The following is a 57,671-nucleotide window of genomic DNA, read 5'->3' as shown; positions in this document are numbered from 1 at the left end:
AACATATTTTTTCCTTTTCTCCGGAAATATATGATGCAATAACCCCCAATCATATGCAAAGTCAAAAGTTTCTTTAATTTCATCCAAATCACCAAGGACATCAGCAATAAGAAAATTAATTTTAACTCTCTTCTTCTCTGCATTTTCTCTGGCAATTTTTATAGCTGTTGGGGAAATATCAACTCCTGTAACATTAAATCCTTTATTAGCAAGATAAATAGCATAATTACCAGTACCACAGCCCAAATCAATAGTTTTGCATGGCTTTACTTTTCCACTTTCAACTAATTCAACTAAAGCTTTTGGAGGTGTTTCAATGTTCCAGGGTATTTCTGCCGGATGCATATTCTGATAGATTTTATCTATTTTCATAGGAGCATCCTCCTTTTTGGTTCTAACACCTGAGATAACCGGTTTGAAAAAGCTAACGTTTTTTTGAATCCAGGTTTATCTCATTATCACTTTATAAATATGTTTGTAATAAACGGTGCCACCTTAACTCCAATAATAACAAATATGGCTATGATAAAAGTTTCTATTCCTGCCCTGATACTGATTTCTTTCATAACAAACGCTGCGCCAAAATCTGTCAGAATACAAAAGGCAAGAGCTCCCCAAAGTCCAAATTTGGCAAATACTAAGACCATAGCTATGACTAACGGTATGGCAGCAATAGTTCCGAATAAAGCAGTATAAACAAGAGAAGCATGGGAATGCCTGGCAATAATATAAACCATACCAGCCATTCTTGGACAAACAATAAACAAAGCTAACCCTATACCTAATATTACCTAAAATTTGCATCATAAGATAATGTTTAGCTTGACAATATAGTGAATTAATGGTATAAAGTGTCTCAAATAGGAAGTATTAGGAGGCACTGATTCTATGCGTAGATTCCATGTTAAGTTCACTGAAAAAAATCTTACGGGCAACGCCGGACTGGTATTGCTGGGCCTGTTTGCTGACAAACTGAAGCTTCCCAAGATGCTTGAGCAACACATTACTATTAAGCGGGGAGCTACCGCACAGTATAAGGTTTCCGACATTATCATGATTTTGATGATGGCAGTGTTAGCCGGGGCTAAGCATATGAGCCATGTATTTATCCTAAGATCTGATTTAGCATTGAGGTCGCTTTTTAAATGGGAAAGGTTTCCTGACTATACTACCATAAATCGGGTTTTTAAGTTGTTTAATCCCCGACATTGCAATGAGCTCTCCGATGTAGAAACAAAAGTGCGCAAAAAGGTTTGGGGTAAAAAATGGTTTAGCCGCATCACTTTAGATTTGGACTCTACAGTGCGTGGGGTGTATGGGAAACAGGAAGGTGCCGAGAAGGGTTACAACCCCAAGAAGCCAGGACAAAGGGGATATCATCCGCTACTTTGCTTTATTGCTGAGACGCGGGAATGTCTTCACAACTGGTTTAGAGCCGGAGATGCTTATTCAGCCAATGGTTGTGTAGAGTTTATGCAAGAGTGCTTTGCCAAGCTTCCAAGGAGAGTCTGGAAAATTATTGTACGTGCAGATTCCGCCTTTTTTAATGGAGAACTTTTAGACTACTTAGAAGAGGCTCATGCTTTGTACTTAATCAAGGTTAAGATGCGAGGACTCACTCAGCTTTTAGAAGCTCAGAAATGGCACAAGGTTAAAAATAGACCTGGCTATGAGAAGACCGAATTCACATACAAATGTGAAAGGTGGAAGCACCCCCGCCGGTTTGTGGCCGTACGTCAAGTAATAGAGAGCAAATTTAGTTGCTTTTTTTTCAGCGTTACAAAGACTGAGTATGATTATTTTTGTTATGTAACAAATATGAACCTGAGTCCCTGGGACGTCCACAGGTATTATTGCCAACGGGGGGCCAGTGAAAACTGGATTGAGTGGTGTAAGGGACAGATGGCCTCTGGAAGCATTTTGACACAGGATTTTTGGGCCAACTCCGCCATATTCCAGACCTGTATTCTGGCTTACAATCTACTGGTTTGGATGATGTGGCTCAACGATGAAGATGGTTTTAGAGAAGAGCCCAACACAATCCGCATGTTTCTAATCCATGTTCCAGCTCGGCTGATGCATGCGGGACGACAATGGTTCCTTCGATTATCGAGGGATTATTTTTTCAAAGAACGTTGGATAAAGATAGAAAATTCCATCCGGTCATTACAATTTGCTTAATCTTTTTTTGAGAGTATCCTCCAAAATAGGATTTTGCGTAAGTCCATGTGCAGTGGTGTGCCTTTACACACCCGTAAAGAGTGCCACTGACCGCAGCTTCTACCTGAAAAAGCCTTCCAAGTCACAATGAGGGAGACATATCCTTTAACATAACAGCTCCATATCTAGGTATCTCTGTCCAGAACAATCAGTTGCTTACGATTGAACTGTAATTGCAGATTTTAGGTATTAATAACTCCTTGGGCATATTATACTCTCCTTCCTATTTCTAACTCCTGGACTCAGTAGTGGCATGTAACGCCGTCTGCTAACCTTATTCGTTATATGAATTTTTTATATATATCTTTGCGATGTCCAATCCTAATTATCTCAATTACCAATACTTCATTTTTAACAGAATATACAATTCTATATTTCCCTACCCTGATCCGATACAAATATTCACAACCTTGTAACTTTCTAGTTCCAGGAGGATAAGGATTTAGTGATAGGTCTTCTACTGCTTTGATAATTCTTGGAATATCATCTTTTTTAAGTTTTTTTAGTTCTTTTCTGGCAGAGTGCTTCCATTCTATTTTATACAAGTTTTTCCTCTCGTAATTCTTTCAATAAGTCTTCATGTGAGATGGTTGGTTCTTCTCGTCTTTCAGCAACTACAGCTAAATCTTCTAAATCTTCAAGCAATTCAATAAATTCAGATAAAGGTATAATAACTGATGTTTTTTTGCCTTTTTCATCAATTATATATTGAGGTTTTATTTTTTCTACATTTATCACTTTTTTCTCCTATTTCATTCATATAACGTCAAGGGTCAGTTGCCGCCAAGAAGCGCAGCGGATTGGCGGTCAACTGCACCCTTTTGTTGGACGAAGCCGCTAAAGCGGCAAGCAATTTTAGGTAATTATACTTCGGATAATTAATGATTGCAATATAAAGTTTATGTGATAAAAGGTTAGCTAGTATTGAGCCAAGAAGAGGCTCTTAAATTAGGAGGTTATAATGAACACAAACATGCCCACTGACCCCAAATTCAATGCTTATTATCAAAAACATGTTAAGTTACTGAAATTAAGCGGATTTCAGCCAAAGACAATTGAGGCATATTCTAGGGCACTTAGGCGAATCGGAAATTACTTTGATTGTAAAATATCCGACCTATCCTCTGACCAGCTTCTGGATTACTTCAACGATCTTCGGGCAAGCCACTCCTGGAGTGCCGTCAAGCTCGATCTCTATGGTCTCAAATTTTTTTATTCCTATGTGCTGAAAAAAACATGGGAAAATATCCCTTTGATTAAACCGCCAAAAACATCCAGAATTCCTGATATTCTGACTATAGAAGAACTTCAACGATTAATAACAGCTACCAGAAGTTTGAGTTACCCAATGTCTCAGGAAAGATGTCGCCTTAGTGAGATAAGAAAGGGGGTTCTTTTCTTGAGCTCTTATCTTATCATCCTTCCCCCTAGGGGGAAGGGGAAATTTTAACCTGGGCGAAAAGGAGTCTTTTATTATGTTTTATCCTGAAGATGTTAAAGAAAGTGTGCTTAAGCAAATTTTAACCACTTCAAAAACAGTTGCTGCTATTGCAAGAGAGAATAATATCCCCTATAGTACAGTGATGACATGGAAAATTAACGCTCAAAAAGGAAAAACAATGAATAAAAAATTTTCAGCTGAAGAAAAACTTAATTTACTTTTTCAATGTGCCTCAATGAGTGAGATTGAGGTGTCCAGGTTTTGTAGGGAAAAAGGCATATATCCGAGTACATTGGAGAAATGGAAACAGGCCTGTCTGGAAAATATTGATAACCGTTCTAATAAGGAATTCAAGAAAAAAGAGAAAAGATTAAAACAGAAGATTTGCAAGTTAGAAAGGGAAATACGGCGAAAGGACAAGACTATAGCAGAGACAACGGCTTTATTGGTGCTTAAAAAAAAATGGGAAAATTTCTTGGAGGAGCAAGAGGACGAAAGATAGAGTTACAACAAAAAGAATATGCTTACAAAGCTATAACACAAGCCAAAAAAGAGGGATGTAGTTTGAAAAAAGCATGTGATCTTATTGGGATTTCAATAAGGACTTACCAACGATGGAAGAGTGCAGGGACTTTGGAAGATAAGAGAAAAGATGTCCCCAGGAAGCCAGCTAACAAGTTGTCTGAGCAAGAAAGAAAAAAGATCTTATCTATTTGTAATTCAGAGACCTTCAAAGAGTTATCCCCCAATAAGATTGTGCCCATGTTAGCTGACAGAGGGCGATATATAGCATCAGAAAGTACTTTTTACCGTGTACTCAGAGAAGCAGGTCAATTGACACACAGGCAAAGGTCTAAACCCAAGACATATTCCAAACCTAAACATTATAGAGCTTCAGGGCCGAATCAGATTTGGAGTTGGGATATCACTTATCTTCCTACATTAATCCAAGGCATGTTTTTTTATTTATACATGTACATAGATATTTATAGCCGTAAGATAGTAGGATGGGAGGTATATTCAGAACAAAAAAGTGACTTGGCAACAAAAGTACTAAATAGAGCTTTGCTTTGTGAAAATATTACAGGACAAGGGCTTGTGATTCATTCAGACAATGGTAAGCCTATGAAAGGCTCAAGCATGTTAGCTACTATGCAGAATTTAGGGATAGTGCCATCTTTTAGTCGCCCTCATGTTAGTGATGATAATCCATACATAGAGTCCCTTTTTAAAACAGTAAAATATTGTCCTGAGTATCCATGTAGATTTGCTAGTCTGGAAGAAGCCAGGAAGTGGTGTTTTGAGTTTGTTAATTGGTATAATTTTAAACATTATCACAGCAAAATTAAGTTTGTTACGCCTGAGCAGAGACACTTAGGCTTGGATATTGAGATTTTAGCCAAGCGTAAAGATGTATACAAAAAAGCCCGTTCTAAACATCCAGAACGGTGGTCTGGAAACATTCGGAATTGGGATCCTATTTTAAGTGTTGATCTCAATCCAAAAGCTAAACAACATCTTAAAAAGGTTGCTTGATGGGAAAAAATAAAATAACTTTTGGTGACATCTTTACTGACATTCACCGTTTACCTGTGCTGCTGAAACTGTCTCTGGTAAAAAAGTAGAAGTTTACTTTGGAGATACACGAGATCCAGAAAGACCAAGTGTAAGAGAGATGAAGGAAGAGATGGAACGGACAGTAAGGACAAAACTTCTTAATCCCGCTTGGATTGAAGGGAAAAAACGCCATGGTTATAAAGGTGCTGCAGATATATCTGAAAGGGTAGGAAGGGTCTATGGTTGGGCAGCTACTGCAGATATAGTTGAAAACTGGGTATTTGATGGTATTGTTGATACCTTTGTAGCTGATAAAGAGATGAGAAAATGGTTTGAAGAAAATAATCCATGGGCATTTGAAGAGATAGCAAGACGTCTGTTAGAAGCAGCAGAACGTGGTATCTATAAAGCAGATGAAGAACATCTTAAAAAATTAAAAGAAGCTTATTTAGAAATAGAAGGATTTATGGAAGAAAGACTTGGTGATGTTGAAGGAGATTTCCAGGGAGGAGAAATAACAATACTGACCAGAGAAGATGTTAAATCCTGGGATGATAAGGCAAAAGGGAAAATAGAAGAGTGGAAAAAAATAGTTGAAGATTTTAAGAATTAAGTGAAAAAATTAAGGACGATATGGTGTGATAAAAAATGTCTTTTAAACTTAATTTTTATAGCTTATATTGTTAGAGATTGGATTAAAGCAGGCTCAAGATAACATTTTGCAGTTGATATGAGAAATAAAGTTTTATTCCCTTTTGTTGGACATAGTTTCTTACTTGAGGAGATGTTTGATATGTTACCATTATAATGAGCCTTTCTCCTGGAAAGAGATGCTCAATTCTGGAGATCTTCTTAAGAAAGCTGTCCACATCTTTTTTCCTAAGCTGGGTTTTGCACTCCCCAAGAATCCATACAGGTGTGCCATTTTTCCTTCCTTTGCCTATTATGTTCAGTTCCTCATACCTGTTTGAAGCAAGTTCCACAAAATCTCTTTTTATCTCTTCTACTTTTATTTCAAACTCTTTGCTTAGAAGATGAGGTAGTGCTGCGTATGACCTGTCTTCCAGTATGTATCCTACTGTGTGGGAAAGACCTCCCACCTGCTCCCTTGTCTTTCTGTGCTCTGAAATGAGTTTCCTTAGTTCTTCTTCTGTTTTTTTCTGTGCTTCTGCTAGTTCTTCTACTACTTTCTCTAATCTAGATACTCTCTGCTCTGTTTTTTTCTGTGCTTCTGCGAGTTCTTCTATTTTTTTGCCAAGCTCTCTGACTATCTCTTTTAGTTCATTAAATTCTGTCTTTGTTACACTTTCTTCCCACTGCCTCCTCTGACGCTCTATCTCTTCCAGAATTGCTATAAGCACTTCTTTTATTGAAGGCTCTACTTTATCTAGAAGCCTTATTATGTTCGTGCTGTAAGTCATAATTGCCTCTCTTCTTTTATAGAAGTAACTTAAGACTTACTTAAAATCAACAATATTTTTTAAATCTTAAAGGAAATCCTTCAGTCTCCTCATCGGCAAGTTTCAATGGCATTTTACCGCTTTTTTTGTTCTCCATAAACCATTTAAAATTTTTTCCATCTTGTTGTGGCTTTTTAGTAGAACGGGGATAGTGGATAGGAAGATTTACAGAAGTTAATATTGCTTTAAGATCTTTGATATTTTCTAAGTCCATGAAGTCTCTATTATATCTCTCTTTCATAGTATTTTTAAACAGATCAATCCATTTTTTATATGTATCTTTGTTCACTATCTTCCAACCACTGCTATTAAAGGAAATATACCTTTCTTTGATATGAAGTATTTCGAGTCTATTAATAGAAATTTTAACACTTCCAAAACCTAATGGCTTACCCATCCCTAATTTATGGAACATTCCATCTTCCATCTCAATAGTCCATAGAAGTGCTCCTAATTCTACGGGTGCTAAATTTTCAAACTCAATTGTAAATTCAAACTTAGCACCTGGTCTTAGAGCATCTCTTATTGTTCGATTTTGATGGTCTTTTATTTTCCCTACACGCATATATTCTTGCTCATTTGCCTCGTCTTGGTGTCTGTAGAATTTTCTTCCTCTTAGCTTTGTTCCATCGTCATCGTATTTAACATTAAAATCTGGTCTGCCATTTTTAAGTAGATAGAAGAATGTTGAGGTTGGTTTTGGTGTTGAAAGAATTGCCAGTGGGAATTCCTCAAGAGTACCTTTATTTTCTATTATTTTTGCATGGGTTATTTTTATCCTGCCTGCATAAGCCACTTTGACATTTAAGTCTTCTGGTGGCTTAGGATGTACCCATCCAAACACCCTGCATGCAGGACAAAGGTTATTATAATCATTACAAGGATGGAGATACTCTGGTAAAAAATCACCGATGCTATTTCTATAAAGCAAACGAGGGACTTTCACTAATGCGATATTCGTAACTTTACCATTGCTTTCTTCAACATACACTAAATCCCCAATAGATAATCTATCATTTTGGTACTCTGTAGAAAAACCTCCTGCAATTTGTTCCTGAAGAACTTTATTGTAATCATCCATTACAGCTTCATCAAATTGTAATTCTTTTTGACTCGGATAAAAGAAATATTCATTTTTCTTATTCGGAATATTTCTTCCTGTTATTTTTAACCAACCCTTTTTGCTATTACTTAAAGGGTTTTTGCTTAATTGAATAACTCGCGAACCTTTTATAATAGCATAAGCTTCATCTCCACAGCTCCAATCATTTTGTTCTAATAAATCTAGAGAGACTCTGGCTAAATTACATAATTCAACTCTTCCTGGAGTATTAGTAGTAGGCAATGCTACAACTCTGGCAGGTTTCATTATCCTTGCTTTTCGAATATCGCGATAAGACAACCTTTTCTCTCCTTCAAATACAGAAAAACATGAATTGGTTACTGCTTCAAATACACTCCTCAACATTCCTCGTAAACTTGTTGATGGAATAGCAAAATCTTCCTTCCCATTATCATCAATTAACCTGAAAAATCTGTATGATCTATGTTCCTTTCCTTCTACAAATTCTGAATCAGAAATGAAAATAGGTGTTTTAGCCTCCAGTTTGCATTCTATTCTGCCTGTTAAACCAACAAATCTATCATGTGGTGGAGGAGGGCATTTTCCCAATAATTTAACTTCAGCAGTGCCATTGTCCTTACCCTCAGGAAGATATCTTACAAAATTATAGGGATTTAGAAACCTGTATTTACTATTATTCATCTTCAGCGCCTCCTTTGAGTCCTGTAAACCAGACAAACGAAACAACTCCTTTTTCACTTAAAGTCTTATAAAGTATTTTTACTCTTTCTGGATTTCCATTAATAGGATATAACAATTTTGTCTTTGCAACCCTATCATCATGCCACTGTTTCATATCTTGACTATATCTACCCCATAGAAGCGCTTCTTTTTCTTCCACAAAAAACTTTTTATCTCGATTTTCCTTTTTCTCCCAAAAATTCTCTGCAGTTATGTCCTGTGGCGGAGGATTTTTACCAATATATCTCCACCTGAAGCATAAAGAATCACGCCTTAAGTCAAGGTCTCCTCCATCTCCAAATATCCTTATACGTTCAACAATCTCAGGGTCTATATCTATGTTATCTTTATCCTTGGATATTGTGATATCTTTTACTGTCTCAACAATCCTATATGGCATATCTGAAAGATCCCATTTTCTGATAAAATCTTTTCTTTCTTTTTCTCCTATCTCTCCACCCCATATTTGAATATCATTTTTGGATATTCTTTTTTCTTTAAGCAGATCATCAAAACTTTTCATAATTTTACCTCCCTTGGATAAAGCTCAAAGACATCTTTTTTGAAATAGGTATCTGAAGCAGGAATAAAGTCTTCTTTTCTTTTAAGATTTGATAATACCTTATGAAATTCCTTAATCCACAATTCTACTGAATTGCTATTATTTTTAGTTAAATCTTTTAATTTTAAAATTTGTATATTAAAAATTCCTTCATAAGAATCACCTTTTTTAAGACCCTGTGGAATAAAAGCATTTGAAATTGCTCCAACTTTTATTTTTTCATCTTCTACAGTTGCTTTTCCAAACCATTTATTCTTTCCAAATCCAAAAGATACAAGTCCTTCTTTCAAATCTTTCATAACAAGCATAAGCCAACCCAACTGCCATTCTTTGGGATTTTCAATAAAAATGCGTAACCTAAATTTTGGCTGCCATAAAACTATTGCATCAAATTTTGCGCCCTCCTTTCCTCCACCAGTAAATCTATCAATAGCAAGAAAATCCATTATCTTTATTTTTGGTGAGTTAACCATTTCGCCATCGCTTACATATAATCTACTTCCTTTAAAGGAACTGCCAAAAACCTGACAGGCAAGGCATAATTTATTGTCCTTTATTTCTTCATCTTTGTGTGTATCCTTATATTTTCGAAAAAGCACATTACACGATGTTAAAGGGTCTTCTTTGTCTGCAAAAGGATTACAAGCTGGACACTTATTCAGGAAATCTCTTTCATTACTGCTACTTAAAGTTACCAAACTCCTTGCTATCTTTTCAGCATGGGAACGAAGAATTCCTCGAAAGGATGAGCCTGGAAAGACAAATCTTCCATTTTCTATTTTTGGACAGAAATCAAAGCCTGACTGGAATGATTTTAATATGTCGTTTATTACAAAACCACCCCTAAATTTAAGCGTAAGATCAATCTGGGCAAAGGAGTTATAGAAATATTCATTATCTGCAATATCCTTAGCATCTTTTAACTGTTGTCTTACCTTATTTATATTTCTTTCTAACCAATCTTTTTCTTCTTCTGCACTCCTAATTTCATCCTCCTCTTTTAAAAATCTTATAAGTGTATTTACATCGGAAAGATTGATTGAAAACACTTTGATATCTTTTAATTGGATATTCCCCACACCTCTTGCCACATTACCCCCAAGATACCCTCTACCATTTTGCCATTCCGCCAGAACACAGGAAAGCAGTCTCTCTTCTTTCTCACTGACATTTTCCTGTAAAGCGATTCTAAAAGAGAAAAGAGAATTCTTTGGCACTACTTCAAAATCATATTTTGCCCTTGCCTTTCTTGAAGAAGTTCCTGTTTCTCTGTCAATTCCTATTCCATCACGAATTGATGTTTTTATATTATTTATTAAAACAGCATCGTAAATCCATAACTTAGATGCCTCCCCTTCTTCAGAACCTTTTCCAATGCTTATAGGACCAAATAAATCACATACTACGCAATTACACAATTTAGACTGTTGATTTTTATTAGGCTGTGGATTTTCATCCAATGCAATGCATTTTTCATATCCTAAATAAGGTGCAATTCTTGTAGCCAATGAACGCAGAGCACCAGCAATTGCAGTTCCTGGTATAACTATATCACCGTTTACATTTCTATAAATCGGTGAATCTGTGGTTTCTGTTATTTCTCCAGTTCCTATGTGTAATCCTGTTAGTGTCTTTATATATCCAGTAATTATCTTTTTAATCATTTTTCCACCTCTCTTAGAGATTCAATAAAATCAGCAAGCATCTCTATTGCTCTGGTCTTTAGATATTCTCTTATTGAATTATCTTCATCTTTCAGTTTATTTGAGAGTTCTTCAAATACTTTTATCAATAAATCACAGCCCTTCTTTCCTTTACTTTCATCATCTAAAAACATTTTCTTTTCACGATAAGGTTGCTTAGATTTAACCATTTCTGTTATTTCTTTGGGATTATGAAAATCTTTAAACATTCCAACTACATCATCTATGCTCACTTTTGAATTTTCTCTTAGCCATCTTGCTATAGCTATCCATTCATGTCGCAAAAAAGCATCTTTTTTGATATTTTTTACTAAATAATTATGCCACCAACGCTCAAAGCTCTTTATCTTTTCTTCTTTATGCTTAGAAATCCGCATACACCTTGGCAAGTTTACCCTTACTCCACTAACACCCTTGTTTTTCTCATAAACAGGATGATTAAATGCAACTCTCCCAAAGCCTTCATTTCTTCTTAAACCTATACCTGTTTCTTCCAGTTTTTTAAATCGTTCTATTATCCTATTGTTGTCTTGGCTTTCTTTTATCTTAAACCCGATGCTTGAACCAGCAGCAATCGCACAATCTCTCCACTTAGGCAATCCCAGATGAGCATTAAAACCGTCTATAAGCTTTGTTTTTACATAAGCATTCAAAACTTCAACCTCAATCCCAAGTATTTGCTTAAGAATTTCCTCATTTAGCGTGCTGTAAAATCTTCCCCATTTATCCACAAGAATTGTATCTGTAAGCAAAGTCATTGTAATGGGTTGGGTTAAGTCTATGCGTTCTTCTATTGGTTTTCCAAGAAAAGTATTTTTTGTATCTGCTTCTTTAAGCCATATTCTTCCAAGTCCATATCCACGAGAAGATGCCTTTCCGATCCTAAGATCAAAGAAAATTCCATCTTGCAAGTCATCTATCCCAAAAAGGTTAACAAAATCATTCCAGTTTTCAATCTCAATCGTTCCCATGAAATACTGTCCAGATTCAATAGCCATATAACTAAACAAATCTCCCTTTTTGGTTCTACCAGTTTTATTATCTATAGCTATGTGCATCTCTTCTCTTTTTTCTACATCTACTGTTTTAGGTTTAGACTGCAATGGAACGAATTTATTTAACGGCTCAAGTGAGCTTTCAGTTCCTTCTTTAAGACACTTTTCACACTTTTTAGGTTCATTTTTATCAATAGCAAATGCTTTCACACCATGCTCGTCATTATTATCATTAAATCCAGGTTTAAGTTTACATGTTAAAAAGTCTAAAGGAGAAGGAATAGTTGGATAAATATCATTTGAAATGCGTAAGCAAGGATACAGTGGAGTTACCTTGATTCCTCCTCTGCGAAAGAGTCTAATAAATTTCTCATAAATTGTTTTATCAGTTAGATCACATCTATTTGCAGCCTTCCATGCAAATGCACCAAGAATCGTATATCCTGGGATATAATCAATACTTTGAAATCTATTACCAGATTCACTTTTGTTGGCTATAAGTAAAGGCTCTTTTGTTAAAAAGATCAGATTAAAACATTTTTTTGTTGAAATTCCCTTTAGTTTCTTATTTATTTGTTCTTTACTTTCTGGAATATTAATTTCTTTATTTTCCAGCCACTTGAGTTTGAAAATCTCAAGCATATTATTTTCTATATCTCCATCTCCTTTTAATGAAGCAAGGCTTATATCAATTAGATGAAATTGGCACTGACCCTTACCTCTTCTACGGGAAGCACCTATGTTTCTTATCATTCTAAAAGCTGCAATAATAAAGGCAGCTTCTTCCAAGGCATTTTTATCATCAGACTCATTAGTTACTGTAAAAGTAAAATCTATTTTCCCACCAAACACTTCCTCATTAAACAACTTTCTCTCCTCTGCAGTTCGTGTTCTGGGGTTCACTCTATTGCGCCAGAGTATTTTTCCTGACTTAAGGATTGATAGATTTTCTATATGTGCAGAAGATATCTTCCATCTTTTAGGATGTTTTGGTGATCCTAAGATCCTACAAATAGGACACAATGAACTTATATCATCACCTCTACAGTAGAAATCTTCTAAAGCACCAGATTGTCTGCATTTACGATGCTGACTCAATAAATTCACCTGGAGTAGTTCCCACATCCCCTGACGAAGCAGTCCAGCAATAGTTGTGCCTCTTATTATGGGAAAACCATCTTTATCTTTCAGGATCACAGAATCTATAACGCCCTTACCATAACCTGCCCCAATATGGTAATCAGACAGAATACTTATTCTAAATGTAAGCTTCATTCTTCTTCCTCCTCGTATTCTGATACTTCTTTTTCAAGATCATAAGCAAAATCCCAGGCAGATAACAGATCTGGTAGTTTATGGTAATAGGAGCCATCTTTAAATTGCCAGTAATACTCTTTATTGTTATTGAGATCACCAAGTTCCAGTAAAGCTTTTGTTAAATTTTCTTTTTGAGATGTCTTTAATCTACTTATAATTTTTTCTAACTCTGGCAGCCATTCGGATTTCATTCTTTGAAATGCGTATTTCTTCTGTAACTCTTCAGCTTTGTAGAATAAACTCTCCAGTTGTGCTCTTCTTGTTCCTGGTAAATCTTTTAAAGTGAACCTGTATTCAATCAATTTCTTTAATTCTTCAATTGAGTATGTAGGAAAACCTGCTACAAATATTTTCTTTTCTTCTGGCGCCCTAACGATTTCATTTCCAGTTATGACTTTGAAAGAGATCATAGATTTTTTCTCTTCTTTTGATCTTCTTTTTGCTATTTTTAACAACTCTTCACCCAGATTATGAGCAATTAAATAAGGAAACTTCCCCTTACATATAATGACAGATGCTGAAATTGTAGGCTGTAGTGAAGGATCAAAATTAATCTCTTTTAGAGATTCTTTCATCCTTGTCTCAAATTCTTGACAGAAGCGAAGGGCAAAGTCTAGTGACCATTGTGCAGGTATTAAGGCAAACACATCATCTCCGCCCATAATAAGAGGAAGAATGGGAATAATATCAGATTTTAACCTTTCTTTTATGAAATCTCCGTGCTTATCAATAAGAATCTTGGTGGGCTCGGCAAGAGATTGCTGAATCACCTTACTTAAGTTCTCAGAGAGTCTTTTTAGTTCATCAAAGTTATCACAATAGCTAAAAACTACGCCCATGTTATTCACATCTGCAACCAAATAGGCAACATAACTTCTTGATTCTAATTTAGCTATTTGCTCTGCATCCTTTGGAAAATCAATATCGGTTTGATCACTGTTCATTACATAAGAATAGAAGTCTGAAAGGAACTTCTCCCTTATGCGAGCTTTTGCTAAAGATTTTTTTTCACAAATTTCACAAAGATAGTTCTTATCTTCATCTTCATATCTTTTTTTATAGTATCTTGCTACACCTACACCACAAGAGGCACATATTGCCATATATGGCATCTGCTCCATAGAAACAGGTAGTTTACCAGAGTGCTTGGCTTTTCTCAAATTTTCCTGCCCTTTTTTTATTGCCTTATTTTCAGAGCAAACTTTTACAGGATCTGCAACTGTTATTGTCCCACCAAGCTCCCTTCTATATAGTTCAGAAAGATATTCCCCAAATTCCTCAGCTTTCTTTTTTGAATCAAATTGGATTCTAAAAGAACCTCCAGATGAAATAATAACCTCACCATTAAATTTTTTAGCTAATTCCTTAGATACTTCACAAAATTCAGACAACATCTGGCTACCACCTGATACCTCCCGTAGTTTTGAGGAACGAAATATCAGATCCTGAATCTTATCTGCTTCTGCTACAAAGAGATATTTCTCACTCATTTTTATCCCTCCCAAGTTTTGGCAAAAAGCTTATATCGCATTTATCACACAAATTATACCAGTCCACTGCATCATATATCCCGTAATTGATATGGGCTTCACTCCAATTTTTTATAAACTCTTCCAGATTCCTTTCTGTGAATTCAAGAGCTATTTCTGCAATCTCTTTTGGAACACTCAGGCAGAAATGAATTGCTTTATTTCTCAGATCTTTAAATATCCCATCTGGAAGGTTCAATTCATTAACATTAATTTTTCCCCAGAACTTTTCAAGCTCAGGACTATCTTCAGAGCGATGGGCTTTTATATCTTTGTTCAGACCATAAATATTTATCACATAATCTTTTTTTTTCTTTGATGGTTGCCACCGCAGGGATTTAATTATCTGAGTAGCTCCAGCATATTCAAGTAACTTTTTATCAATTTTTGCTTGTAAAGCTTTATTATTCTTAAAATCTTTTCTTGTGAAAGATTTATTATCCATTTCAATAACAAGTTCTTCTGTTAACCACAATTTTATTACCCTCGCCTTCAGTAAAAAATCACTTAAACCTGCAGCACGAAGTAATGCTGAACGATAATCTTCTTTGTGTTTTATAAGCCCTTTAATCTTTTCAAGCTCGTCACGAGCATAAATTATTATTTTATCATCCCTTAGGTAGATAGATTTTGTAATGTCATTTAAGCCCTCAAGATTTTTGATACTATTTATCAAATCATTGTTTGAATACCATATTTCACCCAGCTCATTTACTGCTGTTGGGCATGGAATATCTATTTGATTTTTTATTTTTTTATATTGGCTTAAAGCTTTTTTATAATCGCCGCTGTCCCATGTTTCATAAAATTCCAGACACTTTATCAGAAGTTCAATTGCTTCATTTTCCTCTGGTTCAATAAATGGCTTAGCACCTTCTCTTATTTCATTTATAGTTTCTATAGCACTCCTAAACGCATATTTTCTATAAAGCTCTTCTACTCTGCTCCATTCACGGAGTTTAAAAAGCTCCACAGGATTCTTCAGCTCATTAATCTTACATGTATATCCATAAGGCCTTCCATATTCTTCGTCATACACATCGAAATCTAAGTATGATACAGGACAGTTTGTGTAACTTGCAAAAAGATAAGCTCCAGAAACCATACTTTTTTTGGCACCTGTGATATCTATAACCACTTTTTTGCCTTCGTTGATAAAAGGCAAAGCATGCTTTTTTAGAAATTTAAAAACACTCTCAGGAGTATCATTTACTGGTTCAAAGGATTTAGGAAGGATCTCTGGTATGGTAGCAATAAGATCCTGTTTTTTTAACTTGTCTATATATTCCTTATATTCATCTCCTCGTGCATCTCCTTCCTGATTGTTGTAAAACTCATTTAAAATCAGAATTAGCTTTTGAGGTTTATATGCACAAACAGAGATTAAAAGTGGCTCCCAGGAAAAACCCACAAGCTGAACAAGAATTTCTGCTTTAGAGGTGTTAATTCTATCTTCCTGCTTTAAGCAATCCATCTCCTTGGGTAACAATTCTTCAATATATCTTTCTATATCCCAGCCTTCTTCCCAATATTGCTTGGTCAAGTTTTCTAACTCATTTGTCATCTTTTTACCTCCTTAAAATGAGATTGAAATGCTTCCCAATATTTTAACAGCAAATTAGCTTTTTTTGTTCATAACGCAATTTTATCAAAATCAAACCAGCAAATCTCGGAGTTATTTTTTTCTTTTCACCTCACTCTAAAGAATGATGCCCATTTTTTCTATAAAAAAGTTACACAAATTTTTTAACATTACCGAAATAGATATGTGTATCCAGTGGTTTAACATTTTCATCTCTTCTCCATAAAAACATAGTTCGCAACATGTGGTGCAGATTTACCGCTGATTTCTATGGTTTTTAATTTTTTATGTTGAAGTATAGATCAAATTTTCTATATTTTTTGTTTGTAAAAAATACGATTATAGATTTCAGTATAAATTTAGAATTATGGTGTCCGAAATGCAAAAGAGATTGGATCAAACCAGACTCAAGATAACATTTTGCAGTTGATATGAAAAATAAAGTTTTATTCCCTTTTGTTGGACATAGTTTCTTATTTGAGGGGATGTTTGGTATGTTACCATTGTAAGGAGCTTTTCTCCTGGAAAGAGATGCTCAATTCTGGAGATCTTCTTAAGAAAGCTGTCCACATCTTTTTTCCTAAGCTGGGTTTTGCACTCTCCAAGAATCCACACAGGTGTGCCATTTTTCCTTCCCTTGCCTATTATGTTCAGTTCTTCATACCTGTTTGGAGCAAGTTCCACAAAATCTCTTTTTATTTCCTCTACTTTTATTCCAAACTCCTTGCTTAGAAGATGAGGTAGTGCTGCGTATGACCTGTCTTCCAGTATGTATCCTACTGTGTGGGAAAGACCTCCCAGTTGCTCCCTTGTCTTTCTGTGCTCTGAGATGAGTTTCCTTAGTTCTTCTTCTGTCTTTTTCTGAGCTTCTGCTAATTCATTAAGCCTTTGTTCTGTCTTTTTTTGAGCTTCTGCTAATTCATTTACTCTCTGCTCTGTCTTTTTCTGAGCTTCTGCTAATTCATTTACTCTCTGCTCTGTCTTTTTCTGAGCTTCTGCTAGTTCTTCTACTTTTTTGCCAAGCTCTCTGACTATCTCTTTTAGTTCATTAAATTCTGTCTTTGTTACACTTTCTTCCCACTGCCTCCTCTGACGCTCTATCTCTTCCAAAATTGCTATAAGCACTTCTTTTATTGAAGGCTCTACTTTATCCAGAAGCCTTATTATGTTCGTGCTGTAAGTCATAATTGCCTCTCTTCTTTTATAGAAGTAACTTAAGACTTACTTAAAATCAACAATATTTTAAATCTTAAAGGAAATCCTTCAGTATCCTCATCGGCAAGTTTCAGTGGCATTTTACCGCTTTTTTTGTTCTCCATAAACCATTTAAAATTTTTTCCATCTTGTTGTGGCTTTTTAGTAGAACGGAGACATTTAATAGAACGGGGATAGTGGATAGGAAGATTTACAGAAGTTAATATTGCTTTAAGATCTTTGATATTTTCTAAGTCCGTGAAGTCTCTATTATATTTCTCTTCCATAGTTAGAGAAAAAAATAGGGCGGGCGAATAATGCTTCACACATAAAGGAAGTGAACAATAGCTGTCTACCTCAGTAAGTCCCCCTTTTTCTCCAGGAGTGGGCATTTTAATATTACCACTTAAATCTTCTTCTTTGATATACTTGTCATGAAGTTACCTTTTTCTACCTTCTCTCCTGTTCCATTATTCACTATTTTCCAAACTCCTCTTGCCATTTATTAAGTGGTGTTTTAATAAAAAAGCTATGGAGAGAAAATACCTACAGAATCCTCATGACGCATTTGTGAAGGAGATCTTTTCGCACAAAGAGCAGGCAGAAGATTTCTTAAAAAATTATCTGCCTCAAAATATCTGCAAATTAATTGATTTTAATTCTCTTGCCATTGTCAAAGACTCCTTTGTGGATGAAGATTTAAAAAGACATTTTTCTGATTTACTCTATGAAGTTCAGATAAGTTCCAGAGATGGATTTATTTATTTGCTTTTTGAGCACAAAAGCACTCCACAAAGATTTACTGCTTTGCAGCTTCTCAGATACATGGTCAAAATCTGGGATTTATATCTCAAACAAAATCAATCTTCTACTCTACCTGTTATTATTCCATTAGTCATCTATAATGGTCACAGAAAATGGACAATAAAAACAAATTTTTCCGATCTTTTTGGAGAGAGAGAGAAAAAGAGTTAGATGTTTATATACCAGACTTTAACTACCTGGTTTACGACCTATCTAGTATATCTGATGAAGAGATCAAAGGAACAGTGATATTAAAGGCTACTTTAATGGCCCTTAAATACCTTACAACACCTGAACCAGGCAAACATTTAGAGAGGATTTTCAATCTTTTTCAGGGACTTGGTGAGAGTAATACACCACTTCAATATCTGGAAACACTACTTCGCTATATAGTCAATGCAACTGACAAGATAGAAGAAAAGGATATAAAAAAGGCAATAAAACAAATAAAAAAGGGGGTAGATATTATGCCAACACTTGCAGAAAAATGGATAGAACAAGGACGGATAGAAGGACGAATGGAAGGACGGATAGAAGGACAGAAGGAAGGACGAATCGAAGGCATGATTTTAGATGCGCAGGAAATGGTTCTCGAGGCATTGATAGAAAAATTTGGGCTCGTTAAACCAGAGCTATCTGTTAAAATCAGAGGTGTGGGCAACAGAGATGTTTTAAAAAACCTGCTTAAACTGGCTATTAGAGTAGAGTCCATACAGGAATTTGAAGAGAGATTAAAACAACTTGAATTGTAAGAGCAGGATATTATAGAGTGAAGAGTGAAGAGAATAAAAATTTTCACCTCAAGTTGGGGGGTAGATATTGTTCCTTTTTTTTGTAGATTAAGCATTATTCGCCCGACCCCATTTTTACTATCCAAAAAGTTTTGTTCTCCACGGCAATTTACCTGAATCAATTCTCAAGAATGTTCTGACAAAATTTTTAGAACCTAAACTTTGACTCAGCTCAACCCCTGGCCTGTCTTCAGGTCTCCTTAACCGCAATTCTATGGAGCCGCCCCTATTGCCAGAGCCTGTTCCTAGGTCAGCAGGACTTGCGCCTTTATAAAGGCTGACGCTTTCCATATTCTCCAGATCATAAATGTCTTCCCTAGACCCAATAGGCATAATCCAATAATTGGGGATACCCTCAACGGTCATGCCGGTAAAGTATCCCTTTATCCCCCTAATGCGTATATCTTTGCCGCTCAGCCCATAAGGATCATTACTCTCTACGTTGAGACCCGGAAGAATATCCAGTGTACTGTAGACGCTTGTCTTGGCAGGTGTGCCCAAAAGCTCCATCCCTTTCTTGGTTACAGTAGCTCCTGTATAAAGAAAATCTCCCGTTTGTCTGGTAGGACGGATCAATTGGCCGGTAACTGTAATTTCCTTCAATACATGCACCTTGCTTTTTTCATTGCGAACTTTCAAGCCCTTGTTTTCTTGTGCATGACCTGGGCACACAAAAAACAGAAAAAAGATTAATATAGTTATCATTAATAGTTTTTTCTCTTTAATGGTGGTTTCCTGTTTCATCTTTTCTCCTTCCTCAATTTTTTACCTTCATTTATTGGTGTTTTCCCTAATTAAGAGCCTTAAGGACCATGAAGGGCCAAAAATTAAATCTGGCCTAATTGCGGTGGAATACATACTATCCAATAGGTTTCTTCAATAATTCTTTTTCCTGGTATTGTGAGACCATTGTTCAGCAAGATTAGCCTTTTCTCTTTTTAAAATATAAATAGATCAAAATACCCGAGACTATAGTCCCCAGCCCAAAAATAGAAGAAAAGGGTCTTTTTATGATTGAAAAATATATAATCCATAGGTTCCCTAAAACAAACAAAAGAGGTGTTACAGGATACCCAAATGTGTTATAGCTTCTTTCTACAAAAGGTCTTCTAAACCGAAGCACCATCATTCCTACCACTGATAACATTGAAAAGAGCGACAGGGTAAAACCAATGTATAAAAGGAGTCTGTCAAAGGAAGCAGTGATAACCATAATGATTGCAATTCCTGCCTGTAGAAAAATGGAATATACAGGAGTCCTATGAGATTTGTTTACTTTTCCAAGAAAATCAAAAAAAACACCATCTTTTGCCATTGCGTAGTAAACTCTTGGGCCAGTCATAATCATGGCACTTAGACTTGATAAAATGATTATTGCAATTGCTCCAGAAAAATATTTGGCAATACCATTACCAAACAGAGCTTTGGCAGTTTTTGTGCCAACTTCAAGCACTCCACTCATTTGCTCAATATTAAGTGCATAAATGTATATGAGATTTAAAAACAGATAAAGACACATTACAAGGATTGTCCCTATGAAAAGAGAAAATGGGATATTTCTTTTTGGATTTTTTATCTCACCTCCAATATAAGAAGCTGCATTCCATCCACTATAGGCAAAGTAAACAAATATCAGTGAGACAGCGAATTTTTCTTGAAAAGATAAATCAAAATCTATAGAAAAAGAAAAATGAGACATTGAACCATTTCCTATCAAAAGACCCATTATGACAAAAATAACAATAAGAGTTATCTTAAAAACTGTAAGGATATTTTGAACTCTTGTGCCAAGATAAAGGCTATGGTAGTGAACTAGGGAAAAAATGAGAATGACCACGCTAGAAAGTATAGTAACAGTGCTCCATGAAGGTGGAACCTGAATCATACGAAAGAAATAGGTTGAAAAGGCAATTGCAGAAGCAGCAATAGGAGCTGAAAAGCCAACAATTAATGAGATCCAACCTGAAAGAAAAGCTATTAGGCTTCCAAAACTTTCTTTTAAAAATACATATTCTCCTCCAGCCTTAGGAAACATAGCTCCCAGCTCTCCATAACAAAGAGCTCCGCAAAGGGCAAATATACCTCCAACAAACCAGCAAACAAGCATGGCCCACGGATTTTGAAGTTCTTTCATAATAAAGCCAGAAGTAGTAAATATTCCTGTTCCAACCATATTAGCAACCACAAGCATGGTTGCAGAAAAGAGGCTAATTCCTCTTGGTAGATTACTATTTGGCTTGTGGTTATCTTTTTGTCGCACTCTCTATTGCCCTGTTCAAATCCTATCTGAGGTAGCACCATATAAGTATTTATCACAAACTTCCCTATTAGGATAGGGAACTTTGTGCTCAACTTTTACTGTCCATTTTCCTTTCTTCAATAGTTTAATCCTTCCTTCTCCTTTTTCATCAATCATAGTAGCATAGGCAAATGTATTTTTTTTTCTCTGAAAATCCAGCATAAGTAGCAAAAAGATAGGTTTTAGAAATTTGTTAATTTTTCTGCATTTAAACCCAGTAAATTTTCATGTTGTAAGAAGTTAACAGCTTTTTAGAATGACTTAATAATCGCTATCATACTTTTGTTCCAACTTTGATTGATGTATTTTCATTGCAGCTTCATATGGTTTACCTTCTAGGAACCGACCTATAAACAAAAGTCCCATAAATTTTTCCTTTTCATTTGCCAACTTCTTCTCCATATCAGCAATGGTTCCTCGAACCACATGTTGGAGCTCTGGGTATCCAGCCCAATAAACAACAGCACAGGGCATATCAGGAGGAAACACCTGTTTTAAATGTTCAAACAATAGTTCAGATTGTCCAAGGGCCATATAGAAAATCATGGTTGTTGGATATTTAGCCAAATCCTTTAAAACCTGGGCATTTTTTATTCTTGGTCCCATCAAAAAAAATGGGGCAGTTTGTATTACCATATGAGTATCATAAGCAGGTATTACGCTTCTTTTTAGAGCAGCCATTGCAGCAGCATCGCATCCCATGCCAGGAATAATTACAACATCACTGGAGTCAAACTGTTCTATATACCAATGGCTTGGACCGAACAGGCAGGGATTACCAGAGTCCAAAAGTCCAACATCCTTCCCTTGAGATAAAAGTTTTTTGATTTGTAATACCCTTTTATCTCTTATCTTAAAACGCTCCACCTTAAATTTAGCATATTCCTCTTTACTCAACTTTCTGAAATTCTTTCCTTTATAATCCCAAAATCCTTTCCAGGGATCAAATAGGATAGGTTTATTCCCAATATAATCCGCAAAGAGTTTTGCTTGTTGGTTTGATGCTATGATATAATCCATCCTCTTAATGCTATCCAAGGCCTGGAGTGTTGCCATTTCTGGCCCTGCTGGACCTGTTCCAATTACATAGAAGTGTCCGCGACCCCAGGCAAATGTCTGAGATGGATGTAGACATTCCACAATCCCAAGGCAAATAGTTATAATATAAAGGATTTGTTTTAATAGTTGCATAATCTCACCTCACCAATTTTTTAAAACTTTACACCCAATTGGAGCCCCCAAACATACTCTGGCATTTCATAACCAGAAATTTCTTCATAATCAGTGCCAGTTATATTGTTAACAAAAGTATTAATAGTATATTCTATGCCATAAAGCTTAAAGTTCTGTTCAAAACCTATATCCATTGTAGCATAGTCACTAAGTTTTGAGCCTTTTTGGGCATCACGAGAACCAACATACCGGAAGCTCAATAAAAACCATCCTTTGTCCCAGACTCTATATCGAGCGAGTAATTTGACCTTATGCTCAGGCAGAAGCCCAGGAAGATAGTAGGTCCAGTCTTTCTCAAAGTCTGTCTCATCTACGTCATAGTCTTTATATACATAAGCCACGGTTGCCCGAAGTCTTTCCCCAAGACGGACAGCAGCTTCAATTTCAAAACCATACAATTTAAAATGGTCAATGTTATACAAACAGTTACTACCAATCCCTGTACCTGGGGCAACTACACCATTATCATTAATGAAATCTTTAATGTCATAGTAAAAGAGCGCTGACCTCAAGCTTACAGGTTCAAACTCTTTTAAAATTCCGATCTCATATTCCCAGGCTGATTCTGGATCTAAAGAAGGATTATCAGGAGACGCGCACCGCGCCCACCAGTAATAGTCTCACGGGCACGGGAGTCTATATGAACGGCTTACAGCTGCATAAAGTGCTGTAGTTGGTGTTGCTTGAAAATTTACCTTAAGACTTGGATATAGGCCAGAATCATCCTCTTTTTTGCCTGATATAGGCCAGCCGGCTCCAAACTGGGAATAATAGGTATCCATATCTATCTTGTAATATCTCACGCCGGGCGTGAGAGTCCAGGGCCCAAGCCGTATGACATCCTGCAAATATGCTGACTTAACAAGATAAATAATGGGGTTTTTATCAGGCCATCCCAGTTCTTGATATTCAATTCCCAAAGTTAAACTATGTCTAGAAAGAAAATCAAATTTAATATCCTGATATTCGCAAATCATACCCTTTGTTCTATCATCAACAAATTGGTCTTTTATAAAAGTATTACGCCGCCACATGCTAATCCATCGTCTCCCTTCGGTCCAAAAGCCATGCAATTTGATATTTCCTGGACCTAATGGCATATTGAAAATTCCGTCTAAATATGTGGTATGTTTTTCCCAATGGGGATTATTCTCAGGTAATTGACCAGTGGGAGGGAGATGCCTTAGCTGATCAGCCTCTGGAATAAAAACAGGGTCATCTGGATCATAGTCTGGTCTACTTGGATCATTTATGACAGGGAAGCCATATTCTACATCAGAGTATTTAACTCCAATGTTAAAGGTGGCTCCACTGGGCAAGAATAAAGTAAAATGTCCATTAAGATTATAAGTATCTTGATAGTTGTTTCTAAGATACCCATCAGTTTCGCCTTTACTTGCTGAAAAATGGTAACCTATTAAATTATAAAGACCGCCCGTAATGGAGACTGCACTACTATAAGTGTGATATTTACTATATCCTCCTTTGACACTTATATCTGGCTTAAGTTCCTTAGTTTTTTTTCCTTTTTTGGTAATAATGTTAATCACGCCTCCTATGGCAAAGGGATGAAGTACTGAATGTCCTCCACGGATGATCTCAATACGTTTTATGTCATCAATATTTAATGTAGACCAGTCTACAATATACCTTCCAACATGGCCAGTATGATTAATTCTGCGGCCATCAATTTCTATAACCATCCGTCCTTCATTAAGGCCCCGTATTGATACTTCATCACCTGGGCTTGCCATAAGAGGGTTAATTCGCTGAACGTCGATTCCTCCAATTTCAGTTAAGACATCCGTCAGGGTTCGCACCTCACCCGGCTTTTTAAATTCATCCATCCGGATGATCGTCTTATCAGGGGTAATCTCCACCCCAGGTTGCGATTCTATAACAACCATTTCAGGCAATTTAACCACCTCTTTTTCTTTTATTTCCCCTTTTTCCCGAGCTAGTCCAGAATGAGGACAGATGATGAATATAAATATTGCCAAGCAGTTTAGTATCCCTTTCAAAATCTTCATTTCCTCACCTCCAGCAAAAATTTTTGGGGTACCAAATTTAAACTCCTCCTAAATTGTTTATAATTCCCACTTCCTTCAATTCTTTACCTGAATTCTCTTTTTGCCTTTTCATTTCTTTGTAACCTATCTAGTCATAATGTTCCTAAAAACGTCAAAAGTAAGAGAAAGGCCTATAAAGTAGGCATTATTTGCCTGCCCCTTTTTTTAATATATATTACGCTAAATTATTTTAACTATAAAGTCAATATAATTTTTTTAAAAAAATAACACAGAAAGATAAAGTTTCATAAATTAAGGTGTAATTTCACCGAGATCTTCTTCTCTAAAACGAAATATAGAGTTAGAGAAAAAATAGGGACGGGCGAATAATGGTTCACACTTAAAGGAAATGAACAATAGCTGTCTACCTCTGTAGGTCCCCCTTTTTCTGCAGGAGTGGGCATTTTGACATTACCACTTAAATCTTCTTTTTTGACATACTTGTCATGAAGGTTACCTTTTTCTACCTTCTCTTTTGTTCATTATTCACGATTTTCCAAACTCCTCTTGCCATTTATTAAGTGGTGTTTTAATAAAAAGTTATGGAGAGAAAATACATACAGAACTCTCATGACACATTTGTGAAGGAGATCTTCTCGCACAAAGAGCAGGCAGAGGATTTCTTAAAAAATTATTTGCCTCAAAATATCTGCAAATTAATTGATTTTAATTCTCTTGCCATTGTCAAAGACTCCTTTGTGGATGAAGATTTAAAAAGACATTTTTCTGATTTACTCTATGAAGTTCAGATAAGTTCCAGAGATGGATTTATTTATTTGCTTTTTGAGCACAAAAGCACTCCACAAAGATTTACTGCTTTGCAGCTTCTCAGATACATGGTCAAAATCTGGGATTTATATCTCAAACAAAATCAATCTTCTACTCTACCTGTTATTATTCCATTAGTCTTCTACAATGGTCACAGAAAATGGACAATAAAAACAAATTTTTCTGATCTTTTTGGAGAGACTGAAAAAGAGTTAGATGTTTATATACCAGACTTTAACTACCTGCTTTATGACCTATCTAGTATATCTGATGAAGAGATCAAAGGAACAGTGATATTAAAGGCTACTTTAATGGCCTTTAAATACCTTACAACACCTGAACCAGGTAAACATCTGGAGCGAATTTTCAATCTCTTTAAAGGACTTGGTGAGAGTAATACACCACTTCAATATCTGGAAACACTACTTTGCTATATAGCCAATGCAACTGACAAGATAGAAGAAAAGGATATAAAAAAGGCAATAAAACAAATAGGAAAGGGGGTAGATATTATGCCGACACTTGCAGAAAAATGGATAGAACAAGGACGTATAGAAGGACGGATAGAAGGACAGAAGGAAGGACGAATGGAAGGCATGATTTTAGAGGCTCAAGAAATGGTTCTCGAGGCCTTGATAGAGAAGTTTGGCCTCATTAAACCAGATTTGACTGTTAAAATTAAGGGAATTGTGAATAGAGATGTTTTAAAAAGTCTACATAAACTAGCTATTAGAGCAGACTCCATACAGGAATTTGAGGAAAATTTAAAACAACTTGAAGTGTAAGAGCAAGGTATTATAGAGTGAAGAGTCAGTGAACAGTGAACAGAATAAAATTTTCACTTCAAGTTAGAGGGGAGGGTGGATATAGTTCCTTTTCTTTGTAGATTAAGCATTATTCGTCCGCCCCCATTTTTTTGTCCCCTTTTTTTAACTACCGTCCCCATTTTTTTTTAACTACCGGTAGATCGTCGGGAAAGAAAAAAAATAATAGAAAAGCTTGACAATAATATCATATACAATATCATTTTTAAGAAAAAAGATAAATGGTAGACATTAAACAGAAGTGTAAACTTATAAAAGGTCTTCTGAATAATCCAAAGAATGTCAGGTTTAAAGATGTTGACAGACTGCTTAAGGCTTTTGGTTATGAGGTTAAACAGCCAAGAAGTGGTGGTAGTCATTTTGTTTACAGAAAAAAGGGAGTAAATCCTATAACTATTCCTTTCAAACGTCCTTTTGTGAAAGAAATATACATAAAACAAATAATAAAAATACTTAATCTGGAGGAGTTTTATGAACAGCATTGTGAAGAATCTTGAATACTATATGAAATTGCCTTACACCATAGAAATCATTCCCTATAAAGACGGCGGGTATTTTGCGAGAATTAAAGAACTTGAAGGATGTATGACAGAAGGAGATACATTGGAAGAGGTTTTAGAGCTGTTAGAAGATGCCAGGAAAGCCTGGTTGGAAGTTGCTCTTGAGGATGGTCTGGAAGTTCCTCTTCCTGAATCAATGAGAGAAGAAAAAGATTACATCCATGATAAGTATGTCAAGAGGGAAGACGAAGTTTTCTTTGCACCCTCCCAGTAGACCTTCCTGGTGGCGTTTTTAGAGTATATTTTTTTTTGCCAGTCTTTTTAATCCAGTACTTATGGCTAATTATATAATATGGGGTGCCTTTTAAAAAATTTTCTATTCAGCTTTTAGCAAAATTTATTTTTTTACATAACCTATTCCATGCTTCTGATATAACCTCCTTCATCTCTTTTACATCTTTTACAAAAACTAATGAAAGCATTCTTTTTATACTCTTCCAGATATACTCAATACAATAGGATTTAGCTCTAGTGAATAAGGGGGAAGATAGACTAGATAAATATCTAACTCAGATGCCTTTTCTCTTACTACTTTACTCTTATGGGATGAAAAATTATCTATTATTGCTACTATCGCTTTATATCTCTTATTTACTTCTCTTATCTTTTCTAAAAACTTAGTTATTGATAAACCTTTTGAATCTTCTAAAAATGATTTTACACTTTCACCTTTTATTGCATAAAATCCTATTAAAAAATTAAAAAAATAGAAAAAAATAGGGCGGGCGAATAATGCTTCACACATAAAGGAAATGAACAATAGCTGTCTACCTCTGTAGGTCCCTCTTTTTCTGCAGGAGTGGGCATTTTGATATTACCACTTAAATCTTCTTCTTTGACATACTTGTCATGGAGGCCACCTTTTTCTACCTTCTCTCCTGTTCCATTATTCACTATTTTCCAAACTCCTCTTGCCATTTATTAAGTGGTGTTTTAATAAAAAAGCTATGGAGAGAAAATACCTACAGAATCCTCATGATGCATTTGTGAAGGAGATCTTTTCGCACAAAGAGCAGGCAGAGGATTTCTTAAAAAATTATTTGCCTCAAAATATCTGCAAATTAATTGATTTTAATTCTCTTGCCATTGTCAAAGACTCCTTTGTGGATGAAGATTTAAAAAAACATTTTTCTGATTTACTCTATGAAGTTCAGATAAGTTCCAGAGATGGATTTATTTATTTGCTTTTTGAGCACAAAAGCACTCTACAAAGATTTACTGCTTTGCAGCTTCTCAGATACATGGTCAAAATCTGGGATTTATATCTCAAACAAAATCAATCTTCTACTCTACCTGTTATTATTCCATTAGTCATATACAATGGTTACAGAAAGTGGACAATAAAAACAAATTTTTCCGATCTTTTTGGAGAGAGAGAAAAAAAGAGTTAGATGTTTATATACCAGACTTTAACTACCTGCTTTATGACCTATCTAGTATATCTGATGAAGAGATCAAAGGAAAGGTGATATTAAAGGCTACTTTAATGGCCCTTAAATACCTTACAACACCTGAACCAGGCAAACATTTAGAGAGGATTTTCAATCTTTTTCAGGGACTTGGTGAGAGTAATACACCACTTCAATATCTGGAAACACTACTTCGGTATATAGCCAATGCAACTGACAAGATAGAAGAAAAGGATATAAAAAAGGCAATAAAACAAATAGGAAAGGGGGCAGATATTATGCCAACACTTGCAGAAAAATGGATAGAACAAGGACGAATGGAAGGAGAAAAGCAAGGGATGATTAAAGGCATGGTCTTAGATGCCCAAGAAATGGTTCTTGAGGCTTTAATAGAGAGATTTGGGCTCCTTAAACCAGAGTTATCTGTTAAAATCAGAGGTGTGGCCAATAGAGATGTTTTAAAAACCCTGCTAAAACTAGCTATTAGGGTAGAGTCTATACAAGAATTTGAGGAGAGATTAAAACAACTTGAATTGTAAGAGCAAGGTATTATAGAGTGAAGAGTCAGTGAACAGTGAACAGAATAAAATTTTCACTTCAAGTTAGAGGGGAGGGTGGATATAGTTCCTTTTATTATTTTATTTATGACCTAAAATCTGCAATTACAGTTCAATCGTAAGCAACTGATTGTTCTGGACAGAGATACCTAGATATGGAGCTGTTATGTTAAAGGATATGTCTCCCTCATTGTGACTTGGAAGGCTTTTTCAGGTAGAAGCTGCGGTCAGTGGCACTCTTTACGGGTGTGTAAAGGCACACCACTGCACATGGACTTACGCAAAATCCTATTTTGGAGGATACTCTCAAAAAAAGATTAAGCAAATTGTAATGACCGGATGGAATTTTCTATCTTTATCCAACGTTCTTTGAAAAAATAATCCCTCGATAATCGAAGGAACCATTGTCGTCCCGCATGCATCAGCCGAGCTGGAACATGGATTAGAAACATGCGGATTGTGTTGGGCTCTTCTCTAAAACCATCTTCATCGTTGAGCCACATCATCCAAACCAGTAGATTGTAAGCCAGAATACAGGTCTGGAATATGGCGGAGTTGGCCCAAAAATCCTGTGTCAAAATGCTTCCAGAGGCCATCTGTCCCTTACACCACTCAATCCAGTTTTCACTGGCCCCCCGTTGGCAATAATACCTGTGGACGTCCCAGGGACTCAGGTTCATATTTGTTACATAACAAAAATAATCATACTCAGTCTTTGTAACGCTGAAAAAAAAGCAACTAAATTTGCTCTCTATTACTTGACGTACGGCCACAAACCGGCGGGGGTGTTTCCACCTCTCACATTTGTATGTGAATTCGGTCTTCTCATAGCCAGGTCTATTTTTAACCTTGTGCCATTTCTGAGCTTCTAAAAGCTGAGTGAGTCCTCGCATCTTAACCTTGATTAAGTACAAAGCATGAGCCTCTTCTAAGTAGTCTAAAAGTTCTCCATTAAAAAAGGCGGAATCTGCACGTACAATAATTTTCCAGACTCTCCTTGGAAGCTTGGCAAAGCACTCTTGCATAAACTCTACACAACCATTGGCTGAATAAGCATCTCCGGCTCTAAACCAGTTGTGAAGACATTCCCGCGTCTCAGCAATAAAGCAAAGTAGCGGATGATATCCCCTTTGTCCTGGCTTCTTGGGGTTGTAACCCTTCTCGGCACCTTCCTGTTTCCCATACACCCCACGCACTGTAGAGTCCAAATCTAAAGTGATGCGGCTAAACCATTTTTTACCCCAAACCTTTTTGCGCACTTTTGTTTCTACATCGGAGAGCTCATTGCAATGTCGGGGATTAAACAACTTAAAAACCCGATTTATGGTAGTATAGTCAGGAAACCTTTCCCATTTAAAAAGCGACCTCAATGCTAAATCAGATTTTAGGATAAATACATGGCTCATATGCTTAGCCCCGGCTAACACTGCCATCATCAAAATCATGATAATGTCGGAAACCTTATACTGTGCGGTAGCTCCCCGCTTAATAGTAATGTGTTGCTCAAGCATCTTGGGAAGCTTCAGTTTGTCAGCAAACAGGCCCAGCAATACCAGTCCGGCGTTGCCCGTAAGATTTTTTTCAGTGAACTTAACATGGAATCTACGCATAGAATCAGTGCCTCCTTCATACTTCCTATTTGAAACACTTTATACCATTAATTCACTATATTGTCAAGCTAAACATTATCTTATGATGCAAATTTTAGGTATGAAGTATTATTCGCCCGTCTCCATTTTTTATTTTTTACTATTGATGGTGTAAAGGAATTGGTGTGCAGGTTTAGAAAATTGGTATATAATATAGATATTTATGCAATTTTGCTTAGCAACTATAAGCATAGTTGCAGAAAAAAACAATTTCTCTTGCAAGATTATTGCATTTTAGCTTGTTTTTCACTTAATAGAATTTCCTATTACCATGAGACCAAGCCATTTTTCATGAACTTTTTTGAGTTCATCCAATATATTTCCCAAGGTGCTCCTCAACACTTTTTGTTTGTCCTGGTAACCAGCATAATAAACAACTGCTATGGGTAAATCAGGCGGATAATATTTTTTGAATTCTTTAACAAGCTTATCCATTGACTGCAATGCCATGTAAAAGACCATTGTGATATTGTATTTAGAGAGAGTTTTTAAAATATCATCACTATCTTCAAAAAGCGAAAATGGAGATGTAAGCATTACAAACCTTACGTCTCGACCAGTCATTGGTCTTTTCAATAAAGCACTTGCAGCATTAAAGGCACTCATTCCAGGGACAATCTCTATATATTGATCATCAAATCCTTCAAGAAGCCAATAAAGAGATGGACCAAAAACACATGGATCTCCTCTTTCAAGTATCGCTATTGTTTTTCCTTCTTTGATCTTTTTTAACAAAAAATGCTGCACAAACTTTTTTCTTTTTTCAATCCTGGCATGCCATTTTTTAGGGTCTTTTTTTCTTAGTTCTAAAGCTTTTTTTCCATGAATGCCTTTCCATAAATTGAATGCAACCTTTGATGCTGGGATAAATTCACGAAAGTCTTTTAGCATACTATCACTACATAGAATTATATCTGCTTTCTTAATGGCTTTAATTGCTCTTAAAGTAAGTAAGTCTGGACCAGCTGGCCCCATTCCAATAAGATAAACTTTGCCTCTTTTTTGTTTAAAACAAACAGTAAGTGATGTGCCATACAAGTATTCATCTGCTATGGATTTATCAGGATAAGGGCTTTTATGAATTACTTTAAACATCCACTGCCCTCGAGAGTTAATCTTGACATTTACTATATCCTGAAGATCAGTCATTGTTTTAATGGGGTTTTTATAACCAGGAGAAATAGCCTGAAGTTTTACTTCTTTCAGAGGCTTTCCTTTAAATATTACTTTTAAAGGCAAGACATCACCTATTTTCAAACTAAATGGATCTTTTAAAGGGACAATCTCAAGTGGTAGATCTGCCAAAAGAGAAAAGCCTGTTTTTTTATCTCCAACTTTAATTATGGCCCTGGCAGTTATGGTATGTTTAAAACAAGAGACAACATCTTTAAGCTGCTTTTTATTGCCAAATTTGTGCCCTTCTGTGGTAATGGAAACAAATCCTGGTTTAAGCTTAGCAACTATAAGATAAACCCCTTCACTCTTAGGAATAAACCTATAAAATGAGGGAAATATCCTTTCCAAAGATACTTTTTTCCCTTTTGGATCAATCGTATACACCTGTTCCAACAGCCGTTTATCTATAACTTGATCTCTTGGATACTTATATCCCCAACCAATCTCTATCCATACCGTCTTTCCTACCTTAGGGTAACAGGGTTTCACATTAATCCAAAGCATATGGGCTTGTGCTGAGGTGATAACTAATCCAAGAAATATGATAGAAAATATAATAAAGGTTAGTTTTTTCACCTTCCCCTCCTTTTTTTGGCCACTTAAAATTTAAGCCTGATTCCTCCCATAACAAAAAATCCTGGTGCCTCACTGTCTGGATATTCTTCATAATCTTCGTCAAAGAGATTCATTATGTTAAGGTAAAGGGTTACATGATTATAGAATTTCCTTGAAATCTTTAAGTCTACCACAAAATGATCATCAAGTTCTTCTGTATTTTCAGGATTGCTATACATCTCTCCAACATATCTTCCTACAATCTGTGCCTGACAGATCTTGGGATGAGAAAATAAAAGGCCAATATTGGCTTTAACATTAGGTGTGTATTCAAGTTCATTTTTTTCTAAATCCGGATTTGGATCAAACTCATCAATCTCTGATTCATTCCAGGTTACATTACCAAAACTGCTAAGATATGAGTTGATACGAAAGTCTGTCTGAAACTCTATTCCGTAGATATCTACCTCTCCTACATTTTGTCTTTGATAAAGATCGCGGCCAGTGTTAGGATCAATACCTATTCTTATAGGATAAAAGAAGTCATCTGCATCTGTATAATATCCTGAAAGTTCTACAGATAAGTTCTTTGTAAAATAGTGCTTGATACCAAGCTCATATGTTATAAGCTTTTCAGGTCCAAGCTTAGGATTAGGTGTATAGATTCTGCCTCTAAAAATTCCGCTTCTATAAAGGTCATCTAAGATAGGGGCCCTAAAGGCCTTACCTACAGAAGCCCTTAAAGATGTTGAGCTGTTTATTCTATAAAGCAAAGCTACTTTTGGGCTTATTTCATCCCATGTTTTGCTGTCATAATCTTGGCTTTTCAAAAATCCTGAAGAATCATAAAAAGAGCCATCGTAGCTCTTAACATAGTCATATCTAAGACCTAAGGAACAGCTTAAGTGTCTGCTTACTTGAAGATCAGTGTTTATAAAAGGAGAAAGGGAGTATTGCTTACCTTCGTTTAGAACTTTTTTATTACTGGGTCTGTTTCTCTCTAAGATATAACCGTCTTTTCCGTCCACACTCCCATATTTATAGTCAAATCCTGAGGTCAAAATAATCCAATTGATAATAGGAAAGGTGGTTTGGATAGTAGCTCCTGAATCAATCCTTTCGACATCTACTTTATACCATGTATAACGGCCTCTTCTAAAGCGCTCCCTGTTCCAGAAGTAGTCTTCTTCATTATAAAATCCCCTAATTAACCATTCAGATCTTCCAAGTAAAAATTTAAAAGCCAAATTTCCTGAATCAGTATCCCAACTTCTATACACACCATCAGGATGACGATATTTTTCTCCTTCTCCTCTTTCATCTTCAAAGTGAAGATATCCAATAGACACAGAAGAGGTATCCGTAAGTTTATAGGTAAACTTGGTCCAGAAATGATCTTCCTCAAGATATCTTTTTATATCATAAGGGGTGCGCTCTTCAGATGGAGTGGGATTGTAACCATTACTGTCTAAGTGGTCATAACTAAGATAATAACCAAATTTATTAAAGGTCCCTGAGACAGTAGTGCCTGCATTCCAAGTATCCCAATTTCCATAGCTACCTCTAACATCCAACCTAATTGGTTTATGCTCAGGCCTTCGGGTAATAATGTTGATTACTCCTCCCATTGCACTTGACCCGTAGAGAGCAGAAGCAGGTCCTCTTACAATCTCAACCCTTTCTATGTCTTCCATTCCAAAAAGATCCCAGTTTACTGAGCCTGTATCTGCTTTGTTCATGGGAATACCATCCAGTAGCACAAGAGTGCGTCCTGGCATATCACCCATTCCGCGCATGGAAACAGTAGCACTGTGGCTTAAGAAACCAGAAGGGCGTCTGATGTCAATTCCAGCACATCTTCTAAGAATGTCATCTAACCTCATTCCACTTGAGGCTTTGATCTGGTCTCTTGTTATTATTGTTACACTGGCGGGGACATGTTCAACAGGAGTTTTATGTCTTGTTGCAGTAACTATGATCTCTTTTAACTCAAATCCTTTTTTCTTTTCCTGAGCAATCCCAGCAACTGGATAAAACAGAAAGTTCATTATAAACCTAAAATTTGCATCATAAGATAATGTTTAGCTTGACAATATAGTGAATTAATGGTATAAAGTGTTTCAAATAGGAAGTATGAAGGAGGCACTGATTCTATGCGTAGATTCCATGTTAAGTTCACTGAAAAAAATCTTACGGGCAACGCCGGACTGGTATTGCTGGGCCTGTTTGCTGACAAACTGAAGCTTCCCAAGATGCTTGAGCAACACATTACTATTAAGCGGGGAGCTACCGCACAGTATAAGGTTTCCGACATTATCATGATTTTGATGATGGCAGTGTTAGCCGGGGCTAAGCATATGAGCCATGTATTTATCCTAAAATCTGATTTAGCATTGAGGTCGCTTTTTAAATGGGAAAGGTTTCCTGACTATACTACCATAAATCGGGTTTTTAAGTTGTTTAATCCCCGACATTGCAATGAGCTCTCCGATGTAGAAACAAAAGTGCGCAAAAAGGTTTGGGGTAAAAAATGGTTTAGCCGCATCACTTTAGATTTGGACTCTACAGTGCGTGGGGTGTATGGGAAACAGGAAGGTGCCGAGAAGGGTTACAACCCCAAGAAGCCAGGACAAAGGGGATATCATCCGCTACTTTGCTTTATTGCTGAGACGCGGGAATGTCTTCACAACTGGTTTAGAGCCGGAGATGCTTATTCAGCCAATGGTTGTGTAGAGTTTATGCAAGAGTGCTTTGCCAAGCTTCCAAGGAGAGTCTGGAAAATTATTGTACGTGCAGATTCCGCCTTTTTTAATGGAGAACTTTTAGACTACTTAGAAGAGGCTCATGCTTTGTACTTAATCAAGGTTAAGATGCGAGGACTCACTCAGCTTTTAGAAACTCAGAAATGGCACAAGGTTAAAAATAGACCTGGCTATGAGAAGACCGAATTCACATACAAATGTGAAAGGTGGAAGCACCCCCGCCGGTTTGTGGCCGTACGTCAAGTAATAGAGAGCAAATTTAGTTGCTTTTTTTTCAGCGTTACAAAGACTGAGTATGATTATTTTTGTTATGTAACAAATATGAACCTGAGTCCCTGGGACGTCCACAGGTATTATTGCCAACGGGGGGCCAGTGAAAACTGGATTGAGTGGTGTAAGGGACAGATGGCCTCTGGAAGCATTTTGACACAGGATTTTTGGGCCAACTCCGCCATATTCCAGACCTGTATTCTGGCTTACAATCTACTGGTTTGGATGATGTGGCTCAACGATGAAGATGGTTTTAGAGAAGAGCCCAACACAATCCGCATGTTTCTAATCCATGTTCCAGCTCGGCTGATGCATGCGGGACGACAATGGTTCCTTCGATTATCGAGGGATTATTTTTTCAAAGAACGTTGGATAAAGATAGAAAATTCCATCCGGTCATTACAATTTGCTTAATCTTTTTTTGAGAGTATCCTCCAAAATAGGATTTTGCGTAAGTCCATGTGCAGTGGTGTGCCTTTACACACCCGTAAAGAGTGCCACTGACCGCAGCTTCTACCTGAAAAAGCCTTCCAAGTCACAATGAGGGAGACATATCCTTTAACATAACAGCTCCATATCTAGGTATCTCTGTCCAGAACAATCAGTTGCTTACGATTGAACTGTAATTGCAGATTTTAGGTTATAAATAATAGTGTTATTAGCTTTTTCATTTGGATCCTCCTGCAATAAATTTAAGTAGTTCTCCTACCAGCTATCCAGACATGTCTGGATAGAAACAAAATCGGTCATTTCTATCTGTTTACCCAATCTGAAAAGATATATCTTACGTATTATCTAATGATAAATATATTGTCATGTCAAGTATAAATTTATGAAAAAAATAACACTAAAATTATTTTTTAGATCTTAATTTTTTATTTTATTATGATATAATATATAGGGTTTTAAGAAGGACTCAAGAAAAATAGAAGTTCTTTGGCTGACACCTTTTCAATTCATTTTGTTAACGCGCTTTTCTCAGCAGAACTTTATTTGGTTTAAGCGAAATTCCAGTAGGAATCATAGAGGCACCTTTTTTTTACCTGTTCCTTATAAGACAAAGAAAGGTATACTGCTCCCTTTTCATTAAGTGTTGGCATAATATCTGCAGTTTTTTCTATTGTTTTGGAAAATTAACAACTAATTAAAATAAATTTGAAGGAGAAAACAAAATTCCCCTTGCTATCCTTTAAAAGGTGTTTTATCAAAAAATTTCTGTGTTTTATCAAAAAATTTCTGGACAAAAAGTATATTCAAAATCCCCATGACGCATTTGTGAAGGAGATCTTCTCGCACAAAGAGCAGGCAGAGGATTTCTTAAAAAATTATCTGCCTCAAAATATCTGCAAATTAATTGATTTTAATTCTCTTGCCATTGTCAAAGACTCCTTTGTGGATGAAGATTTAAAAAAACATTTTTCTGATTTACTCTATGAAGTTCAGATAAGTTCCAGAGATGGATTTATTTATTTGCTTTTTGAGCACAAAAGCACTCTACAAAGATTTACTGCTTTGCAGCTTCTCAGACAGGAGTTTCAGAGTTAATTTAGAAAGTTTTGCTAAAACTCGCATCAATTAAGGAATTGGAGCACTTCTTTAAGTAGAACCTATCATATTTTATTAATCTTTCATTATTTTTTCTAGTTTTTTCAAGAAAAATCTAATTTTTTTCTTGCAATTGTAGAACCTATTTATTACAGTATCTTTATGGCACATTTATACAAAAAGAAAATTAAAGGTAGAACCTATTGGTATTTGAGAGAAACTGTCAGAGAAGGTAAAAAGGTTAAAGTAAAATGGCAAAAGTACCTCGGCACACCTGATAGTATTCTTAAAAGACTCAAAAAAACTGAATCATCTGGTGTGCCTCTGAGGATCCAAAGTGAGGAATTTGGATCAGTGTTCATCGTTAATGAGTTAGAAAATATCATTAACACCATTGGCATTGTTGACTCTATTGTCAAACCAAATCCTCGTGAAAAAGGCCCATCTGTAGGAGAATATTTTTTTTATGCCTGGGCTAATCGTTTGATAGAGCCTAAAAGCAAAAATGCTATTGGCCAATGGTACAGAAAAACCGCCATAAGTTCTATTCGCAAAATTTGTATTTCAGACCTTACTTCTGCCAAGTACTGGGAAAAATGGAATAGGGTTTCCCCACAACAGATAGATGCTATTCAAAGGGCCTTTTTTGAAAAAGTTTGGGCTACCAAAAAAAGGTCACCAAAATGCTTACTATTTGACACAACCAATTATTACAGCTACATGGCCTCAAGCACAAAGTCAGAGTTATTTGAACGTGGCCACAACAAGGACAGCAAACATCACCTTCGCCAAATAGGTCTTGCTCTTGTTGTAGATTCGGACACTAAATTACCTTTACTCTACCGAGAATATAAAGGAAATGAGCATGATTCAAAAGTCTTTAACAGCATTATAGATGAGATGTTTGGGGTCCTTTGCGAATTTAATCAGGAAAATACACACATGACCGTTGTATTTGATAAAGGGATGAACAGTGAAGATAATATTGCCTTTATTGGTAACCATCCTCAGATACATTTTATTACTTCCTATTCTACCTATTTTGCCGAGGACCTTGCAAAAAAGGATTTAAAATATTTTAAGCCATTAAATATAGAGCATAATGTTAGGTTAAAGGAGAAGAACCAAACCGAGGATTTGTTGCTTGCATATCGTACTAGAGTTGAACTTTGGGGCAAAGAGCGAGTAGTTGTTGTCACTTTTATAGTATCCTTCAGAACTTGATATAATAGGAACGATTTGATATAATGAATATTTATGAAAGGGGAACGTATTAAGGTTAAAAATGCAGAAGAGCTAAAGGAAAAATTAAAGGGTGAGAAGAAAGACAATATTTTGGTAAAACTTATTTTTCTAAATCTTATAAGAGAAGGGATAGATTTTGAAAAGGCGTGTAGCGGTTGTGGGATAGCCCAATCGACAGGATACTTATGGATAAGGGAATGGAACCAAGAGGGTTATAAAGGGATAAAAGGTAAAGGAAGAGGAAAAGGGGGAGGAAGGCCAAGTAGGCTATCAGAGGAAGATTTAAAAAAGCTTAAGGAATTACTTAAAAAGAGAGCTTATTGGACTACAAAAGAAGTAAGGGCATTGATAAAAGATACTTTTGATATAGAATACTCACAAGACCATGTAGTAAGGATATTGAGAGATAAACTTAAGATGCATTTTTCCAAACCATATCCAGTAGATTATAGGAAACCAAAAGATGCAGAGACGATATTAGAGAATCAACTTCAACTTACTTTTTCTTTGTTAAAGGAGAAAGGATTTAAAGAAGAGGAGATAGCAATAGGTTTTATAGATGAAACGAGTCCGCAGAACACCGCCAATACAGTAAGGGTATGGAGTTTTGAGAAGACAAGAATTATAAAAAATACAACAAAGTTCAAGACAAACACAATAGGTTTTTATGCTATAAAAGGAGAAAGTGTAAAATCATTTTTAGAAGATTCAAAAGGTTTATCAATAGCTAAGTTTTTAGAAAAGATAAGAGAAGTGAATAAGAGATATAAAGCGATAGTGGCAATAATAGATAATTTTTCATCCCATAAGAGTAAAGTAGTAAGAGAAAAGGCATCTGAGTTAGATATTTATCTAGTCTATCTTCCCCCTTATTCACCAGAGCTAAATCCTATTGAGTATATCTGGAAAAGTATAAAAAGAGTGCTTTCATTAGTTTTTGTAAAAGATATAAAAGAGATGAAGGAGGTTATATCAGAAGCATGGAATAGGTTATGTAAAAAAATAAGTTTTGCTAAAAGCTGGATAGAAAAATTTTTAAAGGGCACCCCATATTATATGAAGTTGTGCGGATAACTATAATCCTCGCACACACCGAAAGAAGCTTCACACATTTAGGATTAAACTGGAAAAAGTGCGCCAGGCACTTCTAAAATTTCGGCAGAAATATCGTGAGCAGAAACCTCATTGGAAAGACTTCAAAATTATTAAGGATCGTTATATAAAACTGTGCAAGAAACTTCATATAGGCACTCAATATTACCATCTTGAACTCACATCAGATAAAAAATCCATATCCTTCAGAAAAAATCAATATGAGATCAAGAAAACAGAATCAAAGTTTGGTCGTCAAATAATAGTTACTGATAATATTAACTGGAGTACAGAAGAAATAGTCCAGGCCTCGCTTGACCGTTGGATTATAGAGAAGGAATTTCGAGATACGAAATCCTCAATATCAGTTCAACCTATATACCATTGGACAGACAACAAGGTACGGTGTCATCTTCTCACCTGTGTAATTGCCCTCACCATGAAACGTCTTTTAGAACTCAAGGTAGAACCATATCTAGGACAGGTGACAGCAGAAAAGATAATAGAAGAGATGCGAACCCTAGATTCTTTAATTGTATGGGAGCCCGGGATTAAGAAGCCCCGTTGGCAACTTGCAGAACCTACACAATTTCAAAAAGACGTGCTCAAAGCCTTTGGATACTACATAGATGACAATTGGGTTCTACAACCTATAGAACAATAACATGCTATAATTATTGAATAAAAAACACTAAACTATCACTTATCTCTGAAAGTCCTGTCAGAGGTGTGGGCAACAGAGATGTTTTAAAAAACCTGCTTAAACTGGCTATTAGAGTAGAGTCCATACAGGAATTTGAGGAGAAATTAAAACAACTTGAATTGTAAGAGCAAGGTATTATAGAGTGAGGAGAATAAAAATTTTCATCTCAAGGTGGGGGGTAGATGTTGTTCCTTTTCTTTGGAGGTTACTCATTATTCGCCCGTCCCCATTTTTTAACTTACCAAGAATTTCCGCACAAATTTATTCTGCTGACGCGCTTTTCTTAGCAGAACTTTCCGTGGCTTAAGGGAAATTCCCGTAGGAATCATAGTAGCACCTTTTTTTAGCTACTTCTTACAACATAAAGATAATAAAACTGATGTTATACAATACATAATTTCTTTCTTTCATACATATCAGCAAAATTAGCCTTTTTAAGCCATTCATGTAATCTTATTAAATATTACCATTTTTTTAATAAGGTCATCTAATAAAAAATTTTTATTTTTTAATATTAATATTGACAACATCTAAAATTTTGTTCAAATTTCACGCATAAAAAAAATCAAAAAATCACAAAAAGGAGACTGTTATGATAAAAAAGTATTTTATAACCTTAGTGTTTTCATGGCTTATGACGATTTTGGTGTTTAGTAAGTCTGTTTTTTCTCAAGAAAAAAAAGAAGTGAAAAAAGTCAAAAAACTACCAGAGATTGTGGTTACTGCAACAAGAACAGAAAAAGAAGTTGAAGCGGCTCCTGCAAGCGTAAATGTGATTACAAAAAAAGAGATTGAAATTAAAAATCCTAAGACCATTGATGAAGCCTTAAATGACATTCCAGGGGTTATGATAAAAAGAGGAAAAGGACTTATGGATACTTTATCCAGAATTACTCTAAGAGGTGTGCCTAAACAACAAAGAACTTTAATAATGATGGACGATATAATTCTTAATGATCCTTATACAGGAATAGTTACCTTTGGAGGTTATTTTCCTGAAGATTTAGAAAAAATAGAAGTTGTTAAAGGTCCTTTTTCTTCTCTTTACGGTGGATATGCCATGGGAGGAGTGGTTAATTTTATTACCAAAATGCCTGAAAAAAGAGAAGTGGTTTTAAAAACTGGATATGGATCAAGTTTTGACAGAGGAGATGCTATGGATGATTTAAAACGGTTTTATTTTTCCTATGGAGATAAAATAGCCAATAAATTCAGCCTTTTTGTAAGCTATGGAAGGCATGATACTAATGGATATCCTACAAAATTTGTAACAAGATCAAGTCCACCACCTACGGGAATTAGTGGATATGAAGTAACTCATGACCGTTATGGGAAAACAAAATATTTATTAGGAGATACAGGAGATAATAAGTGGTGGGACGATGGTATAACCTCAAAACTCCAATATGAATTTAACAAAGATACAAAACTCAGGCTTACTTTTATGAGAAATCGTTCTGAATACGAATATGACAATCCTCATACCTATCTTTACAATACCACCACAGGTGAGCCTGTTTATTATCCCAAAGAAAAATATTACTTAAGTGGAGATGGTGGAAGGACTCAAAATACTTATGCATTAAATTTTGAAACCTTATTTTTAGATAAAGTCAAAACCAAATTAAACATTTCCTATCGTGATACTGAAGAAGATTGGTATGTAAGTGTTGGTTCAAAAGCAAAGATCACAGGTTGTGCTGCAGGAACAAATCCTAAGTATTGCGGATATGTTTCTGATACTCCTCAACATGTCTTTACATCAGATTTACAATTTACCTTACCTGTTTTTTATAATCAAATTTTAACTTTTGGAGGTTTTTATAGAAGAGAATATGCTGATACTAAAGAAAAATATTTAAGTGACTGGAAAGATGAAGATTCAACAGTTTCTTTAAAATATCAATCTAAGGGAAAAGCAAGAACTTTTGCCTTTTATTTCCAAGATGAAATAGCTTTAAGAAATAATTTAACAGCTTATATTGGATTTAGACAGGACTGGTGGAAAACATGGGATGGATATGTTAATCAAGTTGGAACTGCTGGATATCCTAAAAAGTATGAATCTAACTCTGAATCTGCCTTTTCTCCTAAATTTGCCCTTGTTTATAAACCCTTTAAAGGAACCACTTTAAGGGGTTCTGTTGGAAAGGCCTTTAGGCCTCCCACGGTTTATGACCTTTACAGAACCTGGACCTCAAATTGGACAGGAACTACCTATGCTGGAAATCCTAATCTTTCTCCTGAAACCCTTGTTGCTTATGATATTGGAATTGATCAAAAACTTTGGAGAGGTGCCAAAGTTTCTTTAACCTATTTTCACAATTATTTTGATGATTTGATTTACAGAAAAACAGTGAGCAATACTTATCAAGAATACATTAATGTAGGAGAAGCAGAGACTCAGGGAATTGAAGCTGGACTTGAACAAAAGTTTGATTTTGGATTAAGACTTTTTGCCAATTTCACCTATACAGATTCAAAAGTAGAGGAAAACGAGGCAAAACCTGAAACAGAAGGAAAAAGACTTACTTATACTCCCCTTTGGATGGGAAATGTTGGAACAGAATTTAAGAGGAAAAAGTGGTCCTTTTATGTTGTTGGAAGATATATGGATAAATGGCATTCTGATGATTTAAACAGGGATAAAAAATCAGGTGTTTATGGTTCTTATGATGAATACTTTGTGGTTAATATAAGGGCAAGTTATCAAATTAATAAATGGATGAGCTTGTCGGTTTCTGGAGATAATGTATTTGATAGAGACTATTACTACTATTACAAGGCACCTGGGGCTTCATGGTTTACAGAACTTTCTATAAAATTTTAAGTTTATGTATTTTAGTTATTTTCTTGGCAGGGGTAGTTTTGGCTACCCCTTATACCTTTATTGATAAAAGGGGAAAAAGAATAACTGTGAATGTTCCAATAAAAAGGGCTATAATTGTTATAAGTTATGAGCTTATTCCTGCTTTACATATTTGGGATCAAGTAGCAGGAGTTTCAAGTTGGGCTGAAAACCATTGTGATATTTATAGAGCTTTCATAGAGCTAAATCCTGATTTTAGGAAACAGAGTGTTGGAACAGGAACAAATCTAAACATAGAAAGTATTTTTAAACTTAAACCTGATCTGATCATTAGCTGGACTTATGCATCTCAGGTAGTCAACTACTTGGAGTCTAAAGGACTTAAAGTCTTTACTATCTATCCAGATAGTTTAGCAGAATTTTATCAAGTTTTAAAAATTCACGGTAAACTTTTTGGTAAAGAAAAAAGAGCTGAAGAGATACTCAAGGAAATGGAAAAGATTTTTAATCTTATAAAAAGAAGGATTGATGGTATTCCACTTAAAAAAAGAAAGAAAATTCTCCATTTAGGAGGAAAACCTACTCGGATTTCTGCTGCTATTGGGATTACTAATGATTTGTTTAACTTAATTGGAGGAATTAATCCTGCAGCTACCATTAAACAGAGAAACGTAGAGGTTTCAGTAGAAAAAATCTTGGTCTGGAATCCCGATATAATTTTTATTTGGGGAAATGCAGGCTATAATGAAAACTGGCTCTTTGAAAATTTACAATGGAGATACATTAAAGCAGTAAAAAACAGACAGGTCTATAAACTTCCTCACTGGTCTACCTGGTCTCCAAGAGTTGCCCTTGTTGCCCTTTATATGGCCACAAAGACCTATCCAGAATACTTTAAAGATATAGATTTTGAAAAAATTGCAGATGAGTTTTATCGTAAAGTCTTTGGCATATCCTATTATTATATGAAAAAGCATGAAAAATATTAAAATTATAATTCTTTTTGTTTCTCCTTTAATCATAAGTGGGGTTTCTCTTTTTTTAGGACCTTACGAGATAACACCTCTTATGATTGTAAAAATCTTTTTAAACGAAACTTTTCACATCTTTGATTTAAAAGACATTGCTGAAAAAGCCATTATAATAGATATAAGACTTCCAAGAATACTAGTTGCTGGAGTAGTAGGAGCAGGTCTTTCTGGTTCTGGAGTGGTCTTACAGGGAATTTTTAGAAATCCCCTTGTTGACCCATTTATTCTTGGAATTTCTGCTGGTGCTGCTTTTGGTTGTGCCATAACAGTTGGATTTTTTCCTGATTGGTCTGTTCAATTTAATGCATTTGTTTTTGGTCTTATAGCGGTAGGATTAGCTTATACAATTGCCTTATCTCAAGGAGAGATTTCTCGTCTTCCCCTTATACTTTCAGGAGTAATTGTTTCTGCATTTTTTCAAGCTTTGGTCTCTATAGTAAAATTTCTTGTTGATCCTCATAAATTACAGGCCATAGTTTTTTGGCTTATGGGAAGTTTTAGTCTGTCTGATTGGCGGATCTTTAAAATTGCCTTTTTAGGTGTTTCAATTGGTCTTTTGCCTGTTTTTTTGATGCGCTGGAGATTAAATGTTTTAAGTTTATCAGAAGAAGAGGCCAAATCTTTAGGTGTAAATGTAAAAAGAGATAGGTTAATTTTTATTGTTTTTTCTACTTTGGCTGTAGCCACAGCAACCTCAGTCTGTGGAATTATAGGATGGGTAGGGCTTATGGTCCCTCATCTGGTCAGAATGATGATAGGACCTGATCACAAAATTTTATTCCCTTTAAGTTTAACAACTGGTGCATCTTATATGATTTTAGCAGATACTATATCAAGAAGTATTACAAGTTTTGACATCCCTGTTGGGATTATTACAGCTTTAACTGGCGCACCTTTCTTTTTATACCTTATGAAAAAAGGCGGAAAAGAAGCATGGGGAAAATAGAATATGCTTGAGATAAAAAAATTGTGTTTTAGACACAAAGGTTCAAAAGAGGATACCTTAAAGGATATAGAATTTTCAGCAGAATTAGGAAAAGTTACAGCAATACTTGGCCCAAATGGTTCTGGAAAAAGCACGCTCTTTAAGTGTATAGCAGGGATTTGGCAGCCTTATAAAGGAAGCATTTGCATAAATGGAAAAGAGATTGATAAACTTTCCTATTTAGAAAGAGCTAAGATTTTTGCTATTGTTCCTCAGGAGCATGAGCCTGCTTTTCCTTATTCTGTGTTTGATATTGTTTTGATAGGCAGAGCTCCTTATGTGAATTTTTTTTCTTCTCCTGGATTAAAAGATTATGAAAAGGCAAAACAGGCCCTTCAAACATTAGGGATTTATCATCTTAAAGAAAAATCTTATGACAAAATAAGCGGGGGAGAAAGACAGCTTGTTCTTATTGCAAGGGCTTTGGCTCAATCTGCACCATTTATGCTCCTTGATGAACCTGTTTCTCATCTAGATTTTAGAAATCAAATAAAAGTGCTTTTAAAAATTAAAGAGCTTGCTTATAAAAATAAGATCACTGCCCTTGTTACAATACACGATCCAAATTTTGCCAGCCTTTTTGCAGACAAAATCGTGATAATCAAAGATGGTAGAATCATAGAACAGGGAAAACCTAACCATATTCTTAACGAAAAGCTCATACAAGAGGTCTATGGAATAAAGATCAACATAATACAAAATAATGGTCTTAATTTGATGTATCCTGTTTTGGACTTTTTAAAAAACAAACAAATGGGAGCATAAAAATGAGAATAATAGCTGTGGTATGGCAATCTTACTATAATATGATTTATAAGGCATCTAAAAGTTTAAAAGATTTGATAGACATAGAGGTTCATTCTGCAAGGGCATTAGATTTGGATTATGAAAGATTTGAAAAGGTTTTAAAAGATTTAGAAAAAGCTGATCTTATTTTTCTTTATCGTTCTAATGAACCGATTTGGGAGACTTTGGAAAAGAAAATAAAACAAAAAGAGATCAAAGCCAAAGTCATCTGTCTTGGACACGATCCATCTTATTGGCTTTTATCTAATGTTTCAACACAAATTTTAGGCAAAATATACAAATATTTGGTCATAAATGGAGAAAAAAATCTTATAAATATGTTCAAATTTTTATTAAAAAAGACCCTTAACATGGAAATAGACTATGAAGAACCTGAGGAAATCCCTTGGGAAGCCCTTTATCATCCTAAGGCAGAAAAACTCTTTAAAACTGTAGATGAGTATCTGTCTTGGTATAAAAACTATTGGGGAGAAAAGAAGAGCAAAGGCACTATAGGTATTCTTTTTTCAAGACATTACTGGATAAATGGGAATACAGAACTAGAAGATGCTTTGATAAAAGAGCTTGAAAAGAGAAATTTTAAAGTGATTTCAGGTTTTGCTTATTCTGTTAAAGACGAATCTTTGGGGACCAAAGGTTCAGGAGAGGTAGTTTTGGAATGGTTTTTAGACAAAAAAGGAAATCCAAGAATAGATGGTTTTATCAAACTTATTTCTTTCTTTTTAGGAACATCTAGAGAGAAAAGCTTTGACAGCAAAGAAACAGCTTTTGATGGTATTGAAATTCTTAAAAAACTAAATGTTCCCTGTTTTTCTCCTGTTAGTTCTTATTACAAGACAATTGAAGAATGGAAAAAGGAGGAACTTAATTTAGATATAGGATGGTCTATAGCGCTTCCTGAATTTGAAGGGACAATTGAACCTATTATTATTTCTGCTCAAGTAAACGGAGAGGCTGATGAGAGAAAAAGGATGCCCATTTTTGACAGAATAGAAAAATTGGTCTCTCGTATAGAGAGGTGGATAGAGCTTAGAAAAATACCTTCTGAAAAAAGACGAATTGCTTTTGTTCTACACAACAATCCCTGTGCATCTGTTGAAGCCACAGTTGGAGCTGCTGCGCATCTGGATAGCCTTGAATCAGTGGTTCAAATTATGCAGAGGATGAAAAAAGCAGGCTATAAAGTGGAAAATATTCCAGAATCAGGCAAGGCTCTTGTTGAAAAGATTATGCAGAAAAAGGCCATTTCTGAATTCAGATGGACAACAGTAGAAGAGATTGTAGAAAAAGGAGGACTTATAGATTTTGTGTCTTTGGAAAAGTATTTAGAGTGGTTTTCTGAACTTCCAGAAAGCACTCAAAAGAGAATGTGTGAAGCCTGGGGAAATCCACCTGGAGAGTGGAAAGAAGGCATTCCTCCTGCCATGGTATATGATGGAAAGATAGTAATAACAGGGCTTAGGTTTGGAAATGTAATAGTGCATGTGCAGCCCAAAAGAGGTTGTGCAGGAGCAAGATGCGATGGAAGGGTGTGCAAAATCCTGCACGATCCAGATGTTCCACCTCCTCATCAATATATAGCTACTTATAAATGGATATCCAAAGAGTTTAAAGCCCATGCAGTAGTTCATGTGGGAACTCATGGAAATCTGGAATTTTTACCAGGAAAAGGTGTAGCCCTTTCTTCTGCATGTTTTCCTGATATATCAATTGATACTATACCACATCTTTACATTTACAACTCAGATAATCCTCCTGAAGGAACCATTGCTAAAAGACGCTCTTATGCGGTTTTGGTGGATCATATGCAAACAGTTATGACTGGATCAGGAATTTATGATGAACTAGAAGAACTTGAGAGATTAATAGGAGAATACGAAGAAACCAAACTTAAAGATCCAGCCAAACTCCACGCTCTTCAACATTTAATTCTTCAGTCTTTAAAAAAGTCTAACCTTGATAAGGAGATTAAAATTAAGTGGCAGGGAAAAAAGGTAGCTATCTCAGAATTGACTCATGAAGAACTTCATAAAATTTCTTTTGACCAAGTAGTAAAAGAGGTTCACGAAAGATTTTCTTTAATTAGAAACACCCAAATTCAAGACGGCATGCACATCTTTGGAAGGCCTCCTAAAGGAGAGAGAAGGGCTGATTTTATCTATGCTATTTTGCGATATGATGCAGGAAAAGAGGTTTCTTTAAGAAGAGAAATAGCCAAGCTTTTAGGTTATGACCTAAAAGATCTTTTACAAAATCAAGACAAATTTGATCCTAAATTTAAAAAATCTTACGGAGCAATTCTTGAACAGATAGATAAAATCGGAAAAGAGGTGATAAAAGAAGTATTAAAATTTGAAAAACAAGGAGGTGATAAATTTGAATATCAAAGAAATTCTTAAAAAAATAGACTGGCAGGATCCTGTGTGGCAAAAAATAAAAGAAGAAATTCTGGATTTAAATCAAAGGATAGAAGATTCTAAGGAAATAGAAGCACTGTTAAAAGGCTTTAGCGGAGGTTACATCCCAGCTGGTCCTTCTGGACTTATCACTCGCGGAAGAGATGATGTTTTACCTACAGGAAGAAACTTTTACAGCCTTGATCCTTATAGGATTCCTACTAAATCTGCTTATGAAATCGGAAAAAAACTTGCAGAAAAACTTATAGAAAAACATCTAAATGAACAAGGACATTATCCTGAAAATGTTGCTATTTTTTGGATGGCAAGTGATATAATGTGGGCTGATGGTGAGGGAATGGCTCAAATCATGCACCTAATAGGTATAAGGCCAGTATGGTTTGGTAATGGAAGAATAAAAGGTTTTGAAGTTATTCCTTTAAAAGAGCTCGGCCGTCCAAGAATTGATGTAACCATAAGGGTCTCAGGAATAACCAGAGACAATTTTCCCAATTGTATAGAATTAATAGATGAGGCTATTCAAAAAGTAGCGAGCCTTGATGAACCACCTGAGGCAAATTTTGTTAAAAAACACGCATTAGAAATAATGGATAAAACCAATAAAGATTTTAGAACTGGCACACTTCGCATCTATTGTTCTATGCCCGGAACTTATCAGGCAGGAACTCAGTTAGCAGTTTATGCTTCAGCTTGGAAAGAAGAAAAGGACCTAGCAAAAGTGTTCCTTTATTGGAATGGGTATGCTTATGGTAAAGGTATATGGGGAGAGGCCAGACACAAAGAGTTTGCTGAAGTATTAAAAAGCGTGGATGTTACTTACAATAAGGTTGTATCAGATGAATACGATCTGTTCGGTTGTTGCTGTTATTTTGGAACTCATGGAGGGATGACTGCAGCTGCCAGACATTTATCTAAAAAAGAGGTAAAGGCCTATTATGGAGATACCAGAGATCCTGAAAATATAGAAATAAGAGATTTGGCAGATGAGATAAGAAGGGTGGTGAGGACCAAACTTCTAAATCCTAAATGGATAGAGGGAATGAAAAGGCATGGTTATAAAGGTGCAGGAGATATATCTGAAAGAATTGGTAGGGTTTATGGATGGGAAGCAACCACCCAAGAAGTAGATGACTGGATCTTTGATGATATTGCAAGAACTTTTGTCATGAATGAAGAAAATAGAGAATTTTTTAAACAAAACAATCCTTGGGCTTTAGAAGAGATAACAAGAAGGCTTTTAGAAGCTTGGGAAAGAGAGCTGTGGGATCCTGCAGAAGATGTTAAAAAAGCCCTTAAAAGGCTCTATTTGGAAATAGAAGGATGGATAGAAGAGAGCATGGATGAGGTTAAAGGAGAATTTCAAGGCGGAAGTATAAATGTAGTAACCTCTGAAGAAGTAGAATATTGGAAATCTAAAATGGAGGAGGCATTAAGATGATTTTTCCTTTTTGTGCTGTTGTTGATCAGGAGGAAATGAAGCTTGGTCTTATTCTCAATGTGATAGATCCGTCTATTGGCGGAGTTCTTATTATGGGAGAAAAGGGCACTGCAAAGTCAACAACAGTAAGGGCTCTTGCAGATCTTCTCCCTGAGATAGAGGTCATAAAAGGATGTCGGTTTAATTGTTCTCCTGATGGCCCTTTTTGTTTGGAATGCTTGGAGAAAAAAGAGAAGGGAGAAAATTTAGAAGTTGAAAAAAAGAAGATGGAGGTTGTTGAGCTTCCGCTAGGAGTAACTGAGGACAGGGTGGTTGGGACTATAGATGTAGAATATGCCATAACTTATGGAAAAAGGCATTTTGAACCAGGTCTTCTTGCAAAAGCTAATAGAAATTTTCTTTATATAGATGAGGTAAACCTTTTAGAAGACCACATTGTTGACCTTCTTCTTGATTCTGCTGCAATGGGAATAAACAGGGTTGAAAGGGAAGGGATATCATTTTTTCATCCAGCAAGATTCATACTTGTTGGTTCTATGAATCCAGAAGAGGGAGAGCTTAGACCACAATTTTTAGATAGATTTGGTCTTTGCGTGCAGGTTAGAGCTATCACTGACAAAAATCTCAGAAAAGAGGTGCTCAAAAGAAAGATAGAGTTTGATACAGATCCAGAAGGATTTTTAAAGAAATGGAAAAACGAACAGGAAGATCTGTCTCAAAGGATTGTTCAGGCAAAAAAGAATTTATCAGAAGTTAAAGTTCCAGAGGAGATATATAAAACAGTTGTTGATCTCACTTCTCAGCTTAACCTTGATGGACACAGAGGAGATATAGTTCTTCTAAAAGCTGCTAAAGCTTATGCTGCTTTTAATAAAAAAGATAGTGTTGAAAAAGAGGACTTAAAGAAGGTGGTGCTTTTTTCTTTAAGACACAGACTAAAAAGGCTTCCTTTTGAAGAACCAGAGATGGAGGTGAAAAAACTTTATGAACTTCTATCAATCCTTTGAAGATATTTTTCCAGAGGTTTTGGGAAATATAACACCTAAATTAGCGATTTTTTTAAATCTAATAGAACCTCTTTGTGGTGGTGTTTTAATCATAGGGAAAAAAGGCACAGGAAAATCCCTTATGCTTAATTGTTTTAAAAAGATTTTAAAGATTTCAAACCTTCCTTTTGTGGAAATTCCAATCGGAGTTACAGAAGAGACGCTCATAGGTGGGATAAACATAGAAAAGACCATAGAAAAAGGTTCAAGGGTGTTTGAAGAAGGGATTTTGGATAGGGCAAAAGAAGGTTTTGTTTTGATAGACGATATAAACCTTTTGCCAGATGAATATTTAAGTCTTATTTTTGAAAAAGCAGAAAATTTTAATCTTGTTGCAACATTAAATCCAGAAGAAGGTGTTTTGTCTCCTCATTTTTTGGATAGGTTTGGAATGTGCGCTGTAACTGAGGATTTAAAAGATCCAAGTAATAAACAAAAACTCTTAAAGCTTTACGAAAACAACTACCAATTTGAAGACTCTTTTTTAGAAAAGTATGAAAGTGCCATTAGAAAAATTGAAAGATTAAAAGTTTTAAAGGAAAAGGTGAGGGTTGAAGAATTTATATGGGATAAAATCTCTGAGACTGTTTTAAAGGAGTTTGTGTTTTCTCATAGGGCTGAGATCTTTCTTTTTTATGTTTCTTTGGCCTATGCTGCGTTTAAAGGAGAATTTAGTTTAAAAGAAAATCATGTAGATGAGGTTTCTCATCTTGTTTTGCTTCATAGAAAAAGAGAGATAGAAAAACAAAAGGTTTCTGAAGAAAAGCAGAAAGAAGAGAAAAAAGAAGATAAAGAAGATCGTCAAGATTTAAAGCCATCTGGAGAAAGAAAAGAGCACAAAAAAGAGAATTTTTCTCAAAAAGAAAAAGATAAATCAGAAAGCAGTGAAGAATCTTCACAGACAGAGATGAGCTTTCCTTATAGTTCAAAAGAAGAGATATTTGGTGTTGGAGAAGTCTTTAAGGTAAAAAGGATGATCTTTGAAAAGGACAAAACAATTAGAAGCACAACAGGAAGGCGAACCAAAAGTAAGAGCAGACTTAAAGGAGGAAGGTTTTTAAGAAGCGTAATATTTTCTAAGGATAAAGATATTGACCTTTTTGGCACTATAAGAAGCGCTGCGCCATTTCAGGTGTTAAGGGGAAGAAAGAACAAGCTCATTATTTACAAAGAGGACTTTCGTTATAAAGAAAAAGAGAGAAAAATCAGCCATGTTGTGAGCTTTGTTGTTGATGGTTCAGGTTCTATGGGAGTTCAAAAGAGGATGGAAGCAGTAAAAGGCACAATACTTTCTCTTCTTATGGACTGTTATCAAAAAAGGGACAAAGTGAGTATGATTATGTTTAGAAAAAATCAAGCTGAAGTTGTTCTTCCTCCAACATCTTCTTCAGATCTTGCGTACAAAAAGCTAAAGGACCTTCCAACTGGAGGAAAAACGCCTCTTTCTCTTGGTCTTTTAGAGGCTTATAAGCTGATCAAAAAGTCTCATTTAAAACATCCTGATACAAGGATAATTCATATTGTTTTATCAGACGGAAAGGCAAATCAGGCTATAAAATCAGGAGAAGATCCCATTTTAGAGGTTAAGAGGATTTGTAGTGAAATAGGGAAATTGAGCTATGTAGATAGTGTGGTTATAGATTGTGAGCTAAAAAACAATTTTCTCAAAATGGACCTTGCAAAAGAATTAGCAAAATGGCTTTCTGGGAAATACTTTTTACTTGAAGACCTAAAAGCAGAAAATTTAGTGAATTTGGTTGATCAGATAAAAACAGAGCACTTAAATTTAGTATGAAATAAAAAGAATTTTCTTGCAAACCACAGTCTGTAAGGTTAAAAATTAAAATCAAATCCCACACTCTTAGAATAGAAGGATATCACAACACCTGGCGGAAGATTAGAAGTAATTTAAGGAGACATTTAAATGCATGGCTATCTTCCATATGAGATAACAAAGAGTGTAGAGGCAGTTATCTCAGACCCTGAACTTGCGAAAAAGGTAATAGAAGCAATAGAGAAAGGCCTTTATTCAATAGAAGAGAAGGCAAAAGAGCAAAAGGTTATTATTAAGACAGAGCTTAAAGATGAATTAACAAAGGAGCTTGTAACTAAAGATGAACTTAAGGCCACTGAAGAAAGATTAAGAGGGGAAATAAAAGCAACAGAAGAAAAGCTAAGAGGAGAAATAAAAGCCATAGAAGGAAAATTAAAAGGAGAGATAAAAACCACAGAAGAGAAGTTAAGGACAGAGATACACAAGTGGCGTGCAGACACCATAAAGTGGATGTTTATATTCTGGCTGGGTCAGATTGCTACCTTTACTGGAATATTGGTTAGTGTGTTAAAATTAATGTTGAAGTGATATAAGTAGCAGAAGATTAGAAGTAATTTAAGGAGATATTTATATGCATGGCTATCTCCCATATGAGATAACAAAGAGTGTAGAGGCAGTTATATCAGACCCTGAACTTGCGAAGAAGGTGATAGAAACAATAGAGAAAGGCCTTTATTCAATAGAGGAGAAGGCAAAAGAGCAAAAGGTTATTATTAAGACAGAGCTTAAAGATGAATTAACAAAGGAGCTTGTAACTAAACATGAACTTAAAGCCACTGAAGAAACACTAAGAAAGGAGATGCAAGAAATAAGAGGAGAGATAAAAGCCACTGAAGAGAAGTTAAGGACAGAGATACACAAGTGGCGTGCGGACACCATAAAATGGATGTTTATATTCTGGCTAGGACAGATTGCTACTTTTACTGGAATTTTGATTAGTGTGTTAAAATTAATGTTGAAGTGAGATATATAGCAGGGGATAAAAATTATAAGTAATTTAAGGAGATATTTTTATGCATGGCTATCTTCCATATGAGATAACAAAGAGTGTAGAGACGGTTATATCAGACCCTGAACTTGCGAAGAAGGTGATAGAAGCAATAGAGAAAGGCCTTTATTCAATAGAAGAGAAGGCAAAAGAGCAAAAGGTTATCATTAAGACAGAGCTTAAAGATGAATTAACAAAAGAGCTTGTAACTAAAGATGAACTTAAGGCCACTGAAGAAAGACTAAGAAAGGAGATGGAAGAAATAAGAGGGGAGATAAAAGCAACAGAAGAAAAGCTAAGAGGGGAAATAAAAGCAATAGAAGGAAAAGTAAGAGGAGAGATAAAAGCCACAGAAGAGAAGTTAAGGACAGAGATACACAAGTGGCGTGCGGACACCATAAAGTGGATGTTTATATTCTGGCTAGGACAGATTGCAACTTTTACTGGAATATTGGTTAGTGTGTTAAAATTAATGTTGAAGTGATATAAGTAGCAAAAGATTAAGAGTAATTAAAGGAGATATTTTTATGCATGGCTATCTTCCATATGAGATAACAAAGAGTGTAGAGACGGTTATATCAGACCCTGAACTTGCGAAGAAGGTGATAGAAGCAATAGAGAAAGGCCTTTATTCAATAGAAGAGAAGGCAAAAGAGCAAAAGGTTATCATTAAGACAGAGCTTAAAGATGAATTAACAAAAGAGCTTGTAACTAAAGATGAACTTAAGGCCACTGAAGAAAGACTAAGAAAGGAGATGGAAGAAATAAGAGGGGAGATAAAAGCAACAGAAGGAAAACTAAGAGGCGAGATAAAAGCAACAGAAGAAAAGCTAAGAGGGGAAATAAAAGCAATAGAAGGAAAAGTAAGAGGAGAGATAAAAGCCACAGAAGAGAAGTTAAGGACAGAGATACACAAGTGGCGTGCGGACACCATAAAGTGGATGTTTATATTCTGGCTGGGTCAGATTGCTACCTTTACTGGAATATTGGTTAGTGTGTTAAAATTAATGTTGAAGTGATATAAGTAGCAAAAGATTAGAAGTAATTTAAGGAGATATTTAAATGCATGGCTATCTTCCATATGAGATAACAAAGAGTGTAGAGACGGTTATATCAGACCCTGAACTTGCGAAGAAGGTGATAGAAGCAATAGAGAAAGGCCTTTATTCAATAGAAGAGAAGGCAAAAGAGCAAAAGGTTATCATTAAGACAGAGCTTAAAGATGAATTAACAAAAGAGCTTGTAACTAAAGATGAACTTAAGGCCACTGAAGAAAGATTAAGGACAGAGATACACAAGTGGCGTGTGGACACCATAAAGTGGATGTTTATATTCTGGCTGGGACAGATTGCAACTTTTACTGGAATATTGGTTAGTGTGTTAAAATTAATGTTGAAATAACACAAGAGAAAAAGGATAGTGTCAAAATGGACAGTTGTGTTTAGGGGGTTGACACATAGGTAGACATATTATAGTAAGCTCATTACTCAGGCGCCGCAAGGCTTAATAGGGAATCCGGTGAAAATCCGGAGCCGGCCCGCGGCTGTGATAAGGGGACGAAAGCCACATCAAGCCACTGGGAGTAGGGGTGCTCCTGGGAAGGCATGGCTCGCCCTGTTGAATTTCCTAGGAGGGAATTCTATTCAACTGGGCGAGTCCTGTTGAATTTCCTGAAAAAGGTTATTCAACAGGGCAAGTAGGATGATCCTTAGAGTCAGAAAACCTGCCTGAGTAACATAGGCATTAGCTTTGGCGGATGCCCAAAGCTATAAGCTGAGGTCCTTTGGGATAAAACGGGAGTCCCTGGACTGCTGTGTGCGGTTCAGGGACTCTTTTTTTTGAAATGGATGATGGGCAAAATAGTTGACCTTACAGGTTTTCCACTAGATTCATTTAAAATCCATTGAGAAAAAAGGAGGAGGCTTATGGTCTATACAGGAATCTTAGTGAAAAGCTCATTTATCTGAATAATGTATATTCTTTTTTAGAGATGAGGTGAAAAGACAGGGTGTGGGGCTTACACCCTGCCAAAAGCCAAAGAGCACAACCGGGAGGTCGCACTTAAGCTGGCTTTAACTATATTAACAACAAACCTCCCGGGTGTAAAGAAATTAAATTAAAGGGAGGTTCAAGATGAAGAGATTAAAAAGAGTGATGATTTTGAGTGTTTTAATATCTTTTTTGAGCTTATCTCAATTTTGCTTAGCGGAATCTAAAAATAAAGCTGCTAAATTGGAGGAAATAGTAGTAACTGCTACTCGTTCGGAAGTAAAGAAAGAAGAGGTTCCAAGTGTTGTGGATATTATCCATCCTATGGATTTAGAAACCACAGTGGATAGAAATATTGTTCGGGTTCTTAAAAAAAACAGCAGCATTGATGTGATTGATTACCCAGGGGTTCTTTCAGGAATTAGTATTAGAGGTTTTAGGCCAGAATTTTCTGGAATCACTAAACATACATTAATTTTAATTGATGGTAGACCTGCTGGTGCTACAAATCTTGCAACAATTTTAAAGGATAATGTAGAACGAATAGAAATTTTAAAAGGTCCTGCATCAGCTCTTTATGGTGGTGAGGCAATGGGTGGAGTGGTAAATATTATTACAAAAAAATCAAAGGGCAAAATACAGACTTCTTTTACAGCTGGAGGAGGAAAATTTGACACCTACTACGCCAGTTCTGCTTTAGGAGGCAACATTACAAAATGGCTTGATTTTGATGCTTCTTTAAGCACGAAAAATCGTAATAGTGACTTTCGCATGGGTAATGGTAAGAAAAGAGATAATACAACCTATAAGGAAAGATACGGGAGTTTAAGACTTGGTTCCGCACTTTCAGATAGGTGGCGTATTGATGTGAAAGGTGACTGGTATGCGGGAAGAGATATTATGTGTCCAAATGCTCTATTTTATGAAGATAAAAGACCTTCAGAAAAAGATATTGACCGTTATGGTGGTGATATTTCGCTTACAGGAAAAATCGGTGCACATGAACCTCATTTTACCTTATATGTTTCTCATGAGGAGAGTGAATATACTAAAAAATACAAAGGACAACCTCATTACAAAAGTTATGAAGGTGAGATAGAGTGGTTAGGAACGCAGATTCAGGATCGTTACCACTTTTTGGATCATGACATCACGGCAGGTGTGGATTATCAAGAAATTGATGTAGAGTCTAAAAGCTGGAGAAGTGACGGGACTCGTAAGGCCCCCTGGCAGCCAGATCATGAGCGGAAAAATGTTGGAATCTTTGTTGATACATTTTTTAGATTTTTACAAGAGCGACTCATTATAGATGCAGGCATTCGCTATGACTGGTTTAAATTAAAAACCAAACATACACCGTATAAGACTGATTTTCATCCTGATTCCGAGACATTTTCTCATGTAAGTCCTAGGGTAGGACTGAAATATTTCCTTACAGAAGATCATGTTTTTCAGCTTCATAGTACTGTTGGAACCGCATTTGTACCTCCTCAAGCCTCCCAGATGGCTGGTTATTCAGAAAGGAAAGTTGGTAATACAACTATGATCACCAGAGGAAATCCTGATCTTGATCCTGAAACTAGCCTCACCTGGGACATAGGGTTTTCTATTCATAAAATACAATGGGGTTTTTTTGCAGATCTTACCTATTTTTACACTGATGTAGATGATAAGATATCAAAAGTAAAAGTAAGTGATACTGAAAGCACATACAAAAATTCTGATGAAGCAAAGATGCGAGGTTTAGAATTTGAGACGTCCTTTGATATTGGTAAACTTATGGATTGGAATCGGAAGGTTGAGTTCTTTTTAAATGGCACACGGTTATTTAAAGCAAAAGAGGATATATCTGGAAAAGGTGAACGAGATATTCATAATGTTTCACATTGGAAGTTAAATGCAGGTATTGATTATGATGATGGTGCATTCTTTGGAAGATTTCTTGCACGATATATGGGAAAGAGAAAAGATTATGATTGGTATGCACCTGGATATCCTGTCATTACATATCCAAGTTTTGTAGTTTGTGATCTGGTAATGGGCTTAAGATTTTTAAAACACCATCAAATCAAAGTTAATATAGAGAACATGTTTGATAAATACTACTATGAAAAACCTGAATATCCCCTTCCGGGTTTGGCAGTTTATGCGGAATATAAAGTTAGTTTCTAATTTATGTTAGAAATGGGAAATATCCTATAAAATGCAATCTATCTTACAACATCATCCCTGCTTTAATGCCCTTGCTCACCTTAGGTGGGCAAGGGTGCATCTTCCTGTTGCACCAAGATGCAATATAAGATGCAACTTTTGTGAAAGAGCAGTGAGTAGCAGTGAAAAAAGACCAGGGTGTGCAGAAAAGGTCCTCTCACCAGATGAGGCTATAAAAGGACTTGAGCAGGCACTGAAAAGAGATGTTCCAATAAAGGTTGTTGCAGTTGCTGGCCCTGGTGAGCCTCTTTTTAATGATGAGACATTTGAAGTGATGATGGAGATTAAAAAAAGATTTCCTCATCTTATAAGATGCATAGCAACTAATGGGACATTACTCTTAGATAAGATGGATCTTTTGATAAAAGCTGGGATAGATACTGTAACAGTAAGCATGTGTGCTGTAGATGCAAATATAGGCAAAAAGATCTATGAGTATGT

At 35.7% G+C, this 57,671-nt stretch carries 47 protein-coding genes, 4 pseudogenes and 1 riboswitch (2 of these 52 only partly in view); of the genes and pseudogenes, 30 read left to right on the top strand and 21 right to left on the bottom strand.

All coding sequences use genetic code 11. The features are described from left to right. Both ACYQ1E_RS16100 and ACYQ1E_RS16095 read right to left on the bottom strand, forming a co-directional pair. A protein-coding gene (locus tag ACYQ1E_RS16100) for a class I SAM-dependent methyltransferase (RefSeq protein ID WP_459881698.1) crosses the window boundary here: on the bottom strand, positions 1-372 show its 5' portion. 42 nt of this gene lie to the left of the window's left edge; the window shows 372 of its 414 coding nt (coding positions 1-372); its start codon is at positions 370-372; the stop codon falls past the left edge of the window. 86 nt (positions 373-458) lie between these two features. Further along, positions 459-737: a hypothetical protein gene (locus ACYQ1E_RS16095; RefSeq protein WP_459881695.1), complete on the bottom strand. Its 279-nt coding sequence runs from the start codon at positions 735-737 to the stop codon at positions 459-461. Between the two features lie 151 nt (positions 738-888). On the opposite strand from ACYQ1E_RS16095, the gene ACYQ1E_RS16090 reads away from it, so the two are divergent. Next, the gene (locus ACYQ1E_RS16090; protein ID WP_459874805.1) at positions 889-2,181 is read left to right on the top strand and encodes an IS1380 family transposase; all 1,293 of its coding nucleotides are present in this window, start codon (positions 889-891) and stop codon (positions 2,179-2,181) included. 320 nt (positions 2,182-2,501) lie between these two features. Here the strand turns inward: ACYQ1E_RS16090 and ACYQ1E_RS16085 are convergent, their stop codons facing one another. Together ACYQ1E_RS16085 and ACYQ1E_RS16080 are read right to left on the bottom strand one after the other, a co-directional pair. Then, positions 2,502-2,765: a type II toxin-antitoxin system RelE family toxin gene (locus ACYQ1E_RS16085; protein ID WP_459881692.1), complete on the bottom strand. Its 264-nt coding sequence runs from the start codon at positions 2,763-2,765 to the stop codon at positions 2,502-2,504. Further along, on the bottom strand, positions 2,758-2,958 hold the full coding sequence (locus tag ACYQ1E_RS16080; RefSeq protein WP_459881688.1) for a hypothetical protein: 201 nt from the start codon (positions 2,956-2,958) through the stop codon (positions 2,758-2,760). The genes ACYQ1E_RS16085 and ACYQ1E_RS16080 overlap by 8 nt, the downstream gene beginning before the upstream one ends. 223 nt (positions 2,959-3,181) lie before the next feature. Here ACYQ1E_RS16080 and ACYQ1E_RS16075 point away from each other — a divergent pair, with 223 nt between their 5' ends. The 4 genes and pseudogenes from ACYQ1E_RS16075 to ACYQ1E_RS16060 form a co-directional block, all read left to right on the top strand. Continuing rightward, positions 3,182-3,670 carry a site-specific integrase gene (locus ACYQ1E_RS16075; RefSeq protein ID WP_459881685.1) on the top strand — a complete coding sequence of 163 codons (489 nt, stop codon included), beginning with the start codon at positions 3,182-3,184 and terminating at the stop codon, positions 3,668-3,670. Between the two features lie 25 nt (positions 3,671-3,695). Continuing rightward, entirely contained in the window at positions 3,696-4,163 is a 468-nt protein-coding gene (locus ACYQ1E_RS16070) for a transposase (protein ID WP_459874752.1), read from the top strand. After that, complete coding sequence (locus tag ACYQ1E_RS16065) at positions 4,124-5,197, top strand: IS3 family transposase (protein ID WP_459881682.1); 1,074 nt, start codon at positions 4,124-4,126, stop codon at positions 5,195-5,197. Before ACYQ1E_RS16070 ends, ACYQ1E_RS16065 begins: the two co-directional genes overlap by 40 nt. 61 nt (positions 5,198-5,258) lie before the next feature. Further along, a pseudogene (locus tag ACYQ1E_RS16060) lies at positions 5,259-5,831 on the top strand (cobaltochelatase subunit CobN); the annotation flags it as partial. A gap of 82 nt (positions 5,832-5,913) precedes the next feature. Here the strand turns inward: ACYQ1E_RS16060 and ACYQ1E_RS16055 are convergent. The 9 genes from ACYQ1E_RS16055 to ACYQ1E_RS16015 form a co-directional block, all read right to left on the bottom strand. After that, entirely contained in the window at positions 5,914-6,639 is a 726-nt protein-coding gene (locus ACYQ1E_RS16055) for a hypothetical protein (RefSeq protein ID WP_459881679.1), read from the bottom strand. Positions 6,640-6,685: 46 nt separating this feature from the next. Further along, a complete protein-coding gene (locus ACYQ1E_RS16050; protein ID WP_459881676.1) occupies positions 6,686-8,443 on the bottom strand; it encodes a TIGR03986 family type III CRISPR-associated RAMP protein in 1,758 nt (585 codons plus the stop codon). Then, complete coding sequence (locus ACYQ1E_RS16045) at positions 8,436-9,005, bottom strand: hypothetical protein (protein WP_459881673.1); 570 nt, start codon at positions 9,003-9,005, stop codon at positions 8,436-8,438. Before ACYQ1E_RS16045 ends, ACYQ1E_RS16050 begins: the two co-directional genes overlap by 8 nt. Next, the gene (locus ACYQ1E_RS16040; RefSeq protein ID WP_459881671.1) at positions 9,002-10,708 is read right to left on the bottom strand and encodes an RAMP superfamily CRISPR-associated protein; all 1,707 of its coding nucleotides are present in this window, start codon (positions 10,706-10,708) and stop codon (positions 9,002-9,004) included. The genes ACYQ1E_RS16045 and ACYQ1E_RS16040 overlap by 4 nt, the downstream gene beginning before the upstream one ends. Then, on the bottom strand, positions 10,705-13,017 hold the full coding sequence (locus ACYQ1E_RS16035) for an RAMP superfamily CRISPR-associated protein (protein WP_459881668.1): 2,313 nt from the start codon (positions 13,015-13,017) through the stop codon (positions 10,705-10,707). Before ACYQ1E_RS16035 ends, ACYQ1E_RS16040 begins: the two co-directional genes overlap by 4 nt. Continuing rightward, positions 13,014-14,549: a Cas10/Cmr2 second palm domain-containing protein gene (locus ACYQ1E_RS16030; RefSeq protein WP_459881665.1), complete on the bottom strand. Its 1,536-nt coding sequence runs from the start codon at positions 14,547-14,549 to the stop codon at positions 13,014-13,016. Before ACYQ1E_RS16030 ends, ACYQ1E_RS16035 begins: the two co-directional genes overlap by 4 nt. Continuing rightward, positions 14,542-16,152, bottom strand: a complete 1,611-nt coding sequence (locus tag ACYQ1E_RS16025; RefSeq protein ID WP_459881662.1) for a hypothetical protein — start codon at positions 16,150-16,152, stop codon at positions 14,542-14,544. Before ACYQ1E_RS16025 ends, ACYQ1E_RS16030 begins: the two co-directional genes overlap by 8 nt. A gap of 414 nt (positions 16,153-16,566) precedes the next feature. Then, the gene (locus ACYQ1E_RS16020) at positions 16,567-17,355 is read right to left on the bottom strand and encodes a coiled-coil domain-containing protein (RefSeq protein ID WP_459881659.1); all 789 of its coding nucleotides are present in this window, start codon (positions 17,353-17,355) and stop codon (positions 16,567-16,569) included. A 29-nt stretch (positions 17,356-17,384) separates the two neighbouring features. Beyond that, a complete protein-coding gene (locus ACYQ1E_RS16015) occupies positions 17,385-17,756 on the bottom strand; it encodes a hypothetical protein (RefSeq protein WP_459881656.1) in 372 nt (123 codons plus the stop codon). A gap of 139 nt (positions 17,757-17,895) precedes the next feature. Here ACYQ1E_RS16015 and ACYQ1E_RS16010 point away from each other — a divergent pair. Further along, positions 17,896-18,920: pseudogene (locus tag ACYQ1E_RS16010) on the top strand (Rpn family recombination-promoting nuclease/putative transposase). Positions 18,921-19,037: 117 nt separating this feature from the next. On the opposite strand, the gene ACYQ1E_RS16005 reads toward ACYQ1E_RS16010, so the two are convergent. From ACYQ1E_RS16005 to ACYQ1E_RS15990, 4 genes are all read right to left on the bottom strand, one after another. Continuing rightward, positions 19,038-19,703 carry a TonB-dependent receptor plug domain-containing protein gene (locus ACYQ1E_RS16005; RefSeq protein WP_459881654.1) on the bottom strand — a complete coding sequence of 222 codons (666 nt, stop codon included), beginning with the start codon at positions 19,701-19,703 and terminating at the stop codon, positions 19,038-19,040. Positions 19,704-19,881: 178 nt separating this feature from the next. After that, positions 19,882-21,219: an APC family permease gene (locus ACYQ1E_RS16000; RefSeq protein WP_459881651.1), complete on the bottom strand. Its 1,338-nt coding sequence runs from the start codon at positions 21,217-21,219 to the stop codon at positions 19,882-19,884. Positions 21,220-21,519: 300 nt separating this feature from the next. Continuing rightward, complete coding sequence (locus ACYQ1E_RS15995; protein WP_459881648.1) at positions 21,520-22,449, bottom strand: SAM-dependent methyltransferase; 930 nt, start codon at positions 22,447-22,449, stop codon at positions 21,520-21,522. A gap of 20 nt (positions 22,450-22,469) precedes the next feature. After that, positions 22,470-24,521 carry a TonB-dependent receptor, PCPU motif-type gene (locus ACYQ1E_RS15990; RefSeq protein WP_459881645.1) on the bottom strand — a complete coding sequence of 684 codons (2,052 nt, stop codon included), beginning with the start codon at positions 24,519-24,521 and terminating at the stop codon, positions 22,470-22,472. A 581-nt stretch (positions 24,522-25,102) separates the two neighbouring features. On the opposite strand from ACYQ1E_RS15990, the gene ACYQ1E_RS15985 reads away from it, so the two are divergent. The 3 genes from ACYQ1E_RS15985 to ACYQ1E_RS15975 all read left to right on the top strand — a co-directional run bounded on the left by ACYQ1E_RS15985 (position 25,103) and on the right by ACYQ1E_RS15975 (position 26,926). Further along, positions 25,103-26,113, top strand: a complete 1,011-nt coding sequence (locus ACYQ1E_RS15985; protein WP_459881642.1) for an Rpn family recombination-promoting nuclease/putative transposase — start codon at positions 25,103-25,105, stop codon at positions 26,111-26,113. Positions 26,114-26,373: 260 nt separating this feature from the next. Further along, positions 26,374-26,649 (top strand): type II toxin-antitoxin system HicA family toxin, encoded by a 276-nt coding sequence (locus ACYQ1E_RS15980; RefSeq protein WP_459881639.1) that lies wholly within the window; start codon positions 26,374-26,376, stop codon positions 26,647-26,649. Beyond that, complete coding sequence (locus ACYQ1E_RS15975) at positions 26,624-26,926, top strand: type II toxin-antitoxin system HicB family antitoxin (RefSeq protein ID WP_459881636.1); 303 nt, start codon at positions 26,624-26,626, stop codon at positions 26,924-26,926. The genes ACYQ1E_RS15980 and ACYQ1E_RS15975 overlap by 26 nt, the downstream gene beginning before the upstream one ends. A gap of 213 nt (positions 26,927-27,139) precedes the next feature. Here ACYQ1E_RS15975 and ACYQ1E_RS15970 read toward each other — a convergent pair whose 3' ends face one another. Next, a complete protein-coding gene (locus tag ACYQ1E_RS15970) occupies positions 27,140-27,472 on the bottom strand; it encodes a transposase (protein WP_459881634.1) in 333 nt (110 codons plus the stop codon). 187 nt (positions 27,473-27,659) lie between these two features. Between ACYQ1E_RS15970 and ACYQ1E_RS15965 the strand changes: the two are divergent. Continuing rightward, positions 27,660-28,660: pseudogene (locus ACYQ1E_RS15965) on the top strand (Rpn family recombination-promoting nuclease/putative transposase). A 335-nt stretch (positions 28,661-28,995) separates the two neighbouring features. Here ACYQ1E_RS15965 and ACYQ1E_RS15960 read toward each other — a convergent pair. The 3 genes from ACYQ1E_RS15960 to ACYQ1E_RS15950 form a co-directional block, all read right to left on the bottom strand. Next, complete coding sequence (locus ACYQ1E_RS15960; RefSeq protein ID WP_459878963.1) at positions 28,996-30,288, bottom strand: IS1380 family transposase; 1,293 nt, start codon at positions 30,286-30,288, stop codon at positions 28,996-28,998. A gap of 285 nt (positions 30,289-30,573) precedes the next feature. After that, positions 30,574-32,079 carry an SAM-dependent methyltransferase gene (locus tag ACYQ1E_RS15955; RefSeq protein ID WP_459881631.1) on the bottom strand — a complete coding sequence of 502 codons (1,506 nt, stop codon included), beginning with the start codon at positions 32,077-32,079 and terminating at the stop codon, positions 30,574-30,576. Between the two features lie 23 nt (positions 32,080-32,102). Further along, a complete protein-coding gene (locus ACYQ1E_RS15950; RefSeq protein WP_459881628.1) occupies positions 32,103-34,106 on the bottom strand; it encodes a TonB-dependent receptor in 2,004 nt (667 codons plus the stop codon). Between the two features lie 105 nt (positions 34,107-34,211). Between ACYQ1E_RS15950 and ACYQ1E_RS15945 the strand changes: the two genes are divergently transcribed. The 20 genes and pseudogenes from ACYQ1E_RS15945 to ACYQ1E_RS15850 form a co-directional block, all read left to right on the top strand. Continuing rightward, positions 34,212-35,504: an IS1380 family transposase gene (locus ACYQ1E_RS15945; RefSeq protein ID WP_459874960.1), complete on the top strand. Its 1,293-nt coding sequence runs from the start codon at positions 34,212-34,214 to the stop codon at positions 35,502-35,504. 765 nt (positions 35,505-36,269) lie between these two features. Beyond that, the gene (locus tag ACYQ1E_RS15940) at positions 36,270-36,635 is read left to right on the top strand and encodes an Rpn family recombination-promoting nuclease/putative transposase (protein ID WP_459881626.1); all 366 of its coding nucleotides are present in this window, start codon (positions 36,270-36,272) and stop codon (positions 36,633-36,635) included. 162 nt (positions 36,636-36,797) lie between these two features. Continuing rightward, positions 36,798-37,859 (top strand): IS1634 family transposase, encoded by a 1,062-nt coding sequence (locus tag ACYQ1E_RS15935; protein WP_459881623.1) that lies wholly within the window; start codon positions 36,798-36,800, stop codon positions 37,857-37,859. 33 nt (positions 37,860-37,892) lie between these two features. Continuing rightward, positions 37,893-38,954 carry an IS630 family transposase gene (locus tag ACYQ1E_RS15930; RefSeq protein WP_459874998.1) on the top strand — a complete coding sequence of 354 codons (1,062 nt, stop codon included), beginning with the start codon at positions 37,893-37,895 and terminating at the stop codon, positions 38,952-38,954. Positions 38,955-38,967: 13 nt separating this feature from the next. Next, positions 38,968-39,636 (top strand): annotated as a pseudogene (locus ACYQ1E_RS15925) (IS1634 family transposase); the annotation flags it as partial. A 631-nt stretch (positions 39,637-40,267) separates the two neighbouring features. Beyond that, a complete protein-coding gene (locus tag ACYQ1E_RS15920) occupies positions 40,268-42,505 on the top strand; it encodes a TonB-dependent receptor (RefSeq protein ID WP_459881620.1) in 2,238 nt (745 codons plus the stop codon). Between the two features lie 38 nt (positions 42,506-42,543). Next, positions 42,544-43,473: an ABC transporter substrate-binding protein gene (locus tag ACYQ1E_RS15915; RefSeq protein ID WP_459881617.1), complete on the top strand. Its 930-nt coding sequence runs from the start codon at positions 42,544-42,546 to the stop codon at positions 43,471-43,473. After that, positions 43,460-44,461: a FecCD family ABC transporter permease gene (locus tag ACYQ1E_RS15910; protein WP_459881614.1), complete on the top strand. Its 1,002-nt coding sequence runs from the start codon at positions 43,460-43,462 to the stop codon at positions 44,459-44,461. Before ACYQ1E_RS15915 ends, ACYQ1E_RS15910 begins: the two co-directional genes overlap by 14 nt. Positions 44,462-44,464: 3 nt before the next feature. Then, a complete protein-coding gene (locus ACYQ1E_RS15905) occupies positions 44,465-45,265 on the top strand; it encodes an ABC transporter ATP-binding protein (protein WP_459881611.1) in 801 nt (266 codons plus the stop codon). Positions 45,266-45,267: 2 nt separating this feature from the next. Further along, entirely contained in the window at positions 45,268-47,706 is a 2,439-nt protein-coding gene (locus tag ACYQ1E_RS15900; RefSeq protein ID WP_459881609.1) for a cobaltochelatase subunit CobN, read from the top strand. Beyond that, positions 47,684-49,162 carry a cobaltochelatase subunit CobN gene (locus ACYQ1E_RS15895; protein ID WP_459881606.1) on the top strand — a complete coding sequence of 493 codons (1,479 nt, stop codon included), beginning with the start codon at positions 47,684-47,686 and terminating at the stop codon, positions 49,160-49,162. Before ACYQ1E_RS15900 ends, ACYQ1E_RS15895 begins: the two co-directional genes overlap by 23 nt. Then, positions 49,159-50,169, top strand: coding sequence for a magnesium chelatase ATPase subunit I (locus ACYQ1E_RS15890; protein ID WP_459881603.1), 1,011 nt, complete (start codon positions 49,159-49,161; stop codon positions 50,167-50,169). Before ACYQ1E_RS15895 ends, ACYQ1E_RS15890 begins: the two co-directional genes overlap by 4 nt. Continuing rightward, positions 50,147-52,003 carry a VWA domain-containing protein gene (locus tag ACYQ1E_RS15885; protein ID WP_459881598.1) on the top strand — a complete coding sequence of 619 codons (1,857 nt, stop codon included), beginning with the start codon at positions 50,147-50,149 and terminating at the stop codon, positions 52,001-52,003. The genes ACYQ1E_RS15890 and ACYQ1E_RS15885 overlap by 23 nt, the downstream gene beginning before the upstream one ends. Positions 52,004-52,132: 129 nt before the next feature. Continuing rightward, positions 52,133-52,570: a hypothetical protein gene (locus tag ACYQ1E_RS15880; RefSeq protein WP_459881595.1), complete on the top strand. Its 438-nt coding sequence runs from the start codon at positions 52,133-52,135 to the stop codon at positions 52,568-52,570. A gap of 43 nt (positions 52,571-52,613) precedes the next feature. Then, positions 52,614-53,006 (top strand): hypothetical protein, encoded by a 393-nt coding sequence (locus ACYQ1E_RS15875; RefSeq protein WP_459881592.1) that lies wholly within the window; start codon positions 52,614-52,616, stop codon positions 53,004-53,006. Between the two features lie 49 nt (positions 53,007-53,055). After that, positions 53,056-53,514: a zinc ribbon domain-containing protein gene (locus ACYQ1E_RS15870; protein WP_459881589.1), complete on the top strand. Its 459-nt coding sequence runs from the start codon at positions 53,056-53,058 to the stop codon at positions 53,512-53,514. 43 nt (positions 53,515-53,557) lie between these two features. Further along, a complete protein-coding gene (locus ACYQ1E_RS15865) occupies positions 53,558-54,049 on the top strand; it encodes a CCDC90 family protein (protein WP_459881587.1) in 492 nt (163 codons plus the stop codon). A 43-nt stretch (positions 54,050-54,092) separates the two neighbouring features. Further along, positions 54,093-54,431 carry a hypothetical protein gene (locus tag ACYQ1E_RS15860; RefSeq protein WP_459881584.1) on the top strand — a complete coding sequence of 113 codons (339 nt, stop codon included), beginning with the start codon at positions 54,093-54,095 and terminating at the stop codon, positions 54,429-54,431. Positions 54,432-54,502: 71 nt separating this feature from the next. After that, positions 54,503-54,775, top strand: a riboswitch (cobalamin riboswitch). 388 nt (positions 54,776-55,163) lie between these two features. Beyond that, positions 55,164-57,191 carry a TonB-dependent receptor plug domain-containing protein gene (locus tag ACYQ1E_RS15855; RefSeq protein WP_459881581.1) on the top strand — a complete coding sequence of 676 codons (2,028 nt, stop codon included), beginning with the start codon at positions 55,164-55,166 and terminating at the stop codon, positions 57,189-57,191. Positions 57,192-57,285: 94 nt separating this feature from the next. Beyond that, positions 57,286-57,671, top strand: partial view of a radical SAM protein gene (locus tag ACYQ1E_RS15850; RefSeq protein WP_459881578.1) — the 5' portion only. The gene runs 382 nt beyond the window's last position; the window shows 386 of its 768 coding nt (coding positions 1-386); the start codon lies at positions 57,286-57,288; its stop codon lies beyond the right edge, outside the window.

The organism is Desulfothermus naphthae (genome assembly GCF_054657475.1).
This window is presented reverse-complemented; position numbering and strand designations above follow the sequence as displayed.

Coding starts and splice junctions, on each gene's coding strand:
- ACYQ1E_RS16095 (WP_459881695.1), bottom strand. CDS start 737: ATGGTTTATATTATTGCCAGGCATTCCCATGCTTCTCTTGTTTATACT.
- ACYQ1E_RS16090 (WP_459874805.1), top strand. CDS start 889: ATGCGTAGATTCCATGTTAAGTTCACTGAAAAAAATCTTACGGGCAAC.
- ACYQ1E_RS16075 (WP_459881685.1), top strand. CDS start 3,182: ATGAACACAAACATGCCCACTGACCCCAAATTCAATGCTTATTATCAA.
- ACYQ1E_RS16070 (WP_459874752.1), top strand. CDS start 3,696: ATGTTTTATCCTGAAGATGTTAAAGAAAGTGTGCTTAAGCAAATTTTA.
- ACYQ1E_RS16065 (WP_459881682.1), top strand. CDS start 4,124: ATGGGAAAATTTCTTGGAGGAGCAAGAGGACGAAAGATAGAGTTACAA.
- ACYQ1E_RS16055 (WP_459881679.1), bottom strand. CDS start 6,639: ATGACTTACAGCACGAACATAATAAGGCTTCTAGATAAAGTAGAGCCT.
- ACYQ1E_RS16050 (WP_459881676.1), bottom strand. CDS start 8,443: ATGAATAATAGTAAATACAGGTTTCTAAATCCCTATAATTTTGTAAGA.
- ACYQ1E_RS16045 (WP_459881673.1), bottom strand. CDS start 9,005: ATGAAAAGTTTTGATGATCTGCTTAAAGAAAAAAGAATATCCAAAAAT.
- ACYQ1E_RS16040 (WP_459881671.1), bottom strand. CDS start 10,708: ATGATTAAAAAGATAATTACTGGATATATAAAGACACTAACAGGATTA.
- ACYQ1E_RS16035 (WP_459881668.1), bottom strand. CDS start 13,017: ATGAAGCTTACATTTAGAATAAGTATTCTGTCTGATTACCATATTGGG.
- ACYQ1E_RS16030 (WP_459881665.1), bottom strand. CDS start 14,549: ATGAGTGAGAAATATCTCTTTGTAGCAGAAGCAGATAAGATTCAGGAT.
- ACYQ1E_RS16025 (WP_459881662.1), bottom strand. CDS start 16,152: ATGACAAATGAGTTAGAAAACTTGACCAAGCAATATTGGGAAGAAGGC.
- ACYQ1E_RS16020 (WP_459881659.1), bottom strand. CDS start 17,355: ATGACTTACAGCACGAACATAATAAGGCTTCTGGATAAAGTAGAGCCT.
- ACYQ1E_RS16015 (WP_459881656.1), bottom strand. CDS start 17,756: ATGCCCACTCCTGGAGAAAAAGGGGGACTTACTGAGGTAGACAGCTAT.
- ACYQ1E_RS16005 (WP_459881654.1), bottom strand. CDS start 19,703: ATGAAACAGGAAACCACCATTAAAGAGAAAAAACTATTAATGATAACT.
- ACYQ1E_RS15995 (WP_459881648.1), bottom strand. CDS start 22,449: ATGCAACTATTAAAACAAATCCTTTATATTATAACTATTTGCCTTGGG.
- ACYQ1E_RS15985 (WP_459881642.1), top strand. CDS start 25,103: ATGGAGAGAAAATACATACAGAACTCTCATGACACATTTGTGAAGGAG.
- ACYQ1E_RS15980 (WP_459881639.1), top strand. CDS start 26,374: ATGGTAGACATTAAACAGAAGTGTAAACTTATAAAAGGTCTTCTGAAT.
- ACYQ1E_RS15975 (WP_459881636.1), top strand. CDS start 26,624: ATGAACAGCATTGTGAAGAATCTTGAATACTATATGAAATTGCCTTAC.
- ACYQ1E_RS15960 (WP_459878963.1), bottom strand. CDS start 30,288: ATGCGTAGATTCCATGTTAAGTTCACTGAAAAAAATCTTACGGGCAAC.
- ACYQ1E_RS15950 (WP_459881628.1), bottom strand. CDS start 34,106: ATGAACTTTCTGTTTTATCCAGTTGCTGGGATTGCTCAGGAAAAGAAA.
- ACYQ1E_RS15945 (WP_459874960.1), top strand. CDS start 34,212: ATGCGTAGATTCCATGTTAAGTTCACTGAAAAAAATCTTACGGGCAAC.
- ACYQ1E_RS15935 (WP_459881623.1), top strand. CDS start 36,798: ATGGCACATTTATACAAAAAGAAAATTAAAGGTAGAACCTATTGGTAT.
- ACYQ1E_RS15930 (WP_459874998.1), top strand. CDS start 37,893: ATGAAAGGGGAACGTATTAAGGTTAAAAATGCAGAAGAGCTAAAGGAA.
- ACYQ1E_RS15920 (WP_459881620.1), top strand. CDS start 40,268: ATGATAAAAAAGTATTTTATAACCTTAGTGTTTTCATGGCTTATGACG.
- ACYQ1E_RS15910 (WP_459881614.1), top strand. CDS start 43,460: ATGAAAAATATTAAAATTATAATTCTTTTTGTTTCTCCTTTAATCATA.
- ACYQ1E_RS15905 (WP_459881611.1), top strand. CDS start 44,465: ATGCTTGAGATAAAAAAATTGTGTTTTAGACACAAAGGTTCAAAAGAG.
- ACYQ1E_RS15900 (WP_459881609.1), top strand. CDS start 45,268: ATGAGAATAATAGCTGTGGTATGGCAATCTTACTATAATATGATTTAT.
- ACYQ1E_RS15890 (WP_459881603.1), top strand. CDS start 49,159: ATGATTTTTCCTTTTTGTGCTGTTGTTGATCAGGAGGAAATGAAGCTT.
- ACYQ1E_RS15885 (WP_459881598.1), top strand. CDS start 50,147: ATGAACTTCTATCAATCCTTTGAAGATATTTTTCCAGAGGTTTTGGGA.
- ACYQ1E_RS15880 (WP_459881595.1), top strand. CDS start 52,133: ATGCATGGCTATCTTCCATATGAGATAACAAAGAGTGTAGAGGCAGTT.
- ACYQ1E_RS15875 (WP_459881592.1), top strand. CDS start 52,614: ATGCATGGCTATCTCCCATATGAGATAACAAAGAGTGTAGAGGCAGTT.
- ACYQ1E_RS15870 (WP_459881589.1), top strand. CDS start 53,056: ATGCATGGCTATCTTCCATATGAGATAACAAAGAGTGTAGAGACGGTT.
- ACYQ1E_RS15865 (WP_459881587.1), top strand. CDS start 53,558: ATGCATGGCTATCTTCCATATGAGATAACAAAGAGTGTAGAGACGGTT.
- ACYQ1E_RS15860 (WP_459881584.1), top strand. CDS start 54,093: ATGCATGGCTATCTTCCATATGAGATAACAAAGAGTGTAGAGACGGTT.
- ACYQ1E_RS15855 (WP_459881581.1), top strand. CDS start 55,164: ATGAAGAGATTAAAAAGAGTGATGATTTTGAGTGTTTTAATATCTTTT.